General features: G+C 40.4%; 37 protein-coding genes and 2 tRNA genes (2 of these 39 cut by a window edge). 19 read left to right on the plus strand and 20 right to left on the minus strand.

Annotated features, from left to right (window positions below):
• On the minus strand, nt 1-943 hold the 5' portion of the coding sequence (locus tag ACSSVW_RS17565; RefSeq protein WP_036969415.1) for a GGDEF domain-containing protein. The gene continues 128 nt to the left of window position 1, outside the view; the window shows 943 of its 1,071 coding nt (coding positions 1-943); the start codon lies at nt 941-943; its stop codon lies off the left edge, out of view.
• Between the two features lie 138 nt (nt 944-1,081).
• On the opposite strand from ACSSVW_RS17565, the gene ACSSVW_RS17570 reads away from it, so the two are divergent.
• Together ACSSVW_RS17570 and ACSSVW_RS17575 are read left to right on the plus strand one after the other, a co-directional pair.
• On the plus strand, nt 1,082-4,399 hold the full coding sequence (locus tag ACSSVW_RS17570) for a PAS domain S-box protein (protein ID WP_454179832.1): 3,318 nt from the start codon (nt 1,082-1,084) through the stop codon (nt 4,397-4,399).
• 9 nt (nt 4,400-4,408) lie between these two features.
• Nucleotides 4,409-5,398: a response regulator gene (locus ACSSVW_RS17575; protein WP_036969419.1), complete on the plus strand. Its 990-nt coding sequence runs from the start codon at nt 4,409-4,411 to the stop codon at nt 5,396-5,398.
• Nucleotides 5,399-5,420: 22 nt separating this feature from the next.
• Here ACSSVW_RS17575 and ACSSVW_RS17580 read toward each other — a convergent pair whose 3' ends face one another.
• Both ACSSVW_RS17580 and ACSSVW_RS17585 read right to left on the minus strand, forming a co-directional pair.
• Nucleotides 5,421-5,813, minus strand: coding sequence for a VOC family protein (locus ACSSVW_RS17580; protein ID WP_065979366.1), 393 nt, complete (start codon nt 5,811-5,813; stop codon nt 5,421-5,423).
• 2 nt (nt 5,814-5,815) lie between these two features.
• Nucleotides 5,816-6,463, minus strand: a complete 648-nt coding sequence (locus ACSSVW_RS17585; protein WP_036969424.1) for an HD domain-containing protein — start codon at nt 6,461-6,463, stop codon at nt 5,816-5,818.
• A 135-nt stretch (nt 6,464-6,598) separates the two neighbouring features.
• Here ACSSVW_RS17585 and ACSSVW_RS17590 point away from each other — a divergent pair, with 135 nt between their 5' ends.
• A complete protein-coding gene (locus ACSSVW_RS17590) occupies nt 6,599-7,789 on the plus strand; it encodes a class I SAM-dependent methyltransferase (RefSeq protein ID WP_036969427.1) in 1,191 nt (396 codons plus the stop codon).
• Nucleotides 7,790-7,801: 12 nt separating this feature from the next.
• Here the strand turns inward: ACSSVW_RS17590 and ACSSVW_RS17595 are convergent, their stop codons facing one another.
• The 6 genes from ACSSVW_RS17595 to ACSSVW_RS17620 all read right to left on the minus strand — a co-directional run bounded on the left by ACSSVW_RS17595 (nt 7,802) and on the right by ACSSVW_RS17620 (nt 19,368).
• Entirely contained in the window at nt 7,802-8,101 is a 300-nt protein-coding gene (locus ACSSVW_RS17595; protein ID WP_036969429.1) for a PilZ domain-containing protein, read from the minus strand.
• A 9-nt stretch (nt 8,102-8,110) separates the two neighbouring features.
• On the minus strand, nt 8,111-8,518 hold the full coding sequence (locus tag ACSSVW_RS17600; RefSeq protein ID WP_256213682.1) for a response regulator: 408 nt from the start codon (nt 8,516-8,518) through the stop codon (nt 8,111-8,113).
• Nucleotides 8,519-8,601: 83 nt separating this feature from the next.
• Entirely contained in the window at nt 8,602-12,492 is a 3,891-nt protein-coding gene (gene hrpA / locus ACSSVW_RS17605) for an ATP-dependent RNA helicase HrpA (protein ID WP_454179833.1), read from the minus strand.
• Between the two features lie 260 nt (nt 12,493-12,752).
• Complete coding sequence (locus tag ACSSVW_RS17610) at nt 12,753-13,643, minus strand: peptidylprolyl isomerase (RefSeq protein WP_454179835.1); 891 nt, start codon at nt 13,641-13,643, stop codon at nt 12,753-12,755.
• A gap of 296 nt (nt 13,644-13,939) precedes the next feature.
• Nucleotides 13,940-17,641 carry an autotransporter assembly complex protein TamB gene (tamB, locus tag ACSSVW_RS17615; protein WP_454179837.1) on the minus strand — a complete coding sequence of 1,234 codons (3,702 nt, stop codon included), beginning with the start codon at nt 17,639-17,641 and terminating at the stop codon, nt 13,940-13,942.
• Entirely contained in the window at nt 17,641-19,368 is a 1,728-nt protein-coding gene (locus ACSSVW_RS17620; protein ID WP_454179838.1) for an autotransporter assembly complex protein TamA, read from the minus strand. The genes tamB and ACSSVW_RS17620 overlap by 1 nt, the downstream gene beginning before the upstream one ends.
• A gap of 170 nt (nt 19,369-19,538) precedes the next feature.
• Between ACSSVW_RS17620 and ACSSVW_RS17625 the strand changes: the two genes are divergently transcribed.
• Complete coding sequence (locus tag ACSSVW_RS17625; RefSeq protein ID WP_036969441.1) at nt 19,539-19,868, plus strand: ribonuclease E inhibitor RraB; 330 nt, start codon at nt 19,539-19,541, stop codon at nt 19,866-19,868.
• A 36-nt stretch (nt 19,869-19,904) separates the two neighbouring features.
• On the opposite strand, the gene ACSSVW_RS17630 is transcribed toward ACSSVW_RS17625, so the two are convergent.
• The 4 genes from ACSSVW_RS17630 to ACSSVW_RS17645 form a co-directional block, all read right to left on the minus strand.
• Nucleotides 19,905-21,653 carry a DEAD/DEAH box helicase family protein gene (locus tag ACSSVW_RS17630; RefSeq protein WP_454179839.1) on the minus strand — a complete coding sequence of 583 codons (1,749 nt, stop codon included), beginning with the start codon at nt 21,651-21,653 and terminating at the stop codon, nt 19,905-19,907.
• 67 nt (nt 21,654-21,720) lie between these two features.
• Nucleotides 21,721-22,026: an H-NS histone family protein gene (locus tag ACSSVW_RS17635; protein ID WP_036969446.1), complete on the minus strand. Its 306-nt coding sequence runs from the start codon at nt 22,024-22,026 to the stop codon at nt 21,721-21,723.
• A gap of 91 nt (nt 22,027-22,117) precedes the next feature.
• Complete coding sequence (locus ACSSVW_RS17640) at nt 22,118-26,317, minus strand: ATP-binding protein (protein ID WP_454179848.1); 4,200 nt, start codon at nt 26,315-26,317, stop codon at nt 22,118-22,120.
• A 628-nt stretch (nt 26,318-26,945) separates the two neighbouring features.
• Entirely contained in the window at nt 26,946-29,843 is a 2,898-nt protein-coding gene (locus ACSSVW_RS17645) for a TonB-dependent receptor domain-containing protein (RefSeq protein ID WP_074989797.1), read from the minus strand.
• 1,099 nt (nt 29,844-30,942) lie between these two features.
• Between ACSSVW_RS17645 and ACSSVW_RS17650 the strand changes: the two genes are divergently transcribed.
• Nucleotides 30,943-32,856 (plus strand): alpha/beta hydrolase family protein, encoded by a 1,914-nt coding sequence (locus ACSSVW_RS17650; RefSeq protein ID WP_036969452.1) that lies wholly within the window; start codon nt 30,943-30,945, stop codon nt 32,854-32,856.
• 332 nt (nt 32,857-33,188) lie between these two features.
• On the opposite strand, the gene ACSSVW_RS17655 is transcribed toward ACSSVW_RS17650, so the two are convergent.
• The 3 genes from ACSSVW_RS17655 to ACSSVW_RS17665 form a co-directional block, all read right to left on the minus strand.
• Complete coding sequence (locus ACSSVW_RS17655) at nt 33,189-34,106, minus strand: class I SAM-dependent methyltransferase (protein WP_051501799.1); 918 nt, start codon at nt 34,104-34,106, stop codon at nt 33,189-33,191.
• Nucleotides 34,107-34,286: 180 nt separating this feature from the next.
• Complete coding sequence (locus tag ACSSVW_RS17660; protein ID WP_036969455.1) at nt 34,287-36,884, minus strand: TonB-dependent receptor plug domain-containing protein; 2,598 nt, start codon at nt 36,882-36,884, stop codon at nt 34,287-34,289.
• Nucleotides 36,885-37,115: 231 nt separating this feature from the next.
• The gene (locus ACSSVW_RS17665; RefSeq protein ID WP_454179840.1) at nt 37,116-39,464 is read right to left on the minus strand and encodes a DNA polymerase II; all 2,349 of its coding nucleotides are present in this window, start codon (nt 39,462-39,464) and stop codon (nt 37,116-37,118) included.
• A gap of 150 nt (nt 39,465-39,614) precedes the next feature.
• Here ACSSVW_RS17665 and dinG point away from each other — a divergent pair, with 150 nt between their 5' ends.
• The 8 genes from dinG to ACSSVW_RS17705 all read left to right on the plus strand — a co-directional run bounded on the left by dinG (nt 39,615) and on the right by ACSSVW_RS17705 (nt 45,748).
• On the plus strand, nt 39,615-41,690 hold the full coding sequence (gene dinG, locus ACSSVW_RS17670; RefSeq protein WP_074989793.1) for an ATP-dependent DNA helicase DinG: 2,076 nt from the start codon (nt 39,615-39,617) through the stop codon (nt 41,688-41,690).
• Complete coding sequence (locus tag ACSSVW_RS17675; RefSeq protein WP_036969465.1) at nt 41,690-42,466, plus strand: TSUP family transporter; 777 nt, start codon at nt 41,690-41,692, stop codon at nt 42,464-42,466. Before dinG ends, ACSSVW_RS17675 begins: the two co-directional genes overlap by 1 nt.
• A complete protein-coding gene (locus ACSSVW_RS17680; RefSeq protein WP_036969469.1) occupies nt 42,467-43,075 on the plus strand; it encodes a primosomal replication protein in 609 nt (202 codons plus the stop codon).
• Nucleotides 43,072-43,965: a histone deacetylase family protein gene (locus ACSSVW_RS17685; protein WP_454179849.1), complete on the plus strand. Its 894-nt coding sequence runs from the start codon at nt 43,072-43,074 to the stop codon at nt 43,963-43,965. The genes ACSSVW_RS17680 and ACSSVW_RS17685 overlap by 4 nt, the downstream gene beginning before the upstream one ends.
• A gap of 45 nt (nt 43,966-44,010) precedes the next feature.
• Nucleotides 44,011-44,289, plus strand: coding sequence for a late competence development ComFB family protein (locus ACSSVW_RS17690; RefSeq protein WP_065978833.1), 279 nt, complete (start codon nt 44,011-44,013; stop codon nt 44,287-44,289).
• Nucleotides 44,279-44,437: a YbaM family protein gene (locus ACSSVW_RS17695; RefSeq protein ID WP_075594137.1), complete on the plus strand. Its 159-nt coding sequence runs from the start codon at nt 44,279-44,281 to the stop codon at nt 44,435-44,437. Before ACSSVW_RS17690 ends, ACSSVW_RS17695 begins: the two co-directional genes overlap by 11 nt.
• Before the next feature lie 107 nt (nt 44,438-44,544).
• The gene (locus ACSSVW_RS17700) at nt 44,545-45,432 is read left to right on the plus strand and encodes a DMT family transporter (protein WP_182396263.1); all 888 of its coding nucleotides are present in this window, start codon (nt 44,545-44,547) and stop codon (nt 45,430-45,432) included.
• 73 nt (nt 45,433-45,505) lie between these two features.
• Nucleotides 45,506-45,748 carry a hypothetical protein gene (locus ACSSVW_RS17705; protein ID WP_036969480.1) on the plus strand — a complete coding sequence of 81 codons (243 nt, stop codon included), beginning with the start codon at nt 45,506-45,508 and terminating at the stop codon, nt 45,746-45,748.
• 5 nt (nt 45,749-45,753) lie between these two features.
• Here ACSSVW_RS17705 and ACSSVW_RS17710 read toward each other — a convergent pair whose 3' ends face one another.
• From ACSSVW_RS17710 to ACSSVW_RS17725, 4 genes are read right to left on the minus strand one after another with little or no spacing between them, the layout of a single operon-like run.
• Nucleotides 45,754-46,413, minus strand: a complete 660-nt coding sequence (locus tag ACSSVW_RS17710) for a tRNA (adenine(22)-N(1))-methyltransferase (RefSeq protein WP_182396262.1) — start codon at nt 46,411-46,413, stop codon at nt 45,754-45,756.
• Nucleotides 46,413-47,342, minus strand: a complete 930-nt coding sequence (locus tag ACSSVW_RS17715; protein WP_074989788.1) for a class I SAM-dependent methyltransferase — start codon at nt 47,340-47,342, stop codon at nt 46,413-46,415. Before ACSSVW_RS17715 ends, ACSSVW_RS17710 begins: the two co-directional genes overlap by 1 nt.
• Nucleotides 47,343-47,347: 5 nt before the next feature.
• Entirely contained in the window at nt 47,348-49,342 is a 1,995-nt protein-coding gene (uvrB, locus tag ACSSVW_RS17720) for an excinuclease ABC subunit UvrB (protein WP_036969486.1), read from the minus strand.
• On the minus strand, nt 49,339-50,718 hold the full coding sequence (locus ACSSVW_RS17725; RefSeq protein WP_075594142.1) for an MATE family efflux transporter: 1,380 nt from the start codon (nt 50,716-50,718) through the stop codon (nt 49,339-49,341). The genes uvrB and ACSSVW_RS17725 overlap by 4 nt, the downstream gene beginning before the upstream one ends.
• A gap of 1,054 nt (nt 50,719-51,772) precedes the next feature.
• Here ACSSVW_RS17725 and ACSSVW_RS17730 point away from each other — a divergent pair.
• The 6 genes from ACSSVW_RS17730 to rsxC all read left to right on the plus strand — a co-directional run.
• Nucleotides 51,773-51,849: transfer RNA gene (locus tag ACSSVW_RS17730), tRNA-Asn, on the plus strand.
• Between the two features lie 21 nt (nt 51,850-51,870).
• A tRNA-Asn gene (locus ACSSVW_RS17735) sits at nt 51,871-51,947 on the plus strand.
• Nucleotides 51,948-52,131: 184 nt separating this feature from the next.
• On the plus strand, nt 52,132-54,075 hold the full coding sequence (locus ACSSVW_RS17740; RefSeq protein WP_036969491.1) for an EAL domain-containing protein: 1,944 nt from the start codon (nt 52,132-52,134) through the stop codon (nt 54,073-54,075).
• A gap of 169 nt (nt 54,076-54,244) precedes the next feature.
• Nucleotides 54,245-54,826 (plus strand): electron transport complex subunit RsxA, encoded by a 582-nt coding sequence (gene rsxA / locus ACSSVW_RS17745; RefSeq protein ID WP_036969494.1) that lies wholly within the window; start codon nt 54,245-54,247, stop codon nt 54,824-54,826.
• A 1-nt stretch (nt 54,827) separates the two neighbouring features.
• Entirely contained in the window at nt 54,828-55,382 is a 555-nt protein-coding gene (gene rsxB, locus ACSSVW_RS17750; protein ID WP_036969496.1) for an electron transport complex subunit RsxB, read from the plus strand.
• 8 nt (nt 55,383-55,390) lie between these two features.
• Nucleotides 55,391-57,671 carry the 5' portion of an electron transport complex subunit RsxC gene (rsxC, locus tag ACSSVW_RS17755; protein WP_454179841.1) on the plus strand. 233 nt of this gene lie beyond the right edge of the window, so the window shows 2,281 of its 2,514 coding nt (coding positions 1-2,281); its start codon is at nt 55,391-55,393; the stop codon falls past the right edge of the window.

The following is a 57,671-nucleotide window of genomic DNA, read 5'->3' on the forward strand; positions in this document are numbered from 1 at the left end:
ACGCGGGGTATTTTGCTTCAAAAGCAACGATCAGCTTATTACATATCGCAATGGTGTTTTCTACGTCGCAATCTGGCATGATCAGGCAAAATTCATCTCCCCCATAACGACAGGCAATGTCTATTTCTCTTGTATTCTTTTTAAGATATTTCCCGATGAATTTTAATACCTCGTCACCTTTCAAATGCCCTTGTGTGTCATTCACTGATTTAAAGTTGTCTAAATCAAAATATACAATAGTCAAAGGTAGCTTTTGACGGCGCGCTCTTGCTAATTCTCGCTGAAACAACTCTTGCATTTCTCGGCGATTATACAAATTTGTGAGGGGGTCTAGTTTGGCAAGTTTTTCAAGTTCATGTGTACGCTGCGCCACTTTCTCTTCAAGCCCTTTCGCATACACTTCTGTTCTTCGTTTCGCATTTTCTATTTCGCCAACAAGACTCGCAATGTACGTATCAAACACTAATGTTGTATCAAAATAAATAAGCTTATCAATAATGGTTAATGTTTGATTTAGCTCTGCATGGTCTTTTATGGTGTTTCTTAACACATCAAAAATGAGCTCTTTAAGGGTACATACCGCCGATAAATAAAGTTTGGGCTCTACCCCAATTCGCTTATGTACCATGCCAATACGTAGCCGATTATTAACGTAATCATTTTCATAACAGCCACAAAATAAATCTATAATGTATTGTCTTTGTGCATCTCTTAAACGTGTCAGTGTGTCAGCATCTCCAATAAGTAATGAAATTTCATCGACTTCTGTTTGCTTTTTATAGAACTCATCAACCATTTTCTCAATCGCCGACTCGATAAGTGGTTTATAGTTAATGAGTGATGCTAAGCATTGTGAAGAGAGCCCTAATAAATTCATTCTATGCTGAATTTCAACATCATTTATTTGCATTTGCTCGACGAGTGTCTGCTCAGTCCTGCGCATGGGTAGTCTCACACTTAAGTATTTTCTAATTAAATATAGCTAATGAAATAAATCCTACTTAGTCTGCCATATCTTTTTTCTCTAAATCTAGCGCAAATTGTATTAGACTGACATTACTTGCAGTCTGAACGAATTATTATGCTCGCGAAATTTTTTATTACCGATCAAAATCCAAGCTTAATCATAAGTGGGGTGTACAATCCTAGTTTAGTTGTCCTTTCGATTGCTACCGCTATTTTTGCTGCATATTTCTCATTGCATATTATTGATTTAGCCAATAAAACCCGCTTTGAATCATACAGAAAACTAGGCAATGCAACCGGCTCTCTAGTCTTGTCTGGCGGAATTTGGAGTATGCACTTTATTGGTATGCTTGCATTTTCTTTATGCACAACCATTAACTATGATCCTGCTCTGACATTTTTTTCGTTTATTCCTGCTTTTTTAGCCTGCTACACAGGTATGTCACTAATACGCAGTAAAGACATTGCACATATTCCCGCAGGGTTAAAGTTACTCATGAGTTCTGTGTTAGTGGGCGCAGGTATTGGTACCATGCATTACACGGGTATGGCGGCGATGGAAATGAGCCCATTACTTCGTTATGACCCTATGTGGTTTGCTACATCCATTTTTGTTGCCGTGTTTTTATCATTTATTGGGCTGTATACTCGCTTTCATTTGAACGACCACTTTCAAAATTTAACCGCATTACAAAACCGGATTATTTGCGCCATTATTTTAGGTTTTGCTGTCGCCGGTATGCATTACATGGGCATGGCTGCAACGCGATTTGTCGCGACCTCCCCTTTTTTATCCGATAACACAGACAATACCAATCTTGTTTTCATTGCTGCCATGGTGTCATTTGCTACCGTGTTATTAACCGCTGTCGTTGCGATTATCAATGGTATGGTGCGCTATCGTATGCTGCTTGCTGAAAAATCGGCAGAAGAATCACGACTCGATGCCATTTTAAGTACGGCAATCGATGGTATTGTGACAATTAATTGTCGCGGTATTATTTTAAGCTTTAATAAATCTGCAGAAAGTATCTTTGGCTGGAAACAAGAAGAAGTGCTCGGTCAGAACGTGAAAGTGTTGATGGATGACGACATTGCGGCTCAGCACGATGGTTATTTGCTAAACAGTGGCAACCACGCTCTTAAAAAAGTGATTGGCGTTAACCGCGACGTGTGTGCAAAACACAAGGAAGGTCATTTATTCCCTATTCGCTTAGGTCTTGGTGAAGTGAAACAACCCGATGCAGAAACGTTGTTTGTGGGCTTCATAACCGATTTAACCGAACAACGCGCATTACAACGCAGCCTAGAAGAAAAAGAACAGCAATATCGCACGTTAATGAATAACACGCCTGGCGCTGTATTTCGTTGTTTGCTCGATGACCATTGGAGCATGCTGTTCATTAGTCCCAATGTATTTGATCTAACGGGCTATACTGCCGAAGAATTTACGTCAAAAGCCATCAGTTTTGCTGACATTATAAATAAAGAAGACGAAGCGCATATTAATGAGATCATGACAAAAGCAATCTCTGAAAAAAATCAATATGCACTTGAGTATCGCATACGCCATCGCAGCGGTAAGGTCGTTTGGGTATTAGATCAAGGTTCTATTAACAAAACGGATGATTCTGAAGTTCAGTGGATTGATGGTGTATTAGTTGATATTACCGCACGCCATATCTATGAAGAATCATTAAAACACGCAAAACAAGAAGCTGAAGCCGCTGCACAAGCTAAACAGGCATTTATGGCAAATATGAGCCATGAAATTCGCACGCCCATGAATGCAATTATCGGGTTCAGCGATATTTTAATGGACAGCCCACTTAATAAAGAACAACAAAAGCACATCGTTACCGTAAATAATGCAGCACGCTCATTATTGCATCTTCTTAACGATGTTTTAGACTCGGCAAAATTAGAAAAAGGCAAACTCGATATTCATCATGAGCACTTTAACTTACAAGCCCTTCTCGATAACATCGTTTCTACCTTTTGGCTTGAAGCAAAGCGCAAAAACCTGTTATTAGATTTAAAAATTGCTGATGATGTCGCACCAATTTATATCGGTGATGACGCGCGTATTCGTCAAGTACTCAATAACTTAATTGGTAATGCGGTTAAGTTTACAGAATCAGGTTCTGTCACGATTAGTGTAAGTAAGACACAAAACAATCAGCTCTTTTTTGAGGTGCAAGACACTGGGATTGGCATTGCAAAACACCGCTTGAAAGCAATTTTCCAACCTTTTGAACAAGCCGATGGAACGATGACGCGTCGCTTTGGCGGCACAGGCTTAGGCACCACCATAAGCAAGCAATTGGTCGAGCTTATGGGAGGCACAATAAGTGCCGTGAGTAATGAAGGCGAAGGCAGTTGTTTTTTCTTTTCTCTTCCTTTGCAAGAAGGCGACATTAATAAAGTAGATAAACTCAGTAATAACCTACTTACATTACCACCTCTTCGTGTCTTAGTGGTTGATGATATTGAACAAAATGTCGAGCTATTAAACATATTACTCTCACAAGCTGGCCACACAGTGTATAAAGCAAAAAATGGGCTAGAGGCTATTGCTGAATTTAAACAACACAGCTTCGATATCATTTTAATGGATATCCACATGCCTGAATGCGATGGTATAACTGCTTGTAAAAAAATTCGTGAATTAGAGCAGCAACAACAATTAAAGAAAACACCTATCATCGCGTTGACCGCCAGCGTGCTTCAACAAGATAAGCTCACAGCTAAGCAAGCAGGTATGAATGGCTTTGCAAACAAACCCGTCGATATACAACAAGTTAATCATGAGATAGCGAAAGTGCTCGGTTTAGAAATTAAGCACATCACAGCTAAGCCTGATAACAAAGCAAAGCAACATATCAATCATGTTAAAGGTATCCAAATGTGGGGTAGCAAAGAAAAGCTTAATACTGAAATACGCTTATTTCTTGCTAATCATCAGCAGAGTATTCTACGTTTAAAAGAGTCAACACTTAATGCATCTGAACAAACGACACTGTTACACACGCTAAAAGGTGTGGCGGGCAATTTGACACTAACGAAATTACTGTATTTATTGTCGCAGGCCGAAAAAGAACAGGATAAAGAAGACTTTTCTAAATTAATAACTGCGTGCTATCAAGAATGGCAAGCACTGGCTACTTTACTCGATGAGCAAGAGCAGGTTAATACTGATAAAACACCTTCGCAAGCGGTATCGATAAGCGTATTTTTAAATCACATCGAGGCACTACAAAATCAAGCCGAGCATGCTGAAATAGATGATGAACTACTGAGTGATGTTCAAAACAATGCCCCTGTCGAGTATAAAGACGCAGTCGCAGAGATAGTTGGACATTTTGATAACTTTGACTTTGATGCAGCAAGTACTGCATTAGCCAATTTAAAGCACCGCATTGCAGCTGATTAAGGAGCAGTCATGAGTCAAATTACTGATCGAGCAAGAATTCTTGTCGTTGATGATGAGCCCGCAAATCTTAAGGTCATGCGTGAAGTTCTTGCAAATGACTATCGGTTATCATTTGCTAAATCGGGTGATTTAGCTCTGCAGCTCATTGAAAATGAACCTCCAAAACTAATTTTACTGGATGTCATGATGCCAGATATGAATGGCTTCGAGGTATGTAAAATTTTAAAAGCGAACCCTGAAACAGCTCATATTCCCGTGATATTTGTCACGGCACTGTCCCATGAACAAGATGAGTCCGAAGGCTTTTCACTTGGTGCTGTTGATTATATAACCAAACCCATCAGCCCTGCTATTGTGCGAGCCCGAGTGAAAACACATTTATCGCTAGTGCAGGCCGAGCAATTACAATTAGCCCATATTGATTTAATTAATCGCTTAGGCCGAGCGGCAGAATATAAAGACACAGATACAGGTGAGCATATCGCCCGTATGAGTCGCTACAGCAAAGTACTCGCGTTAGCTTATGGTATGACTGAATACCAAGCTGAACAGTTGAAACAAGCCGCCCCTATGCATGATGTTGGCAAAATAGGCATACCAGATTCGGTACTTTTAAAACCCGGCCGTTTAGATGCCAACGAGTTTGAGCATATGAAGCAACATGCTGTCATTGGTGCAAAAATACTCGAAAATTCAAGCTCTCCCCTATTACAGCTCGCTCATAAGCTTGCACTGGAGCATCATGAAAAGTGGGATGGTACGGGTTACCCTCTTGGTTTAAAAGGAGAAGAGATCAGCATTGAAGGTCGTATCGTCAGTATTGCTGATGTATTTGATGCACTCACCTCTGTGCGCCCATACAAAGATGCGTGGCCAGTTGAAAAAGCAGTAGAGCTGCTACAAGCCGAATCAGGCAAACACTTTGATCCCCAACTCGTCGATTTATTCATTGGCCAAATCGACGCAATTATCGAGATTAAAAACACTTACTCTCGCTAGTTTATACCCATTAAAAGGGGCCTTACTCAAGGCCCTTTTTAATTTGCTCATAATCATGAGAGGTAATTTCATGACTGTTGCCAGCACAGTCTTTAAAATACATAGAATAAGTCACGCCATGGTCGGCAATCACCGTTTTTATATTAAATTGAGCTAAATGCTCAAGCCACGCTAAAAATTGCGCTGCGTTTACACTAAAAGCGATCCCTTTACTATTACCGGGCGCTTCAAATAATGCGAGACGGATTGTTTTTGCCTGATCTTCAAGGGTTAATGGACCTTTACCTTCATCCCAAAAAGCAAGCTCAGGAACCACAGAAAAACCCAACACATCACGGTACCATGTCACTGCCCGCGCCAAATCATCAACATTTAAATGGCAGTGATCAACCCCGTTTAATAAAGGTACACCCATGGTTACTCACCAATCTCAGATTTAAGTTGCTCTAGAAAGGCCAACATATACTCTGTTCGTCTTTTTGCTTCATCTTTCGCCGAAGGTGTATTCATACTTTGGGCGATATGTAATAGTTTAATAAAAAAGTGATCAAGCGTGTATTTAGTGTCATCAGGCTCACGATGTAAACAGAATGGATCGTCTTTATGGTAAAGATAACGCCCTATCGAGCCACCCACTTTCATGCAGCGACTTACCCCAATAGCCCCTAATGCATCCATTCGATCAGCGTCTTGGACTATTTGTGCTTCAACACTTTGTACTGCGATGTTAGCGCTAAAACTATGTGCAACAATGGCGTGATGAATTGCGGCAAAGTATTGCTCAGGGTAATTAATGGATGATAAAAAACTCAACGCTTTGTCTGCAGCCATTGTTGACGCTTTCGCTCTATCAGGGTGGTTTTTAGCAACCGCAACGCAATCATGTAACCAGGCTGCGGGTAACACGACTGCCATATTAGCCTCTTCTGCAGTGCACAGCTGTTTTGCAACCCTCACCACTCGCTCAATGTGGCTAATGTCGTGTGCCACATCGGCATGAAGTAAAGATAAAATAAAATCTCGACACTGGGTTTCAAGTTCTGCAAAGTCTATTTTTGACTGCATAAAGCGGCTGTTACCATTAACTGATTGAAATTATGCTTACTTTAACGTGGTTACTGGATTTGTCCAAAACATTCATTGTATGTTTGCCAGTGCTTCATTAAACTATGCCCCCTTTTGTTTGACGCGAGAATCCCTATGTCATCTGCTATTTACCTACAAGCTGGACGAGAAAAATCATTAAAAAGAAAACACCCTTGGGTGTTCTCTAAAGCCATTAAAAAAGTAAAAGGTAAACCAGGACTAGGTGATACGGTTACTATTTATGATAATGACGGTAAGTTTCTCGCCATTGCAGCTTACAGCCCAGAGTCACAAATACGCGCACGTGTATGGAGCTTTGACCAAAACGAAGTGATTGATCAAGCATTCTTCGAAAAGCGTCTTCGCCGTGCGTACGATGCACGCCAGCAAGTGATCAGCGAGGGAGGCTTAACAGGCTTTCGTTTAAGTGCTGCGGAGTCTGATTACTTACCGGGTATCACAATCGACAAGTTTGATAACGTATTAGTATGTCAGTTACTCAGTGCAGGTGCAGAGCGCCACAAGGGCGAAATAGTCGCGGCATTAATGGCTATTTTTCCTGGCTGCGATATCTACGAGCGCTCTGATGTCGACGTGCGAACAAAGGAAGGGTTAGATCCAATCAAAGGTGTTCTGTGGGGTAATGCACCGACAGAGCCCGTATTAATTGAAGAAAACGGCCTAAAGCTAGAAGTCGATATTATAGAAGGTCATAAAACAGGCTTTTATTTAGACCAACGTGATAGTCGTGCGGCTCTAGAACGCTTCTCTAAAGATAAAACAGTGCTTAATTGCTTTAGTTATACTGGCACATTTTCGCTGTATGCATTACGTGGCGGCTGTCAGCATGTAACCAATGTAGATGTATCGCAACCTGCGCTCGATACCGCCAGACGCAATGTGGAGCACAACAACCTAGATTTGAATAAAGTCGACTTTGTTAAGCAAGACGTCTTTAAGTTACTGCGTCAATACCGTGATGAAGGCAAGCTGTTTGATACCATCGTGATGGACCCGCCTAAATTTGCAGACAATAAAGCACAGCTGACCGGCGCATGTCGCGGCTATAAAGATATTAATATGATTGCGATGCAAATACTAAAGCCCGGTGGCACCTTATTAACGTTCTCGTGCTCTGGCTTAATGGAACAAAACTTATTTCAAAAAGTGGTTGCCGATGCAGCGCTTGATGCAGGTAAAGATTTACTAATTATGGAACGATTAAACCAAGCTGCCGACCACCCTATTGCTGGCAGCTACCCCGAAGGTTTTTACCTAAAAGGCCTTATCTGTAAAGTGTACTAAAACAGCTAAAACCTAGTTAAAGTGAACAATTTCAAGTCCTGCACTCAAGGAGCCATCTTGCTCCTTGGTTGCTCTAATAACTTTAACTGTTGCATCAAACGAGGTGATTGCTGTGCTCGTAGAGGCAATCACCACTCGGTAAACACTGCCAATTTCTAATACTTCATCACAACATATTGCTAAGCCTGTTGCACTTAAATCAGTGCATGTAACGACTATTTCGGTGTGACTATTTTCGCCCTCTAAAGGTATTAACTTTGCGGGGGTATGAATTTGCATGCGGCGAAAATCGCGCTTTTCCTCATGAAACATGACGCCTCCTTACACAAGTGCTTTTATTTTTTCTATGAGTGTTTTTACAGAAAATGGTTTTACTACATAGGCGTCACATCCAGCATCAAATCCTGCTTTTTGCTCAAGTTCAGATTCTAAGCCAGATACCATAACAACGGGGATATTTTCTGTTTCCGGGGTGTTTTTTAATAACCGACACGTGTCATAACCATCAAGACCAGGCATACACACATCTAATAAAATGGCATTGGGAGGGTTTGCAATAGCCGATGCCAAACACGATGTTCCTGAATCTGCATAGCTTAACGAAAACTCATTGCTTAAGGTTGCTTTGAGCATTTCGAAGTTAAAATATTCATCGTCAACAACCAAAATTTCTGGTCGTACTCGACGTGAAGTGTCTGCTGGAACTGCAATCGGTTTATCCTTTTCTATGCCCACATAATCTCCTTTTAGCATTTGTGTTACTAATTCAAGCGCAATGAATTCACTGTTTCATTGCGCATACCTTTACTGAATTATAACTCACATTCTTTGATTGCGTTTAAAACACGCTTTGCAGATACAGGATAAGGTGTCCCTAGTGTTTGTGCAAATAAAGAAACACGTAATTCCTGCTGCATCCAAAAAATAGACCTGATTTCATCAGGTACGGGCATTCCTTTGGGGATTTTATTCGCCAGTTTTTGATACTGTTCAGCCACTTTTGCTAGTTCAAGTACACATAAACGATCTCGATTAGGATCAACAGGGAGTTTTTCTAGACGACGTTCAATCGCTTTTAAATAACGAATTAAATCCGCCATTTTTGCCGCGCCGTGCTGACTTACAAACCCTTTAAAAACGAGGCTTTGTAATTGTGATTTAATATCACCATGAGCAGTGATCATGGTTAAATCTACGCGCCCTTTCATACGCTTATTAAGACTGTGAGCAATGCTTAGCACTTGCTCAACTTGCGTTGCTATGTCGACCACCGTATCGCCCAACTCACCACGAATTTGCTCTTTAGCCTGCTCAAATGCTTGCTGAGTACGAATGTTGCCGTACTTTATCAATAAACTATCAACACCTGCAGCAATACAATCATCAATCAAATCATTCACTTTACCAAAGGGGTTAAAATACAACCCAAGCTTAGATTTATTAGGTAAATTTTGCTGCAAATACTTAATCGGTGACGGTACATTTAAAAGCACTAAACGACGTAAGCCCTGTTGGTGCGCCTGCTGTGCTTTTTGTTCGTTATCAAATAACTCAACCGCAGCGGAGTCTTTTTTATCGACTAAAGCTGGAAACGCTTTTATTTCATACTGACCTTGCTTTTTAACATAGGAAGCTGGTAACTCACCAAAGCTCCACTGTGTTAAGTCGGCTTTTTCTATGCCTTTATCAGCCACTTTTGATAAGGTATCGGTGACTTTGCCCTGAAGCTGAGCTTTCAGCTTAGCCAAATTTAGACCTCGAGCAAGTAACTTATCGTGCTCATCGCGAACTTCAAACTGCAAACGCAAATGAGGGGCCAACGTTGAGTAATCCCAAGCGTCTGGCTCAACACGTACCCCTGTCATACGCAGCAAACGAGTGCTTATGGCGTCAATTAAATTGCCTTGCATAGGCTCAATTGCCGCTAATACAGCATCAGCGTAGTTCGGAGCTGGAACAAAATTACGGCGTAGTGTTTTTGGTAATGACTTAATTAATGCGCAAATCAACTCATGCCTAAACGCAGGAATATGCCAATCAAAGCCGGTTTCTTGTACTTGATTAAGTAATGCAACCGGAATTTGAACCGCAACACCATCAACAGCTTGCCCTGGATCAAAATGGTACGTCAGCGGCAAGAGTAAGTTTTCTTGTTGCCATGTATCTGGGTAATCAAATTCGGTGACATGATCAGCACCATGCTGCATTAACGCTTCACGTGACATGTGCAAAAAGCGTTTATCTTTTTGTTTTTGTTGCTTCCACCAGGCGTTAAATGCCGCACGATTGTTGATATCAGCAGGAATTTTTTTGTCGTAAAACTCATACAGTGTTTGCTCATCCACTAAGATATCGCGACGACGAGACTTATTCTCAAGCACTTGAATATCATCAATAAGCTCTTGGTTATACTGTAAAAAGCCTTCATTCTGACCAAGCTCTTGTTCTACCAAAGCGCCACGAATAAACAACTCTCGGCTCACTTTAGGATCAATTTTACTGTATACACAACGACGCTTATTAACAATAAGCAGGCCGTATAAAGTTTGCTGCTCGAAGGCGATAACAGCACCCGGTTTTTTCTCCCAATGAGGCTCGCTGTAGCTGCGCTTCACTAAATGTTGAGCAAAACCTTCAACCCATTTAAGGTCGATACGGGCATTTATACGAGCGTAGAGTTTACTTGTCTCCACCAGCTCCGCAGCCATAATCCACTTAGGGCTCTTTTTAAATAATCCTGAGCCCGGAAAAATATGGAACTGACTATTACGTGCGCCTTTGTAAATTTGTTTTTCGTCTTTAAAACCAATGTGGCTCAACATACCGCTTAAGAGTGACTGATGAATTCGGTCGCTGTCGGCTACGTTAGTTGTTGCTTTCATGCCCATTTCATTACACACAGTCGACAGTTGATAAACGATATCTTGCCATTCTCGAATACGCATATAAGCTAAAAAGTCTTTTTGACACAGCTTTCTAAACTGACTATTGCTTAACTCACTTTGTTGCTCTTCAAGATAATTCCACAGATTTAAAAATGCGATAAAGTCTGAATCTGGATCATCAAATCGGCCATGTTTTTCATCAGCTGCCCCCCGCTTTTCTTGGGGTCGCTCACGGGGGTCTTGAATCGAAAGCGCAGCAACTATAATAATGACTTCACGCAATGCCCCAAGGCTGTCTGCGGTTAGCACCATTTTGGCTAAACGCGGGTCGACGGGTAAACGACTTAAGCTACGTCCTGATTTAGTCAGCTCAGTTTGCTTATGGCGCTTAGCAGGTTTAACCGCCTCAAGCTCTTCGAGTAACGTTAAACCATCATTGATGTTACGACTGTCTGGCGCTTGTACAAACGGAAATTGTTGCATATCGCCCAGCCCAAGGCCTAGCATCTGCAAAATAACCGACGCTAAGTTAGTACGTAGAATTTCAGGGTCAGTAAATTCTGGACGCGAATTAAAATCATCTTCGCTGTATAAACGAATACAAATACCCGCTTCGATACGACCACAACGGCCTTTACGCTGATTGGCACTGGCTTGTGAAATTGGCTCTATTGGTAAGCGTTGTACTTTTGTACGGTAGCTGTAACGGCTAATTCGCGCGGTGCCTGGGTCAATAACATACCGAATGCCGGGCACGGTTAACGAGGTTTCTGCCACATTTGTGGCTAAAATGATGTGCCGACGTGAATGCGGTGCAAAAATACGATTTTGCTCGGCATTCGATAAACGCGAATAGAGTGGCAGGATATCTGCACCTTTTAAGTTGCGTTTAGAAAGCGCATCGGCAGTGTCGCGTATTTCACGCTCACCATTCATAAAGATAAGAATGTCACCAGGTCCTTCGTCACATAGCTCGTCAACGGCATCAAAAATACCTTGCAGTTGGTCACCATCGGCTTCCATCTCTTCTTTATTAATCTCTGTAGTTGGGCGATAACGTACTTCTACAGGGAAAGTGCGTCCTGACACTTCAATAATCGGGGCGTCATCAAAATGCTGAGAAAATCGCTCTGGATCGATGGTTGCTGAGGTAATAATGACTTTTAGATCGGGGCGTTTTGGCAATAAATTCTTTAAATAGCCCAAAATAAAATCGATATTTAGGCTACGCTCATGGGCTTCATCGATAATAATCGTATCATATTGATTTAAAAAGCGGTCTTGCTGAATTTCAGCCAGCAAAATACCATCGGTCATCAATTTTATATAACTATTATCTGAGACCTGATCACTAAAACGAATTTTAAAACCGACTTGCTGACCAAGCTCACATTGCATCTCTTCAGCAATACGGTTAGCAACGCTGCGAGCTGCCAAACGCCTTGGTTGAGTATGCCCTATGTAGCCCTCTACCCCACGACCAAGCTCTAAGCACATTTTTGGAATTTGTGTTGTTTTACCCGAGCCAGTTTCACCTGCAATGATCACCACTTGGTTGTTGGCAATCGCCTGCTTAATATCCTCTTTTTTTTGGCTAACAGGAAGTTGCTCTGGATAGGTTACTGTTGGTAATGCCGCTATACGTTGAACACGCAATTGCTGTGAGCGAGCAATATCATCCGCGATTTTTTGCGCTATGTTCGCTTGCTTTGTTTCATCGTTTATTTTTTTGATGCCATGCAGGCGTTTTTTGAGGATGAATTGATCTTTGCGTAAGCATGTTTTTAATTCGCCGAACAGCGGACCTAGGTTAACCACCCGATACCCTTATAGTTATTTGCCAATAGGGCAACCATTGTATCAAATAATCTATTGGGTGGTCATGGCTTATTTATGCCAATTCGCTCAATTAAATGAACAGTTTTGAGGCAATCAAACCGAGTTGATAACAAGGCAAAAATGTCGTTATTGGGGTGTTCTCGGCATTTGCTCCTGCATTGCTCTACCTCCTGCATCCATGCAGCCGTAAATCCGACACTTTTAACACAGATAGCGACAGGTTTAATCCCTCAAAATGATTAAGTATTACTGCGACTTGGCATTATTCGCTCGGTTGGAATAGGCATGGCACATACGTCGATGTAATGTGGGCTTTCAACGAACCAATCTTCTACTCGATTTTTGCGCGCATCGATTAACTGTTTAAAAGCTGTTGAATCTGTTTTCATTACTTTAAACTGGCTTGTATCAGTGTCTGTAATATCAGCCAGAACTTGCATATCTGTAATAGGATTAAATACCGCACCTTCAATGGGCTTTCGCATTAATTGATTAAAGTGCTCCATCCCCTCTAATACACGCCCAAACACTGTAATATTTCGGTCTAGGTAGCGCTGTGCATTACCTATAGTGACATAAAATTCTGTGCCACCACTGTTAATATCGTTATCACGAGCCATTGCAAAGATGCCGGGGCAATGCACTTGCCATGTTTGTGTTTGACTTTCATTTTGCGCAACCGCGAACCCATTTAGAAAGCCCGTTTTTACTGCGTAACCATCTGGGCCTTTTAATTCAGTGATCGCCAGTGGTGTATCCGTTTTTAAGTAAAATTCAGCAGGCAGCGCTTTTTTCGCCTTTTTAACCGACTTTGTTTCATTCGCGTCACCACCTTGCGCGACAAAACCTTCAACAAAGCGATAAACACTCAGCCCTTGATAAAAACCTTCTTGGGCGAGTAGTCGCATATTTTTGGCGTGCAAAGGCGCCAAGCCATCATTGAGCTCAATATACGCGGCACCCGTCGGGAGAGTAAGTTTAAGAACGTTGTTTGGTTGCACAATGCGCCATTGAGACTCATCTGCGGTTTCAATAATTTCAGCTGCTGAGCGTTTTTCAACGTTATCAGCAGCGTGAATAGGCCCTGTTAAAAGTGCAGCAACGCATACCGTTAATAGACTAAATTTCATTATTATTATCTTTTAAGTAATTGACAATTCAGCCTATTAACTTCTTAACAATTAAGCAAGTAAAAATACCCCAACGCACTGTGATACGATTCGCTTAATTAAGTGCTCTATGTTGAGGCAATATAACCTCGTTAATAACAATACAAAAATGTCGTTATTGAGGTGTTCACTGCAATTGCTCCTGCATTGCTCTACCTCCTGCATCCATGCAGTCGTAAATCAGACATTTTTAACACAGGCAGCGACAGGTTTAGTCCCTCAACATGATTAAGTCTTATTGCGGATTGGTATGGTTATTAATCCCAATCAAACTTATACAGAATATCAACAGTGCGATTAAGACCGCTGATTACTTCAATATACAGTTGTGACAAGAGTTGATAGCGCACTGCCACCTCACTCAATGAATCAAAAATCCCCACGCTGTATTTCACTTGAATACCGGGCGTAACATAGCCTGATATTTCAACTTTAGTATCATCGCCACTGCCTGTAGAACTCAAGCTCACATCCGATAAACCAAAGCTTTCGCCAATTTTAGATACCACACCTTCACTGCGGTTAACACCTTGCGCTAGTAATAGTTGCGTCAACATTGCATCGGTTGAGCTGTCCCCTTCGTCAAGTGGCTGACCATTCAATAAGTAAGCCAATGCTTGTGCTTGATCCATTGCCGGCTCTGAGAACACTTTTAACGATGGCTGTTCCACATTCCCGGTTAAAGTAATACCCGCAACCACACCATTTGCGGTGTTATCAGGGTTGCGAATAGCTTTAATATTTAAATACGGTTTATCTATAGAGCCACTAAAGCCGACTTGACCTGTCCTTATTTGTAAATCTTGGCCAAAAGCGCGGTAGGTTCCTTCAACAAGGTTTAATTCTCCGGTGGCAATCATCGGTGTCGTTTGGTCCATGTTGATATTAATATCCCCTTCGACTTTTGACTGTAATCCAAATGAATCAATACGCACGTCTCTTTCAACCAGTACCTTTAAGTTGATAGCGTAATCGAAAGGAGCTTTTTCAGCTTGTTGTTGTTCAATATCCACAATGACTTCATCATCACTGACTTGCACAGCTCCCTCGGGTAGCTCTTCAATGGCAATCCGCCCCCACGGAACAACAACCTGCCCTTCAAGGTTAAAGGCATTATTTTTTAATGACATAGTGAGCTCAGGCGACACTTTAAAGGTGACATCTTGTTGCGCACGTACAAAGAACTCATTGCCTTGCAATTGTAAATTTACATCGGGTAAATCTGCATGCCAATCAACACCCCCAGATAACTTTAGCGCTCCCCCTTCACTGTCTTTTAGCTCACCAGTCACTGTCGCACTTTGGTTATTAAAAGCGATATTCACCTGTGAGTTTTGCAATGAAACAGGAAGCGTTGCTCCTTCTAAGTTGATGCTGTCAACATTAAGCTCGCCATTAATGAGTGGCTCTTTTAATGAACCAGCCAAGGCCAGCTGACCCTTAATATCACCATTTAGCTGCTCTAACGTGCCAATAAAAGGCTGTATATTCGTGAGTAGAATTTTTTCAATAACCAGATCACCCGAGAGTAATTGCTGGTTTTGAATATCCTCTACATTAATTTGTGAGGTTACTTTTCCAAGTACTGATGAGTCGAGTGTCGCTTCAAGCTTCGCCGTTTCTGCATCACTTATCGCAGACAGGCTGAAGACCTCAATCGGTAGCTTATAAACTGTCGCACCATCGATTAGTGATGCAGCTAGTTCTTGCGTATTAATGTTAGCTCGCAGGGTTTTTAGCTCTGCGTTATGCCAGTTGGCAACAAACTCACCTTGCGCTAAGCCGGTTAAATCGAGATTATCAGGTAAGAAATGTTTAAACTCTGGTATCGATAACGCCCCAAGTTGCGCATTAAGTTGACCCAATTGCTTTGTTTGCTGCAAGGTGTTTACACACAACTGAGACTTTTCACTTTGCCAACAGTGTGCCGAGACATTAAAGTCTTGCGTCTGCGTATTTACACTGACATTAATGGCTTTATCTGTTCCAAAACGAACTTTATTATCGGTAACAAGTATTTGACTTAACGCCCCTTGCCACGTGTTCTTTGTGAACTTTCCATCTAAATCAAACGACACTTTACCTTGATCAGCATCCAGTAAAAATACGACATGGTGATCCGTTTTGTCACCTGAGGCATTAAGTTCAATCTGATTAATTTTGTGCTCAGCAAAACTAGCTGAATCCAAAATAAGCGATATCTCTGTTTGCCAGTCCGCAGCATAATCAAACTGCCCGTTTAACGCTAAACCCTCAACTTGGATATCCTGATAACTTAAAGTATTGAGGAGCAAGTTCACATTGGCTGTCGGTTCAAGGCGTGCTCCGCGCAATTTAAGGTCTGCACTTCCTTTCCCCTGCAAAGGAAGCACACTTTGTTCACTTGCATCAAGGCGGATTTTACCGTCAACAAGCCATGTATCATCGACTTGACCCGATAGTGTAATTTCGTTATTTCCACTTTTAAGCTCAAGCTTATCAAAACTCGCGTGAAGGCTGCTGTCGAGTTTAAAGTCAGAGGCGACGTTCACAGGGATATCATTTACTGTGCCATCAATCACTGTGTTTGCTAAGATTAGCTGCCAATCCTCGTCTTTTAGAGTGAAGGAGCCATTAAACTTGCCAGATAAATTACTGCTTACGGCATCCGTTAAGTACTGAGCTTTTAAATCGCTTAACGTGCCTGAAAACTGACTTGTCACGCCCTCAGACCAATCTGCTGATGCGTTAACCGTAGCTTGGCTGTCGTTAGCACTGAGCTTTAGTTGATCAATTTTGACTCGTGTAAGGCCTCCATTTGCCTGCATTTCAGTTAACATCGCAGGGTATGCACCTAGCCGACTTGTTAAATTCACATTAATGGCGTAATCATCCGCATCGCCTTGCATACTGATAGCAAGGTCAGATAAACGTAATTGCGCAGCTTCTGTGTCTAACAGCCACGTATCAATGCCACCTTTTAGGCTAAACGGGTAATTCGTTTGTTGTAGATTGACTTGACCACTCAGTGTAGCTGGGTATTGACCCTGCGTAGTGAGGTTTAAGTTTAAATCCCCTAAACGCCCATTTAAGCCAAGAGTTGCTTGGTGCTGAGAATTAACCACAGACAACGAGGCATCAACTTTATTATCACCCCTTAAAAGCGCATGAAACTGGGTATTCAACTGCCAGTCAATGTAACGTGCAGCCAATTTCTCGACGCTGATTTCACTCTCTTTCGCTATCGCTTCAAGTTCAATGTTGTTAATAACGTGCGCACTTTCAGCTGCAAAAGGAGTTATTGCAACTTTATCGACCTTAAATGCGTGCAATTGCACATTAATTGGTAAGGTAAAATCAAGTGATGGTAGAGCTGGCAGCTCATTCAGCGGCGCACTTTTTGGGGCTTCTTTTACTTCATGCAATGCAACTGCAATATCGACGATAGTAAATGCGTGTACGTTGATATCAGATTGTGATGCATAGGCTGTCAGGTTTAATTTGCTCACCGTCACATCAGCACTTGCATGCTCCAAGGTAAAACGATTAACAGCAATGCGTTTAACCGTGACATTTATCGGTAACGTTATTTGCTCAGCCGTCGTGGGCTCACCGTCAGTCATTTCTGTATCGGTTGGTTGTGGGTTTTCTGCCAAAGAGGGGGGTGTATCAAGTTTTAAATCTATTGTTTGCGCACTTAAGTTGTCTACACAAACACCATCACACCCCCACCAGTACAAATCAATTTTTAGTTGTTTTGCTGAAAACTTAAGTCCTTGTTTATCGTACGAGATATCGAATGCATCATTGTACAAAAAACGCCCACTCGGTAAATTTATCTTCAAGCCATCTACTAATTTATTAGCTGAATATGCAATAAAGTGATTTCCTGGCGCGGTGAATAATAAACAAAAAAGTATGACGCCTACGCTGACTAGTATGGCTGATAAAATCGTCGTCGTTTTTTTAAACTTGTTCATTAAATTTCAGGCCCTATGGTAATACTTAAACGGGTACTTTTACTCTCTTTTGTCAGCCCCCATGCATGATCAATGCGAACGGGTCCAACGGGCGTTAAGTAACGAAAACCAAAACCAGCACCTACTTCAACACGATCAGTAAAATCATTAGTCGCTGTACCACTGTCTACAAAGACGGCAGCTCGCCAATGTTCTGCAAATTGATAGTTATACTCAACAGTTCCAGTGGCTAGGTATTTCCCCCCAATAAGGCGACCTTTTTCATCTTCAGGAGAAATTGATTGATATGCAAAACCACGGACACTTTGGTCCCCCCCCGCATAGAAACGCAGTGAAAAAGGCACATTGTCAATATCATCCACTAACATGGCCCCCAAATTAGCACGTAAAAATATCATGTGACGATCAGCAACGGTTGTAAGCCAAGCGTTCTGCAATTGAAGTCGCAAAATATTTGTCGTTGAAAACATGTCTTTTAAACCAAATTCGGCAGATATAAGCCATTGATAACCCTCGTAAGGTGTTGTGCCACCTTCGGTGTCTTTTTTCGCGTAACTAATGCCTGGCATCAGCATTTTAGAGCTTTGCTCTTCATCGCCAATTTGGTAGGTTTCTCTATCGCGTCTTAAAAAGGCAGTACGCACCCACTCATCATCAGTTAACCACTGGCGCTGAAGTTGGGCTGTTAAAATTTTACTGTATACATCATTCGTCAGCTTATCTTCGAGCTTATAACCGACTGAAAAACGCCATAAATCATCATTTGGATCATTTACCGGCACAGTATAACCTAACGATATGTCTTGTTGCTTTTCAGAGACATTCAGGTTGCTTTCGAGATAGTGTCCGTCTTGTGTAATCCACGGTTTAGACCATTTAAAACGCACTTTTGGGCCTAGGTCGGTACTAAATCCTCCCCCCACTTCGTAACTATTTGCAGGCTTGTGCAAAACATCAACATTCACTGGCACCTTGCCATCTTTTCGATTTGCTATGTCGGCATAGACTCGTACACTCGTAAAATAAGGGGTACTCGAGAGCGCTAGATTGTAGTCGGATACTTCTGTTGATTTGTAAGGTTGACCTGCCTTAAATTCAGCTAAAGATCGAATGTATTTTTCAGCTGGCGTTTGATTACCTATCGTTATTTCACCAAATTGATAACGAGGACCGGTATCAACATTGAAGGTAATTTTCGCACTGTTTTTCTTAAGAGATACAGCCAAGGTATGTGCATGCCATTTAGCATCAAAATACCCCAGCTCTAAAAGTTGACTTTCAATACGCTTCCTTGCCGCTTCATATTTAGCGTGATTTAAAAAATCACCCGGTTTTAAACTAATACTATCTACAGCAACCATAAACTCAGGATCCGCTTTACCGGCCCCGCTAATGGTAATATCGACGTCGGATATACGTGTCACTGGCCCACGCTCTATATCAACGATGATCAACTGCTCGGCGTTATCAAATTTTATTTTAACGACAGGCTTATAATACCCCAGTGCTTTTAAGCTCGCTTTTACTTGGCTTTTAGCATGACGCTGCAAGGCTTTAGACGTTTTTTCATCTACTAACGGTTTAATGTAAAGCGCGACGTTTTTTTCTAGGTCGCCATTGACCCCTTGAATTTTATAATCTTTGATGATCGTTTCAGCACTAAATGCATTATTACTCAGTGAAAAAAATAAAATTAAAAAGACAAAAAAGAAATGCCGAATGTACAAAAAATATCCTTACTTTTTTGAAAGTGTCATAAATCAGATAAATACAAAATGATACTAGCACAGTGAAATAGCCACTGACATAATTGAAGTGTTAAAATTAGTGCGCGTTAACCAATTATTTTCGCTACAATAGCTAACAATTCCTAGATTTATAATGAATGAGCGATTAAATGCATTTCCCTGACGACGAAAATGGTCAATTATTAGCAGAAATTGCAGCGGCTGGTGTTGATTTAACCAGCATGCAAGTAATAGATTTCTATATTCTTTTTGAACAAAAACCTGAAGCAGAAAAGTTCGCAACGGCAATTGCAAGTGATGAACTAGCTCCTGCAACAGAGTTAGTAAAGTGTCCCGACACCGGGGTGTGGGAAGTCGTTACACGTGTTGAAATGGTCCCTGACCACACGCTATTAAGCCAAACTGAACAATACCTCGAGAGCATCGCAAATAGCCACAACGGCTATGGTGATGGTTGGGGTTTAATGGCTGACGAATAAACACGCGACATAACGCCTGCATATGGCAGGCGTTGATTACTTTAATTGATTGGCTTTTCTATAATTACCCTGATAATCAAATAATTTCTGGGCAACTTTCCAACCATACTTTTTGTTCTTTCGGGCAATAACAAAATCTGGCGCGACCAATACATGTTGTTGTTCAATAACCTGTTCTGCTGTTTTCCAGGTAATCGGGGCACTATTCCCTTGAGCTCGCCGACCAAATTGCTTGTTAAAGATAAAACGGCCTGTGTCGTTGCTAAGATTAAAAACTTCGTCGCAACTGGCACCATCCTCATCAAAATAGCTAATTTTCAACAGCTCATTTGCGATAAGTTGTGCCGATAAACCACTACAGCGAAGCACCAACGCATCTTTTAAATTAAGGGCTTCACGCAACTTATCATCGGGGTCTGTCATCATGGCTGAGCAAGCTTGGCATTGCCTCGCTGCTATATCATTTTGCTCACCACACTGCTCACATTCTTTAAACCTAAAACGGTAGTCGCACTGTATTTGCGTGCCATCATCATCGTCTAGAAGACCTTGGCAGCGACGTCCAAAGTGCTCAATGACATTGCCTGCGGCATCTGTTTTTCCCCAAAAAATATTCGCAAAGCCACAACCAGGACACAGTACTTGCACAGGTTCGTTGTCACTTTGGGCTTTTTTACTGCCCACCTCTGGGTAAAATAAGTCAAAGCCATTGCCTGCGTAATCAATCACTAAACACTCTTTTTTCCCCTCACTTAATCTAAGCCCCCTGCCAACAATTTGCTGATATAAACTGACTGACTCGGTTGGACGCAAAATGGCAATAAAATCGACATGCGGCGCATCAAATCCGGTGGTGAGTACAGACACATTGACCAAAAATTTCAACTTTTTCGCTTTAAATTGATTGATGATAGTGTCGCGCTCGTTGTTATCTGTATCACCAGTAATTAATGCGGTATTGTCAGTTGGCAAGTAGCCGACGATTTCTTTGGCATGCATGACTGTTGCCGCAAAAATCATGACGCCGTGCCGATGCTCACTGTAGTCAATAACCTGCTCAATAATCGCCTTCGTTGCGCGGGTATTATCTTTGAGGAGCGCATTCATATTTTCAGCACTATAGCGTCCAAATGAATCGCTGGGTAAAGATGAAAAATCATAATGGCTTATGGCTGCGTCTACTTCATGAGGCGGCGTTAAATAGCCATGTTTAATCATGTAACGAAGCGGTAACTCAAAAATACACTTTTTAAAGGGTGCGTCTTTATCTCCCCTTACAAAGCCATGATAATGATGATGATAAACCCACCCCATTCCCATACGAAAAGGAGTCGCGGTTAACCCCAATACTTTTAGCCGGGGGTTCTGTTTCTTAAGGCTGGATATCACTTGACCATACTGACTTTGATCATCCCCACTGACGCGATGACACTCATCAATAATGAGCAATGAATACGTATCACTAAGTTGCGCCGTATTGCGCGCTAGTGACTGCACACTTGCAAACGTAACCTGTTCTTTAAGCGATTTTTGTTTAAGCCCTGCAGAGAAGATACTCGCTTCAAAACCAAAGCTGATGTACTTTTGCGCGTTTTGCTCTACGAGCTCTTTAACATGTGCTAATACTAAAATTTTCTGTTTAGCAATACGTGCTAATTCAGCAATCACTAAACTTTTGCCCGCGCCTGTTGGTAATACAATCAGTGCAGCCTCGTCCGATTGCTTAAAGTGGCTAACCGTTCGCTGTACGGCCTCTTGCTGATAAGGTCTAAGTACGTATTTCATTATTTTGTGCTGTAATAAAGACAAAAAAGGGAAGCATGTGCTTCCCTAAAAGTTCATATGGGTGAAATTAAGCGAGGTGCTTAGTTAAGTCAACACCTTGAAATGCTTTAGGGCGTTTACCACGGCCTGTCCATTCAATAATTTCACCATTGTATTCGATGCGGTATTTAGGTTTTACTTTCGTACGCTTATCTGTGCCTACTACATCTTGTAAATCTTCTAATGTAAGTCCTTTTTCTTTTAGCAGATCGAGTACTTCTTTTTTAGCTTCTTGCTGTTGAGTATATTTCTCGATAGCTGAATCAATTAACTGTTTTGCTTTTTCAAGTTCAGTTAAAGACGCAGATTTGACAAAAGATCGGATTTCTTTCATTTAAAGCTCTCTTAATTATAAAAGTTAAAGATACATATCAATACACAGCTTAGTATATGGTGAAAAAATAAAATAATCTAATTTAAGTTTATTATAACCATAACTTTATTTTTTCGATCACGTCGCTTAACTCAACAATTAATTCCCTGACTATTAATGTCTCTTTTTCTTGATTAAAGCGATTTTCAGTACTCACTATAAGTTTTGATAATGGCGGGTATTGCAACATCACAATAGCCCCCTTAAGCTTATGAATAGCAGGGGGAATTTTTTCTATATCTTGGTTATCCACATGTGCAGTTAGCGTGTTTAGATCTTGTTTCAAGCTCGTAATAAACACCTCTGCTAGTGTTTTAGCGTCATTTTCATTACCAAAAACATTTAACCAATGTTGTTTATCTTTTATACCTTGCAGGTTCGATACTGGCGCCTCATCTTGTACCTGTATTTCATCTTTATTTACCTCAATAAACTCGGCTAAACGATTATATAACTCGTTAAGTTTATATGGCTTAAATAACACACTGTTCATGCCTGCATCTAACGCTTTATTTAGGCACTCTTGTGAATCGTCAGCAGTAAAACCAATGATCGGTAAATACTTAAACTTTTCTTTATCGCGTAACTGCTTAGCTAATTTAAAGCCATCTAAATGAGGCATATGACAGTCAGTTAGTAATACATCAAAATTATCATTTTCTAGGGCTTTTAATGCGGCTAAACCGTCTTCAACCATCACGGCTTTTATGCCTAATTTTTGACACTGTTTTTCTAAAAGAAGCTGATTAGTTTTATTATCTTCTGCAATTAGAATCTGCCCATGCAATGCAGTTGTGAGGCTATGTGTTAATACGTCAACACCACAATGAACATTGTTAACCAGCTCTCTGAGTAAATCGGGATAAAGAGGATCAACAAGTAAAATATGGCAACTACATTTTGCGGGAGTTTGAGTATCATTAGCGCTGGCCACGATGATGTATTTATTCTCAATATTACAAATATTCTTTTGCCAATTTTTACCCCATCGCTCAATGGCATACTTTTCATCAATAATCATATTATCAACTTGCTGAAATACGTTAGCATCTAAAGGATGACTGAGCTGATTATGTTTAACTCCCATGCTTGCTAAATTATTCAGTAATAAATGATTCTGAGTACACACAGACCAATAAACAGAACTCGCTGCTAAATCAGGTTTAGCGACTTTAGTCAAAGGAACAGAAATAAATACATTCGTACCTTTTCCAAATGTACTGGAAATATTAATTTCACCTTTCATCGCTTCTATTAATTGCTTAGCAAGTGTTAAACCGAGCCCTGTGCCGCCATAACGTCGCTCTGTCGAGTTATCAGCTTGCTCAAAGGGTGTAAAAGTATGCGCAAGTTGCTGGGCAGTCATTCCTGCGCCGGTGTCGGATATCTCAATCTTCAAGGTCTGTTTTTCAAATAAAACGTCGCAGCTAATCGCGCCTTTCTCAGTAAACTTAACGGCATTATTTAAAATATTAGACAAAACTTGCAGTAAATGACTTACATCTATACGCGCTTGAGTAAAAGCAGCTGTTCGCCACGTTAAACGGAATTCGAGACCTTTTTGTTTTGCTAAATATTCATGCGCCCTTAAAACACGGCACAAGTGGGACTCGAGATCTACATCTTGGCAGTCGATTTCAATTTTACCTGAGCTTGTATTTGCAAAATATAAAATGTCATCAACCAAGTTACGTAATTTCGAAATTGCACTGTCAATATGTTCTACGAGGTAGAACTGCTCTTCATCTAAATAAGAAGCCCGCAGTAGTTCAATAAAACCATTAATGCCAGATATGGGGGTTCTTAACTCGTGACTCATGGTCGCGATGAATCGGCTTTTAGCTAAATCGGCCTGATGAGCCAGTTGATTTGCTTTACTTAAATCTGCTTGCTGACGCTTGAGTAAACTAATATCAAGCAATATACCATTCCAGCGAACGCCTTGAAGTTGATCATCAGAATTTTTTTCGCCTGTCGCAATGTAACGACACCATATTTTCTGCCCTAAGTTATTAACCCTAAACTCAATATCAATCATTGAGTTACGCTTTGCCGCTCGCTTAAAACTCTTCGCAATTTTTACTCTGTCTTCATCAACAATAAGCGGTGAAATACACCCAGTCATACCGCGTTGGTTAATGGTTCGAGATGTAATCCCTAAAAGGCTTTGCGCTCCTTTACTTATGTAAGTATAAAACCCCTCACCATTGTCATAGTATTCATATTGAAATACCCCGCCGGGTATCGTATCCGTGATCGTCTTTAATAATTTTTGAACAGATTCATTTTCTCGCTGCAGATTATTATGCTCTGTGACATCAGTTATCACAGTCATGATCCCTGCGATATGGCCGTCAATCCCCAAAAAAGGCTTCTTTGTATAAAGCAACTCGAGTGGTTTACCCAGACGATTGGTGAAGCGAATATGTTGATTAATTATTTTACCCGAAGTAAGGCTTTGCTTATTTTGATCTACTAATTCTTTAACGACTGCAAGATCACTGCGCAAAAATTGCTGCTCGTCATCCCAAAGATGCGCGAAATTATCTTTATACGCTTTATTCCACATGATGCGCTTTTGGTCTTGATCCTGAATAACAACCATCGTGGGTAAATCATCAATTAACTTTTGCGTAAAATTAAGCTTACTCAGTGCAGCCTGTTCTGATTGCTTACGACTCGCTATTTCCCGATTTATATTGAGACGCCGATTGATAAAGTAAGTCAGTGATAAAACAACTAAAATCAACACCAAAATTGCAGTGATATTGACCGTTTTTTTATCATAACCACGCTCTATATTAAAAATACCATGACGATTTACAACATGGCTAAAATCATTACTAGTTAAGGTTTTAAATAAACTGTCTAGCAACGTTGTTAATTCAGAAAAGTGCCTATTAATTAAAAAATAAATTGGCTGTGTATATCGATATTTAGGGTTGATATAAAACTCACCAATATAAAACTGGTTTAGCTGATACGCTGCAATGCTCTGCGGTAGCATAGCCGCATCAACAGCATCATTTCTTAGTGCATAGAAAAGCGTTTGAATTGAGTCAAATGACACGGTTTCGATAGGCTCGCTACCAACTAATTTTTCTTTAGGATCTGCAAACGCCTCAATATAACCAATACGGCGAATTTTACTCGCACGCTTAGAAACCAATACCATTTCGAAGCTATAATGTGAGGGTAACGCAATTAATATTCCTTCATCTATTTTGTCAGGTGTCATCGATGGAATGATATCGATTTTATTTGCAAGAAATAGCTTTTCTAACTCTTTACTATTTGCAGCGGGTATATATTTAAACTGTATGCCACTTCTCTGTGAAAGCAATGCAAGAGTATCATTTAAATACCCAGTAGCTTCGCCTGTTTTACTGGTTGAATTAACGGGGTATAAACCATCAATAAACGAGAATGTGAGTAAATAGTTAGTACTCTGCTGTGCATCAATACGGTTAAAATCACGCTTGAATTTACTGTATGCCTTTGCAGCGATGTATTCTTCACTGGCAGAACTTTCCCACAGCTGTTTAGTCGCAGGTGAAATAGAGGCGAGTACCGAGTTAACTTGATTTCGTAATGCGGTTTCCTCTTTATTAAACATGACGTGAAGGGTTTCACTCTCGAGCCAAATAGGACTAACAACCTTTAAGTTATTTTTAGAGTGATTTTTTAATTGGTGAGACAACACTGAATAGTCCCCCAAAAACCCGTCAAACGTACCATCAGCAACCTTGTCTATCGCATCTTCAGGTTGAATAAATCGGTTTATGAATAAAGCACCATTTTCGGCTAAATACTCACAGTGTGAGCTCCCCGTTATACATACCCAACGCAGACTCGCTAAATTCTTTAATGCATCATTAGCAATAGACTGGTTTGCAACAATACCCCGTGGGGCTTCCATAAATGCGGAAGAGAATAAAAAATGCTTTTTACGTTGCTGGGTTTTATTAAGACCCACAGTAAAATTAATGTCGCCCGCCTGAAGCGCATCTAACAGTAAATCGAGACTGTCGTATACATGATACTCTAAATCAGCATCTGCTAATCGCGCAATCTCATTACTGTAACCAACGATGACCCCCGAAAACTGGCCATTTTCATCACGTGTATGATAAGGAAAGAAGTTATAATTAACGATACCTGCTTTGAGCTGCTTTGCATATGCACAACTTGAAAGGAAAGCAAATGTTAACGCAATGAAAAATAAGAATAGCTTATTCAGAATGATGCCAATAAGAAGGTTAAAATTTGTTACATTTTAGCAGTGTAAATTAAATACAACAATTCAGAAATCCCCACTGCTTAGATTTCTTTACGGCAAAGACTATTTAAAAGCCCTAACAACAACTTTACGTGTATCACTTAAGCTAACTCGTTTTAACGTGTGAACAACACCACTCTAATTCACCTTAGTTCAAATACAGTTTACAAGGTGATAAAAAATCATGGTTTATGCCATACATAAGCAAGCTGTAAACAGCAAAAATACTTCACCTAAATGACGATGGATATTTGACTACCCAAATTTATACCATTCCGCTTAATTAAGTGGTCTATTTTGAGGCAATAAAACCGCGTTGATAACAAGGCAAAAATTTAGTTATTTAGTTGTTCTCGGCAATTGCTCCTGCATTGCTCTACCTCCTGCATCCATGCAGTCGTAAATCAGACATTTTTAACGCAGGTAGCGACTGGTTTGATCACTCAAAATGATTAAGTATTTTTGCGGATTGGTATTAATATTAAGAATATTCTTGTACGAAGGAAAGGCTATTGGAGCGTAATGATGAATGATACACCATAAAGAACAGGAACGTTCTTTATGGTGTATTTTATTGATAATACAGACTAATTATACTGTATTAAAATTTATAAGATGCTTGAAGGTAACCAAATCGACCGATATTGTCATAGATGGCTGAGCCTGCACCTGTACCCGTTGTGCTTCCTGGTAACCTACGGTTAAATAAGTTGTCAACACCCAGTTTAAGGCCAACGCCATTTTCAAAGTTATATGCGAATGAAGCATCAGTTATAAAGTATGAGCCATAACGCATTTCACTTGATGGATTTGGGTTAGTATCTAACGACGTGTGATCATATAGTTCAACACCATCTATAAAGCGTGTGCTAAAACCAACTTTATAGTTATTGTAAGTATAATCAACGGTTAGATTACCTTGCCATGTCTCTTCACCTAAAACACCTTCATAATCAGTGTAGTTTTCTGGCTCTGCTGAGAATGGATAATCTTTTGCTTCAATTAGGTATGTACCAATGAAGCTAGTATTGAATCGACCACCTAGTGCGTCAAAGTCATATGCAAACTCAAAGTCAACACCAGAATTTAAACTACGAGCAATGTTAAGCGCAAACCCTTTTAGTAGGGTAATTTCGCTCGTTTCAGGATCGCGAGTAATTAAATTACAGAATTGATTATCAACACCTGTAGGCGAATCAACACAACGGTCAATAATAGTTTGGAAACCGATACCACTAATTGTATCGTCAATGTCAATTTCCCAGTAATCCGCAGTTACGCTGAAGCCTTCTAACCAACTTGGTTGATAAACGATACCAGCCGTAATTGATTTTGATTCTTCAGGTTGCAAATCAGGATTACCACCGACTAAAGTTTCAAGAGTTGCGCTATCGTAGTTAGAATCGAAGTCTGCTGGAACACCTAATGCAGCACAGTTTGCAGCACGTATTGCTCTGCCCTCAGCGCTTAACTGATCCAACTCAGAAACCTTACAACTATCATCTACATTAGTAAATGACTGGCTCTGACCAGAGAATAGCTCGTCAATGTTTGGTGCTCTCATTGCTTCTGAAACAGTGAAACGTGCTCTCAACTCTGGGTTAATGGTCCAATCTAAACCTAACTTCCAGCTTGTTGCATCACCAATTGTAGAATAATCCGCATAACGAACAGCCGTGTCTAAAACGAGTGAATCGATTAAAAAGACTTCTTCTAGTAATGGAATCGATAATTCAAAGAATGCTTCAGATACATCATATCCACCATCGGTTTCACCTAGGGCATTAAAGAAAGTAGCCCCGGTTTTAGCAAATGGGTCTTCAATAGTGACGCTTGATTCGTCTCTATATTCGATACCACCGGCGAAACCAACCATACCCGCAGGTAATTCAAAAAGTGCAGAATTAGAGAATGTCGCATTAAACACAGTTTGCTCAATCTCTGAAGTTCCCACAGACGTCGTAGTTACATAGTCAATCGCTTGCTGACTAATAGCACCATCGCCCATAATATTAGCAGCTACACAGCCATCAGCACGGGCTTCTTCACTACGACAAACAATATTTCCTGCGTCATCAAAAACCGCATCTATTGCATTGGCATAATTAGCCATGATGACGTTTGCACCATTAATACGTTCTATCTCTGACTTACCATGTACCAAAGATATATCCATGCTCCAGTCTTCAGTCAAGTTACCTTTGAACCCTGCTACGAATCGTGTTGTCTCACGCGTATTTTCTTCTAAGCGGCGACCGATATCATTGTACATTTTATTGACACCAATGATCGATAGACCTTCTTGATCCATTAGGGCTGCTGTATCTTCAGATAAGAAAGCATTATCACGCTTTATTAAGTTTGCACCACTGAAGAAGCGGAAGAAAGGCTGACCAATATTTTCCCCTTCGGTTTTAGAGTACTTTGCTTGGAAATATGCATTCAAGTCATCTGTAACATCATAATTAACTTTGAAATTTAAGTTAATGCGGTCAAACTTTGGCTGAATTTCCGAATATTGGCGTAAATTAATATAATCACAATCTGGGCCACCACAATATGAGCCGTCCTCAAAACTGCCTGTATTTACAGGTCCTAACGTGCTGTCTGGGTTAAATCGACCCATAATCGCACCAGTGTTAGGGTTCCAAACTGTACCCGCGTTAGAGATTAAATAATAGCCCGCATTTGGTACTACTATTTTGTCTGGAAAATCTTCACTGTCTAGCATATCTTCAGGTCTTTCCATACCTGTCACGACTTCATATGGCATCGAAGCATAAGATGTCGAAGTCCACGGGTTATCTAATGCATTTAGAGAATCCTGTGAATTGTATTCGAAAGAGATAGCCGCATTACCGCGCCCTTCTGAAAAATCTTGACCGTATGAAAAAGTAAACTTCTCATTTTCATAATTATTGTTATCCGCAAACCCTTTCGTTGCAGATACATTAAGGCCTGTTATTTCTTCTTTTAAAATGAAGTTAACAACCCCCGTTACAGCATCAGCACCATATACAGCTGACGCACCACCGGTGATAATCTCAACTCGTTCAATCCACGCACTAGGAATAGTATTTGTATCTACAGAAGATGTACCTGGGGCACTAGAAACGTGACGTTTTCCATCTACAAGTACTAACGTACGCTCACTACCCATACCACGTAAATCAAGTAAGCTTACACCGGCTGTACCAATAAATCGGCCTGAGTTAGCCAGTGAATACGTCGTTGCCAGTGCAGGTAGCTTGTTTAAAACCTCACCGATATTCATTGCACCAGTGCTTACTAAATCTTCACCTGTAATTACAGTAACTGGTGATGGAGAGATAGCCCCTTCACGAAAAATGCGCGAACCTGTAACCTCAATACGCTCAACTTTTTCTACGCCTTCATCATTTTCATCTGCCGCAATAGAGCTTGCAGAGAATAGTGAAGTTGACGCTGCACTGAAAGCAAGTGCTAAGCGAACGGCCTTCGAAACCTGATTATTTAACATTGTATTCTCCCTGGTCATATCCATATTATGACTTATTAATTTTTATTTAACCCCGCCATAGGCACTAATACCTTAATGCGGTGATTAAATACTAATATCCTAGATAACTTCTGGTCAACATGTTTTTAACTTGCGCTTTTTAAAATAAAATCAATATAAATACAAACGCAACAAAAAATAAAAAATTTAAAACAAACCAAACAATGTAAAAACAAAATTGCAACAATATATTAATAATGCATATTTAAAAAAAACATTAAAACCCCACTATTTTAAAGGGGGACAGTCTAAAAACGCGGGAAAGAAGAGAGCATCAACCTTAAAACACATAAATCCAAAAAACAGAACAATGAACAACCACTAAGCTCATCACCTATAACGTCCTCATAAGTCAAAAAGGTTATAAGCACTGATGATTTGCTAATATAAAATACTAAAGACACAACTTTTCATAAATAAAAGTAGCTTTGATAGCCTTCGGCATAATTACCACCCGATAGACGGATCAGCTATGTACATTTACATGTCAAACTCACCATTCAATCATAAGCACTTGATTTTAATGTATTTTTAGTTTTAATGGCCAGAAAGCTAAATTTGAGACGCAGGAAAGATTTTAAATGTTCGAGATTAATGGCATATCAGTGTCAAAATATGCAGCTGCTATGCGAAATGAAATGGACTGCTACTTCATAACTGAAGCACTACCCTATTCTTAATTCAATATTGTTGAATGACAAAAGATCTAATATAAAAAGTAAAGAAGTGACATTTCTAAAAAACACCATTACAAATATAAAGTTTATTTTCATTCACGTAAAAATTAATAGTACAAAATATTAAATATAATCTTCCAAAACTTATTATAAAAACCCCTCATAAAAACACAAAAATTTAACAAACGTAAAAACAAGCATTAGAAATAAATAAAGACATGAAACCATTGCATTTAAAGCCAATACCAAAGAGCTAGAACAATTACTTCAACCTACACTCAATTACATATGATAAAACGATGTTACAACAATGTATTTACAACACTTTCAACTCTGATATTCTTAATACCTACAATTAAAAAACCAAAAACAATTGGATTGATATGAGATATATAAAAAGTTTAGGCCTCTTACTTTTACTATTTAGCCAAATGACTTTTGCTAAAAACACCCTTGAAGACTTCTTTAACAGCAAAGATTATCAACAAGTAAAAATCTCGCCTAATGGAAAATACTTTTCGATTACATTTCAAGATGAGACACAAGTTAAGCTTGTGATTCTCGATAGAAAGACAAAAAAAGTGCTATCCAGTTATGGATTTGGTGAATATCAAAAAATAGCTAACGTCATCTGGGTAAATGATGAACGCTTCATCATGTCAGTCAAAAAAACCGTTGGTTATTTAGATACTAAAGGTGGTTCACCTTACTTCATAGCTTCAAACTTTGACGGCTCTAACCGACGGGAATTGTTAGCGTCACAAACATCGTTTTACAACATTTTAAGTATTTTACCTGACGACAAAGAAAACATATTAGTTACAAAACAACATTATGCTGATGATTTTGCAGTAAAAGTTCATAAGGTAAATGTTTATAATGGTCGTTCTAGTTATCAAGCAGATCAACCTAAAGAAGATGTCTTTGGCATGGTTGCAGATGTGTCAGGCCAACCAAGAATTGCTTTTAGTTATGTTGAAAAAGAAGAGCATGAAATGGGGAAAGGTGAACTCAACATGTTCTATAAAAAGACACCTAATTCAGACTGGGAGACATTTAACCTAGGAATCTTAAATTATAATCCTGGTGATAACCTTTCAATTATTGGCATGAACAAGTCAGGAAATTTAGCGTACTTTACTAATGACTCTACCACTAAGAACATAGCCGTATTTTCTTTTAATTTGGAAACAAATGAACTTAAGAAACTGATAGAAGACGCAGATGTTGATATTTCAACACCTATATATGGCTTTTCAGGTGAGGTTGTGGGTGTTACGTATGATCCCAATTATCCTGCATATCATTATTTCTCGGATGCAGGGGATAACGATGTTTTAAAAAGGCTAAGTGACTCATTCCACGCATATAGGCTAAGATTTACAAGTCATGCCAAAGAACAAAAGCTTTCTGTCTTTGAAGTTTCATCAGATAAATCACCCACAGAATTTTACCTTTACGACATTACCTCGAAGAAAGCGAGTTTTGTCGCTTCGATGAACGAGAAAATAAACAAAAAGGAACTAGCAACTGTAGAGCCATTCAAAATATCAGCACGAGATGGTGTCGTATTACACGGTTATATAACGATACCAAATAATAAAAAAGAACCTTACTCTGCAGTAGTAATGCTCCATGGAGGACCTCATGGTGTCAGAGATTTCTGGGGGTTTAATGCTGAAGCTCAGTATCTCGCAAGTATTGGATATGCAGTGTTGCAAGTAAACTTCAGAGGCTCTGGTGGCTATGGTAGCTCATTTTTAAAGAGTGGTTACAAAAATTGGGGTACAAAAATGCAAGATGATGTAACTGATGCCACCCACTGGGCTATAAAGCAAAAAATTATCGATAAAAATAATATCTGTATATATGGTGGGAGTTATGGTGGTTACGCAGCACTAATGGGCGCAGTAAGAGAGCCTGACTTGTACAAATGTGCTATTGGATATGTAGGCGTATACTCTATCCCTGAAATGTTTTCCAGTGGAGATATCCCAACGAGAGATTCTGGGGTGAAATTTTTAAATACTGTGCATGGTATGGACGTAGAAGATCAGAAATCTCGTTCTCCTGCATATAATGTTGATAAAATTAAGGCTAAACTTTTTATAGCTCATGGCTCGGATGATATTAGGGTTCCTATGGAGCAATATGAAGCGCTAACTTCAGCCCTTGATAGAATTAATTACCCTTATGAATCAATGGTAAGAAATGAGGGGCATGGTTATCATAAGCCTAAAAATCGCACTGATTTTTACAATGCTATGACAAAGTTTTTAGATGAAAATCTTAAATAGAGTTTAAAGAACCAGAAATAAAATTAGCAAAATTTTAAGCCGTTAGTTAAATAACCTCTAACGGCTTAATGTTAAACAGAGTGTATATAATTAAGTTTATTAACCTAGTTGTGATACGCTTTGAGAAAATAAAAAAGTTCACTGCTCTTATGAATAGCGTGTATTAATTAATCTGAGCAGCTTATATTTACTAGGAAGTTTTTATAATGTTCATGCTTTTTTGTAACGCTAACTTAAATTTAAAGTCCTTTTATTAGTGATAAATACACAGAAACACAATAGAAATATTCAGCGGGAGATTCGTTTTAACGAAACAAGGGGCCCTTGCCTCTTTACTCGATAACAACGGTCCATGCAAAGTGTTCTTCATCAACTGACATTGGGTTAATACTTTTAATCTTTAATTCTAGACTCGCTTCATCGAATGCGCTGCGAATAGAGTTTTCAGTCATTGACACACGTGTTTGCTCTTCAAGCCGTTTAATTTGAAATTCAACATTAGTCTGTAATTTATCAATTGCAGTATGCGACTCTGAATTAATGTTTTGCATTATTTTTGCAACATTACTTACAACATCTTGAAACCACTGTAATGAATTATTGTCCAGTGAAAACTCATTTAGTGATTTAATGAGTTGTTTATTTTTGTTAGTAAACTCAAGCTGCTGATTTGTAAGCTTGAGATCAACCAATGTTTTTAGTTTTTCAAACAGTTCCAACTCAACCAAAGATTTAAACACTGACAGTCCTGCTGCCGAATTTAGTGCAATTTGTGATGATGCACTGTGCATCATAAACACCGCTTGGCCACCTGGTTTTAAAACCCGGGTCACTTCTTTGAGGGATGATTCCCACGACGAATATTCGAAGCCAAATTGACTAACTAACAGATCAAAACAATCATCTTCATAAGGCAACTGTTCAAGGTTAGTCGCAAATGAAAAATTTATATCTTTAATAATTTTTTCTAATTTCACATCATTTGACTTTATCGAACTTACGTCTATGTCAGCCGCATCACAAGCATAAATATCAACCAACTTATTCTGTGAATTTGCCGCAGCTTTTAGCCAAATAGCAAGTGCCCCCTTACCGGTTGCTAAATCAAGTACCTTTAGATTTTCACTGCTTATTTCACTAAGAGTTTTCTGCCAAAAATGCAGTATTTCTTTAGGGTAACCAAACTCATTTTTAAGTTCTGCAAAACTTGAAAAACCATCTGTTGAATTCCAATATTGTTCCCAATGCATAATAAAGTCCGAATTTGATACGCACACACTCCAGCTCATATTATAAAGAATCAAAAAACTAGATTCTATAATTAAAGTCTCTACTGTGTATTCGTATTAATAAAGAGGGGCGAAAGAGGTTATAAAATAAAAGAGCGACATATAATAATGTCGCTCTTTTCTAGTTAAACTTAAACAATATTAGAATGATTGTTTAAAGTTGAAGTACATGATACGACCGAAACCTGAGTATAGGTTGAAGTTGTAGTCACGACCATCATAAGCAAATAGAGGTGGCTCTTTACCAAATGCATTTTGAGCACCGAAGCTGATCTTAGAGTTCCAAGGCGTGTTATACGCTACTTGAAGGTCATGAGTTACCCACGTAGGAATATGACCAATACACTTACCATCTGCATCGATGTCTTCACATTGGCTATCAATAAGGTTTAAGTTCCAAGTTACATCAAAATCAGCAACTGAATAAACATTTGATAATGTTAGACGTTGTTGTGGTACACCTGGGTCTTTAACGAAGTTACGACCACCGTCCGTGCTGTAATCAAGGATGTGAGAGATGTTTAAGTTAGTTGTTAAACGACCTGCATCACCGAAATCAAAGCTTGAACGTGCTTTAAAGTCTAAACCAGAAGTTTCAAGTGTACCATCGTTACCGAAACCACGAACTACATTAGTAATACCGCCATTTGGTGCACGAGTTACTGTAAATGCTGGCGGAAGTGAGTCACCACGTAATGTTGCATCAATAATGTATTGAGAACCAAACGCACGGATACGGTTAGTAATCTCGATATCATAGTAGTCTAGCTCAAAATCGATGTTATCAGTCGCTTGATATACGATACCTAATGACATTTGCTCTGATTGCTCAGATTGTAGATCAGGGTTAGAGATAACAGTTGCATTAATTTGTGATGAACAACCAGCTGCCTCACCGATTGCCGCACATGTTAAATCATCGCTTACTGAGTCAGCAGACTCTGCTGGCTGTTGTGTAAGGTCTGGTAATGACGGTGCACGGAAACCTTTACCCCAAGAAGCACGAAGTACTAACGCATCAATTGGGTTATAACGAGCAGATACTTTTGGTGAGAAATCTGAACCATAGTCAGAATAATCATCGTAACGACCAGCGAAGTTTAGTTCAAATTGCTCAGTTACTGGTACTAGCGCTTCGAAGAATAGACCTCGAACAGAACGTGAACCACCTGCAGAGCTACCTGATGAACCACCTACTTGACCCGCTTCAGAAAGTGAATCGTAGTTATCAGCATAATCTTCTGTACGGTATTCAAAACCTACGAAACCTTGGATAGCACCAGCATCAGTTTCCATGATGTCAAATGCCGCATTCGCAAAGACTTCTTCTTGGTTAAATTTACCAGTACGAGACGTCGTTACAGTCATCGCGTTACGTACTTCTGCTGAAGCACCAAACGGGTCGTTTAACATGTAAGTACCGTCATTGATATACTGACGAGCGATACTACGAAGAATGTAACCACTACCTACGTTGTGGCTTTCGTTGATTGTTTTACGTGCGCCAGCTTCAACTGAAACACTACCAATCATACCATTAGTACCGAATGTGATATCTTTCAACTCTGTAGAAAGGTTGTTATCACGATTACCTAGAGCAGCAAAACGGTGCCAAAAATCGAGTGGCTGTTGCTCAAGCTCTAACGAAGGATCGTAAATAGGGCTATCAGGGTTAGTTGGGTTATTTGGGCTATCCGCATCAATTTGGTCTGGGCCATATGCAGTCTCATCTAGACCTGGTGCGTAACGACCAAATGACTTAGTTTGTGCGATATTGATGTTAGAGAAAATGCTCCAGTCATCATTGATGTCAAAACGTGCTTTTACGAAAGCTGAACGGTTTTTAATTGACGCTTCATCAGCAGATACAGCTGCGAAGTTAAAACCACAACGCGCACCAATTCGGTAGAAGTTTTCGTTACCAACACCTTCACAAGTAGCTTCTGGCGAGAAGAAATCAAAGTTACTTGCACCTGGGATGTAATTACCCTCATCATCTTGTGCCATTGTTGTGAAGTTGTTTGAGTACACTGAACCACCTGGCGAATACCAAGGGAAGTCACGAGCGTAAACAATATCACGACCATTCCATGAAGCACCTGCAAGTACTGATGCATTATCAGAAGAAGCACCGAAAACTACAGAACCATTTTCACGATCGCCACCTTCATGCTCAATACGACCAGAACCTAATGTAACTTCTGCGCCGTTGTAATCTTTACGAGTGATTACGTTGATTACACCACCAATTGCATCTGAACCGTACAATGCTGATGCACCATCTGAAAGAATTTCAACACGCTCAACAGCTGCCATTGGGATGAAGTTTAAATCTTGGCTAGAACCAGTAAGTGTTGACTTAGGTAAACGACGACCGTCAACTAGAACTAATGTACGGTCAGAACCTAGACCACGTAAACTTACAGTAGTAGCACCTTGCGCAGAGCTACCAGACTGTGGACGAAACGAACCCAGACTGTTGAAAGTTGTGTTACGAAGTAGATCAGCAACTGAAGATTCACCACTAAGCTCAATTGCTTCACGGTCAATTACTGTGATTGGTAAATCAGTAGCCATATCAACACGCTTAATGCGTGAACCAGTTACTTCAATTCGCTCAACCTTTTCAGCACTTTCTTCATCTTCTGCTGCCATAGTGCTAACAGAAAAAGAAGCAGCTGAAGCTGCACCAAAAGCGATCGCTAAGCGAACAGCTTTTGAAACTTTATTATTTAACATTTGATTCTCCCTGGACCACTATACTGTGGCTATATTTTGCATAAGCTTGTTTATTATTTGTTATCGGACATGCGTCGCGACCAACAAATAATAAACAAATTAAACAAAATATCCAGAGTTTTGTTTATAAAAAATTAATAAATTGATACAAAAATTAATTAAACGCTCAAAAAAAGCACTATTTTAACATTAATAAAGCTGTGAAATTTACAACACTTGGGCAAAAAACAATCAGAACAGCTGAATTTGACTAGAATATAGCCCCTTTGAATTAGTCCCTGAAACCTCAATAATCATGTTAACCAGTGGCAACAGCTGTTTATTAACATAAACACCATAATCGAAATTGTGATTTCCGGTATAATACTCAGCGCCTTTCAGCGTATATACGTATTCAATTACTTGACCTCGTTGTATTTGAGCATTGGGGTTATGTGCTAAATATTGCTTCGCAGCTTTGACATGAGGAGGGATATTTTTTTGATAGTCTGTTAGGTGTTGACCTAGACGTTTTCGATAAACCAGTAGCGAGTCATACTCGCCTGCGTAAAGCTTTTCCACATAGTTATCAAATAGCTGCCTGATCAGCTCTTGGTTGTATTGTTCGCTAAATAAAATTTCAAAGAGTGCGACCTGAAACCTCTGAGCAAGCTCTGTCCAATCACTTCGCACTGTTTCCATTCCTTTAAACACAAGTGCTGTTTTGCCATGTTTTGCTACTCTACCTACATAGCGTTTCTTTGAACCGGTGGTTTTGCCCCTAATTGTCGGCATAAAAAATGGGCTGTAGTGAGTTTCAAACTCAATTTCTAAGAAATTTTCTAATTTGTATGTTTCCTGTAATACACTTTCCCAGCGTTTGTTTATATTTCTTGCCAGCTTTGTACCAATTACGTTACAGCTCTGAGAATTTAATTCATCATCAAGTTTCACAAACGTGGAGTCAGTATCACCATAAATTACCTTATACCCCCACTCTTCTAGCCACTTTTTAGTAGTTTGCATAATTTCATGACCACGTAATGTAATTGAACTTGAAAGACGAGGATCGTAAAACCGACAGCCTTTCGAGCCTAAAACGCCATATAAACTATTCATGATGATCTTTATAGCCTGAGAAAGCATTGGCTGTTCATTGTCTTTAGCAAGTTGCCTCGTTGCGGCAAGTTCACGAATAAGCTCAGGTAGGTGGTGCTCTGTTCTTGAGAAAAGGGCTTGATTAAAACCTTCAATTGCGTGATTAGGGTGTTTTAGCCCCTCCACCATACCAAGTGGATCTATACAAAAAGTGCGCATTATTGATGGATATAAGCTTTTGTAATCAAGTACTAATATATTTTTATATAAACCAGGCTCCGAGGACATGACATAACCACCTGGACTATCAAAGCTAAGACCATGATCGCCTGAGTTTGGAGCTACATAACCACTGCGATGCAATAAAGGAAGATAAAGGTTAGTAAAGGCCGCAACGGATCCACCCATTCTTTCAAGCTCTAAGCCGGTTAGTTGACTTCGAACAACGGCAAAATCGAGTAACTTAAGCTTTTCGAAAATGCGTTGTACTAAAATACAGTCTTGGCGGTTATAGCAAGCAAGTGCGAGCTTATCTTCATTAAATTGGCGAACGATTTCTGCTAAGCGGTTATCTGAAGAAATTAGTTTTTCTTCACCTAACTCAATACTCGCCACATTCGCGAGGCTAAAGCTATCGTAGTGATATGTCGCATTTTTAAGTGTATCAATACCATCAATAACAACCCTGCCTGGGATCGTTAAACGTGTAAAATTACCAGTTCTGAGGGTCATTTTTTCATTGTTACGACCCAAAGGCAGCCCTACACCTAATGCTTCAGAACGAGCATGAAGTACTGTAAAATCAAACTCAATAACGTTCCAGCCAATAATAACGTCAGGGTCAATGACTTGCACACACTCACAGAGCTTATACAATAAGTCGATTTCATCCTCACACCATATAACATTGAAGTTAAGATCAGCGGTGTCCTCAGCTTTACCGATCATAAGAACAGCATCTATGCTCTTCCCGACTAGTCCTACTGAAAACAGCACCCCTTCTCCATCACATTCGATATCTAACGATACAGTCGTGAAAGTGGGTGTGAACTCGGTATTTTGTTTAAACTGAACGTCTGCTAATACGGGGTAAGGCTGACCTTTAATTAACCGCCCTTTGGCCCACACCGAACCTTTGATAAAACGCTCCATTAAAAACCGGTCAACCGGTCTAATATCGTCTTCGTAAACTTTGATGAAATGGGCTTTTAGCTGTTTTGCAGCGCGGTAATAATGCTTAAGTGAAGAAAAATAGCACGACACAACAGCCTGCTGCTGGAAGCTTTTTAATTGCACTGGCTTAAATTCACATGCCACATTGTGCTGTGCCAAGATTCGAGTTGCCGCAGCAACATCTTTTTCATTAATGAAAAAGAGCACTTTTTGCGGTGGGCTAATCAGCTTGACAGGTCCTTGCTCAGACAAAATCCACACCACAATGGATACGCCATGCGTACTATCAAAGCATTGTGTTGAAAGAATAAAGCCAGAAGTTAATTGCATCTATATGACCCTTTAAACCCAAATATGAAAATGCGAAATGCATAAAACAAATGCTAATCAACAAATTTACTAACAAGTCGCTTGTAGTTACTCAGTTAACTCTCTAAAATTAATTACTGTAATTATATACATACTTTAGGTTATCTGGGCATGCTTTCTGACTCATTAAAAAAAACTATTCGGCAAATTCATAAGCATGTAGCTGATAATCTCACTGATTACCGCCCACGAAGTAGTCAAAACTACTTAGTTGCTGAAATAGCCAAAACACTGGCGGGTGAATACCATAAAAGCCAACGTATCTGTGTTATAGAAGCCGGCACAGGCACGGGTAAATCGTTAGCGTATTGTTTAGGTGCGCTGCCACTCGCTATGGCAAAAAAGAAAAAGCTGGTTATTTCAACGGCGACCGTTGCCCTGCAAGAGCAGCTAATTAATAAAGAGCTGCCTTTTTTCAAAGAGCATTCAGGCCTCGATATCAAGTTTGATCTTGTTAAAGGTCGACAACGATATATTTGTGCACAAAAGCTCAGCAACGCGGTCAATGGCGATAGCCAAACCCAAATGGAGTTCATGCCCACACTTTCTTCTCCATTAAGTGATATGGAAACAAAGTGTTTAAAACAGCTGTACGATGCGTATTCAAAAAAACAATGGCAAGGCGATCGCGATAGCTGGGCCGACACAATTCCCGATAAAGTATGGGGCCTTATTGCTTGCGATAAGCACTCATGCCAACGACAAATGCGTGCTCATCAATTATGTCCATTTCATATGGCGCGCCAGCGGTTAATGCAGATGGATGTGCTTGTTATCAACCACTCATTATTGCTTGCCGATCTTGATTTAGGCGGCGGAAAAATACTGCCTGAACCCGATAACACCATTTATGTTATTGATGAGGCGCATCACTTAGCCCATATCACTCGCGACTTTTCATCTGCCGCAGCGACCATCAAAGGCACGATAGAGTGGCTTGATAAACTGGTAAAATTTGCAGGCAAAATGGCCAACGTTTTGGTAGGCCAAAAGGCCATTGGGCAAAATTTTAAACTGAGCGACAGTATTAATGATGCGGCTAAAAACTTAAAAGTGGTGCGCGACATACTCGACAATGCCAACTTTAATTACAACAGTGATGATACCTATCGCTTTGAGCACGGTGAAATCCCAGCCTCGTTACATGCCAAAGCAAAAGACATTAGCGACGCAACGCTTGATGCTCTGCGTGCCTTGAATAAAATGCATGACACGCTCGTACAAGATGTGAGTGATGGCGATATAAAACCCTATGTTGCCGACCCTATTTTAGGGGAAAGTGGTCACTACATAAATCGTTTGGAATTATTAAATAAATTATGGTTTAGTTATGCCACAAAGGGTGAAGGTATTCCCCATGCACGCTGGATTAAACGTTTAGAATATAAAAATCATCATGATCATTTACTCAGTGATTGCCCAATTGAAGTCGGTTATTACTTAAAAGATAAACTTTGGAATCAATGCGCGGGAGCCGTACTTTGCTCTGCAACTTTAACCGCACTAGGGTCATTTGACCACTTTGCTTACGAGTGTGGCCTTGCCAAAGAAGAGGGTGTTAAATATATCAAAGTGCCGTCACCTTTTGATTACCCCAAACAAGCTATATTACATATTCCGAACACACTTATAGAACCGACAGACAAAGCATTTAGTGATCATTTAGCCGAAAAGTTACCTAGTTACCTTGATGATAAAAAAGCAAATTTAGTGCTTTTTGCCTCATATTGGCAAATGGACCATGTGGTCAAAGCACTTAGAACAAAAGGGATAGATGTCTTAGTTCAAGGTGAAATGTCGCGCGAGGCTTTACTCAAAAAACACAAAGCTAATGTCGATTTAGGGAGGGCAAGTTATTTATTTGGTACACAAAGCTTATCAGAAGGGCTCGATTTACCGGGTAAATACCTAGAAAACCTCGTCATTACTAAAATTCCTTTTGCGGTGCCAACTTCACCGATAGAAGAAGCACAGGCCGAGTTTGTGCAAAGTAAAGGGGGCAATCCATTTTTATCAATCACAGTTCCTGATGCAGCAAAGAAATTAGTTCAAAGCTGTGGTAGACTGCTTCGCAAAGAAAACGATCAAGGTCGCATTACCATTCTTGATCGCCGTTTAGTGACCAAGCGATATGGCAAAGCCATGCTCGATACCTTGCCACCTTTTAAAAGACAAATTGATTATTAATGTTTGAACTAGCTTTAGAACCAACCACATGGGCATTACTTTGCGCTGTCGCGCTGGCCGCTGGATTTATTGATGCCATTGCTGGCGGTGGAGGTATGCTTACCGTCCCCGCATTACTGACAGCCGGACTTCCTCCCCATCTTACGCTTGGCACCAATAAATTGGCAGCCAGTTTTGGCTCATTAACAGCCAGTGTCACCTACTTTCGTAAGAAGTTATTTAGCCCTCGTTTTTGGGCTGCATCCATAATAGCAACAGCAATAGGGGCATTAATTGGTACGTTGGTTGTTGATTATTTAAGTATCGATTTTTTAAATAAATTGCTCCCTGTGGTAATCATTTTGGTTGCCTGTTACAGCTTATTTGGCAGCCTAAGCACAACAGAGCATAATGAATTACCAACACTTGATACTAAAACAAAGATTAAACAATGGTTACAAGGTTTAGGACTTGGCTTTTTTGATGGTCTTGCAGGCCCCGGTACCGGCACGTTTTGGACGGCTTCAAATAGTCTATTATATAAAATGAGCTTATTGCTTAACTGCGGCCTTGCTCGGTCAATGAACTTTGTCTCAAACTTTATTTCATTGATTACCTTTGTCGCATTAGGCCACGTTAATTTTTTATTAGGCATCACAATGGGCTTATTTTTAATGCTAGGCGCATGGCTAGGTGCGCATTCTGCGATTAAATTTGGTGGTAAAATGATACGCCCTGTCTTTAATACCGTGGTCATTATTTTGGCATTAAAGCTAATTTATGAGGCTTACTTATAAATGCATTCCCCTGCTTTTGATAAACTATGTGAACAAATTGCTCGGCTGAAACATCAAGCCACACAATTCGATCAGAGCAATTTATTTGCTAAAAACCGCTACATGCAAGCGCAACCAAGTTTATTTGATAGAGGGGTGTTTACAACAAAAAGTATGAAGCTTGCTGACTACGTGAGTGAAATTGAAGACGAGTTAAAAAGTTTACCCCCGGCAGAGCATCGCCACGCGTATCAATATGCCTTAGAGCGGATAACTCAGCAGGTACAAGCCGTCTTCAATGTAATAAAGTCGACTCCTGTTTGGGCAAAAGAAAATAAATACAGTTTTAAGCCTAAAACCAAACCTCAGGTATACAAACAAGCCGTACAAAAAATGATGCAATCGTCGCATGAACTGTATGACGAACTGAAACAGAACCATGAGTTTGAACGTCGTTTAGTACTGATGATCGAAGAAAGAAAACTCAAACTAGACGCAGCCAGCGCAGCAAAAGCAGCAGAAATAAATCAAGAGATACTAGCATTGCATGCACGCTTAGGAAGGTGTCGTAAAGCAATTTCTGCCACCGAAGACAAAATTCAACAGGTCGAAAAACAGCAGCTTAGATAATGTTTTACTATCATCCCAGTTATTCTGCGCTTAATTTACCCGCACGGCATCGCTTCCCTATTCAGAAGTACAGCTTACTAAAACAAAAATTAAGTACCTTTATAAACGACGATAAGTTTATTACACCTAATAAAGCCACAACAGCACAATTAGCGTTGTGTCACGACCCGGCTTACATTAATGCATTTTTAAATGGGACACTTGAGGAAAAAGCCATTAAGAAAATGGGCTTTCCTTGGTCAAACGAGTTAGTTGAACGCACCTTACTTTCTGTCGGTGCAAGTATAAATGGCGCTGAATTCGCATTGCAGCACGGTGCCGCTTTTAATCTAGGCGGCGGTTATCATCACGCCTTTAGTGATCACGGAAGTGGTTTTTGTATTTTTAACGATTTAGCGATTGCTGCAAACCACTTAATAAACGCAGGGCTGGCTGAGACTGTTCTGATTTTCGATTGTGATGTACACCAAGGAGATGGCACCGCAGAAATTGTAAGCCATCACGAACAAGTGATTAGCTGCTCAATTCATTGTGAGCAAAATTTTCCGCGCATCAAGCAACACTCACACTACGACTTCGCACTTGAGCATGGCACCACTGACCAACACTACCTTGAAACAGTAAAACAAGCATTCCAACTAACCGTTCGACTTCATCAACCCGATATCATTTTATATAACGCCGGCGCAGATATCGCTAGCGACGATGAGTTAGGGCATTTTTTTGTTAGCCTTGATGGGGTATACCAACGTGATCACTTCATATTAAGCCAAGCAAAAGCGCAGCAAATTCCTATTTTTTCGGCTTTGGGTGGGGGCTATCAACGAAATATAAATCGCTTAGTTAATGTTCATTCTCAGCTTTTTAGAGCTGCTGTCGATTTATTTTAAAGCTTGGTATACACTGAAATGACTATCACTTTGGATTCAAACTGTATGAAATTGCATGATGATATTCATAACTATTATGAAAAACTGGTTGTCGAAGATATAGCGCAACGAGAGTTAGATTCCGTATACAATGACGATGTGATGGCCGATTTATGCTGCACAGTACTCAACCAGCTTCCTGCTCGTTACATTCGCTACGATGTCGATATGGAGTTTTATTTACCGCACAGTGAGCGAATGCTAATGGAACAACAAGTACAAACAGCTATCGATGTTGCAATCAGCCAGGTTGCAAAGAAAAAGGAATTACAGAATGGGCAATGAATTAGAAGCCGCTCCTAATTATATTAAAGTGGCTGTCGACCTTATTATGCTCTTAGAACAAAACGAAGTCCCTGCAGAGGATGTGCTCGCAGCATTAGAAATAGTCAAATCAGATTACGAAAAAAAACGTGTAAAACCTGCTGAATAGAGGCCTTCTATTCAGTGCTTACTCTACACTTACAAGCCCGAATAAGGCGAGTTTATTAGTCAGTATCTGGTATGCTCGTGCTTTATTATTTTGAATGATTCATCATTATGCCAATACACAGCTTACTGCGCTTATTTTTCCTTGCCGCTATTTGGGGCGCATCATTCTTGTTTATGCGTATGGCGGCCTCAAGTTTAGGGCCTGCCGTTTTAATTGAACTACGCGTAGGCTTTGCCGCCTTAACACTCTGTGTCTTTGCCGTGTATTTTAATAAAAAGCTTGCTTTTCTTACCTACAAAAAGCACTTTTTTATTATTGGTGCACTCAATTCTGCGATTCCATTTTTATTATTTGCGTTTGCCGCACAAACTATTAATGCCTCGACATTAGCGATTTTAAATTCAACAACCCCCATTTGGGGAGCCATTGTTGGCATAATTTGGAGTAAATCGACACCGAGTAAAAGTATGATACTGGGACTCTTAGTCGGTCTCATTGGGGTTGCTATCCTAGTTGGACAAAACAGCCTAACTATCAATACCGCCACAGTAACAGCAATTATTGCATCCCTGTGTGCCTCACTTAGTTATGCTATTGCCTCGCATTACACCAAACACGCCCCCAAACTGTCAGCTTTCGATAATGCGCATGGCAGTATGTGGGCCGCAAGTATGCTCGTATTACCATTGATTTTTGTGATGCCAATAAGAGAAATGCCAAGTCAAACCGTAATGGCGGGTGTTATTGCTCTGGGTATTGTGTGTACTGCAGTGGCGTATATTCTCTTTTTTCGTCTAATTGACGAGATTGGTCCAACCTCTGCGCTCACCGTTACCTTCTTAATTCCTTTGTTTGGCATTATATGGGGCAACCTGATACTCGACGAAGAAATAGGGCCAAATACGTTACTTGGCGCTCTGTGTGTTATTGCTGGCACCATGCTTGTGACTGGGTTTATTCGTATAAAATCGCTTTTTAAACGACATACCTTGTAACAGAATCCCCTTTGCTTTTTAAAATCCAGTCTATACTCTATTGGATAAAGATACTGATAAAAGGAGAATTATGATGTCAGGCACTACGATGGTGGTATTAATTGTACTGATCTCGGTTGGTTCAGGCGTTATCTTCGATATGTATAAAAAACATTTAGAATTTAAATCGCGCACCCTAAAAGACAATAAAGAAGCGAATGAACAAGTTGCAGCGGTTACCGCTGAGCTTCTTGAGTTAAAACAACGCGTACAGACCCTCGAAGCCATAGTCACAGACTCAAGTTACAGCGTAAAACAAGAGATTAACAAGCTTTAAAACAATTAGGTTCGCATTAAGCGAGTATACTCATTAAGCACTTGCTGATAATAATCAGCATCTTGGTTTAGCATGCGTTGGTAATGTGCACATAGTTGCCCTAAGTAAGCTTGGTGCTCCTTATTCGTTAATTGCCACATCCCCTGTCCTACTCGCGTTATTGGCGTTTTAGCCGATGCGCTCACGAACATTAACTCATAAAAGCGTCTATTTTCAGAAATAAGGTGCTCGGCGACTAAACCAAAATCTAATGACTGTAGGTGGCTGCGTACTTTATAGCTATGGTGCACAGGACAAACTATAAAATCGATGTGAGCAAGATGATTGTGAGCCTGAATCTGCGAAATAAACTGACACATTAAATCTCCCCCAACTCCTGCAATAATCACGAGATGACGTTTTTGGGGTGTTAAAGAAATAGTGGCCACATCTTGGCAATGTACCTGCCAATGTCCGCGTTGTTCTTCAGTTGAAAAACGCGCCAATGTCTGTTGGAGTGACTGCATCAACTCAGGCACGATATCTACAAAGTGGATTTGATCGGCTCTATTATCTTTGAGTAACTGCATGCCTAAAAAGCCATGATCGCAGCAGCAGTCCCAAATCTCATCATACTCATTTGGGACCATTTGCGCGATCGCTGATAAACGCTTACTTAACGCCATTACTGTGTGGTTTTATAAACAAGCGCTTTTAAGCTTCTATCGCTGTCTACTTCAATAAAACCAGCGGTAGGCGCTAAACGTTCAACGAATGTAATTGCACCTTCTGTGTGCTCTGCAATCAGTGCTTTAAATGCTTGTTCAGACATTTCAGGGCTATTGGCACACAACAATAAAAGGGTGTTTTCGTTGAGCAGCTCAGGCAAACGGCGCAATATTTTTTGATAATCTTTCGTCAAAATAAAGCTGCCTTTTTGAAAGCTGGGCGGATCGACAATAATCAACTCATAAGGTGCTGACTTTTTAAGCTTACCAAATGATTTTAAAATATCATGAGGCAAGTAACTAACACCCCGTGTAAACCCATTAAGTTGGTGATTTTGTTTACCTGTTCTGAGCACGCCTTTATTCATATCCATATTAATGACTTGCTCAGCTCCCCCTTGCATTGCCGCAACGGAGAATCCGCAAGTATATGAAAATAAATTCAGTACTTTAGCCCCCTGACTATGAGCCTGCACAAACTCACGGCCACGACGCATATCAGGAAAAATACCGGTATTTTGCCTGCTCAATAAATCGACTCTAAATTTTATGTCATTTTCTTGAACAACATGCTCGTCAGGAAGTTCGCCGTGTACCACGCTATTAATCGTATTTATACCGCTACGCTGTTGATACACCAACGCAGTAATTAATTCTGGGGCATTATTTTGCGCCCATTGCCAAAGTACTTCAGTGAGTTGACCTAGTTGATCGTCAGGGATGCTCTCATACGATACTAAAAATAATGCCGGAGGGTAAAAATCAACATTAATATGGCTTAATTCAGCCACACTGTGGCCGCGGCCATGAAAAATACGGCAAAGTTCGTTAGCCGAAAGTGGCGCATCTGCTAACGCAGTTAAAATGGCTGAAAAATCGTTTGTCATAGTACTTAATTTATTAGCTGTTGTTGTAATTCATGTATTTCGTCACGCACTGAGGCTGCTTTCTCAAACTCCAGATCACTTGCGTACGCGTGCATTTTAGTCTCCAGTGCTTTAATTTGACTGGCAATCTCTTTAGCGCTTAACACTTTTTTAGATTCTTTACGGACCAATCGAAGGTTATCTTTAGGGCCAGCCTCTTCACCAACATCCATAATATCCGTGATACTTTTCACTAACGCTTGCGGTACAATTCCATGTTCTGCGTTATGAGCTTGCTGTTTTTCACGACGACGATCAGTTTCATCAATAGCCTGACGCATTGAATTCGTTATACGATCACCGTACAGAATCGCTTTACCATTTAAATGACGAGCAGCACGCCCTATTGTTTGTAATAAAGAACGCGTCGAACGTAAAAAGCCTTCTTTATCAGCATCGAGTATCGCTACGAGTGAAACCTCTGGCATATCAAGGCCTTCTCGTAATAAGTTAATACCCACTAACACATCGAAAACACCAGCGCGCAAATCACGAATAATCTCAACTCGCTCAACAGTATCGATGTCAGAATGCAAATAACGAACTTTTACATCATGATCATTTAAGTAATCCGTTAAGTCTTCTGCCATACGTTTTGTTAAGGTCGTCACTAAGACACGCTCATTTACCTCAACTCGTTTGTAAATCTCAGACAATAAGTCATCAACCTGAGTACCCACAGGGCGCACTTCAATTTCAGGGTCTACTAAGCCTGTAGGACGAATAACTTGTTCAGCCACTTCACCTGCTGAGCGCGTTAGCTCAAATTCGCCTGGCGTTGCCGATACATAAATCGTTTGCGGTGCAATTGCTTCGAACTCTTCAAATCGAAGTGGCCGATTATCCAATGCCGAAGGAAGACGAAATCCATATTCAACTAAGTTCTCTTTTCGACTACGGTCACCTTTGTACATTGCACCAATTTGCGATACGGTCACATGCGACTCATCGATGATCATCAAGGCATCATCAGGTAAATAGTCAAGCAATGTAGGCGGCGGATCGCCCGGAGTACGCCCTGATAAATAACGGCTGTAGTTCTCAATACCAGAGCAATAACCAAGCTCGGTCATCATTTCTATATCGTATTGTGTTCGCTGTGCAATACGTTGCTCTTCGACAAGTTTATTTGCGCTAAGCAACTGGGCTCTGCGATCTTTTAACTCAACCTTAATATTTTCAATCGCATCAAGAATTTTCTCACGGGGTGTCACATAGTGTGTTTTTGGGTAAATAGTCGCGCGCACAATGTGCTTTTCAACAGCCCCTGTTAATGGATCAAAGATACTTAAACGCTCAATTTCATCATCAAACATTTCCACACGCACCGCGTATGTATCTGACTCAGCAGGGAAAATATCAACCACTTCACCGCGCACACGGTACGTACCACGACTAAATTCAATGTCATTACGCGTATATTGCAACTCGGCTAAGCGACGAAGCATATCACGCTGGTCGACTGTTTCGCCTACTTTAAGTAACAACATCATCTTCATGTATGAGTCAGGATCGCCCAAACCGTAAATAGCCGAAACAGATGCAACAATAATTGTGTCACGGCGTTCAAGTAACGCTTTGGTTGCACTTAAGCGCATTTGCTCAATATGCTCGTTAATAGAGGCATCTTTTTCTATAAATGTGTCACTGGCAACAACATACGCTTCAGGCTGATAGTAATCATAATATGACACGAAATATTCAACCGCATTATGAGGGAAAAACTCTTTCATCTCTCCATATAACTGCGCTGCAAGCGTCTTATTATGCGCCATGATAATCGTTGGCCGATTTAGATCATGGATTATATTTGCCATGGTAAAGGTTTTACCCGTCCCTGTAGCACCTAATAATGTTTGATGAGCAAGCCCTGCTTCAAGGCCCTCAGATAATTGAGCAATGGCCGTGGGTTGGTCACCACTTGGTTTAAATTTTGAAACCAGTTGAAAATGATCACTCATAAATGACACTCCTTCATCGCCGTTGTGCTTAATGCATTTACTTCTTTTATAAACCACTTATAAGCCACAAAAGCCGTAAACAAATTACCCACAGCTGCGCCTATAAACAAGCCTGTTAACCCTGCAATTTCACTCCCGACATAAGCAATTGGCACATAAAAGACAAATAAACGAATGATACTTAAAATCAGCGCATTCATTGGCTTATGTAGAGCATTAAATGAAGAGTTAGAGAGAATTATCACGCCTTGCAAACCGTAACTTAATGGCAAGATATAAATGAAAAGTTTAATGACATCAATAACCGCCTGCTCTTTACCAAAGACATGCGCAATAAAACTAGAGGTCAAAAGCAACAGTAAATAAATGCCGAATTGCCAAATCATCACAAACTTCAACGTAGTAATATACGCTTCTTTTACACGGCCTAACTTTCCGGCTCCGAAGTTTTGACTAACAAACGGTGGCAATGTCATCGACAATGCTAAAACCACTAAACTGGCTATTGACTCAATTCGGCTACCCACACCAAATGCAGCGACGGCTTCAGGGCCATGCTTAGCCACTAACGCCGTCATCACAGCCATTGCAATGGGTGTCAACATGTTCGCCCCTGCTGCAGGTAAACCTATTTTTAAAATTTTTCTTATTGCTCCAATAATCGTTTGTTGGCCAGCGTACAAGCTCAACAAACCATTTTTAATTGCCAGTATATAAAGAATAATCACCACCGCGAAAGACCATGCAATTACACTGGCAATGGCAGCGCCTTGAATACCCAATGCCGGTATTGGGCCCAAACCAAAAATTAAAATCGGATCTAACACGGCATTAATGAGACCCGCTCCCCCCATTACTAAACTCGGCGTTTTTGTATCGCCACTTGCGCGCAAAACAGAATTACCAACCATCGGGGTAATCAAAAATACACTGCCTAAAAACCACACACTCATATAGTCGTGTATTAGCGGAAGTACTTGCTGCCCAGCTCCCAACAATTCAAAAATAGGGGTAATAAATACATACCCAACAACAGACAAGCAAAACACCAAAACCACAGAAATGAGTAAAGCAATACTGGCATCAAACCGAGCTTCATCTAATTTGTCACTCCCTAATGCTTTCGCAATTACCGCTGAAGTGCCAATACCGAGGCCAATGGCAAGACTAATAACCGTAAAGGTTACAGGAAAAGTAAAGCTCACTGCTGCTAGGGGTTCGGTACCAAGTAGACTAATAAAGAAAGTATCAACTAGGTTAAACATCATTAAGGTGATCATCCCGAAGATCATAGGGATAGTCATTTTTTTCAACGTTGGCAGGATTGGAGAGTTTAAAAGATCAGGTTTAGATTTGCTCTGCGACGTCACGGTCATGGGAATACTTTGCCTCTTTTACTGAGCTGATAAGTTTAAAGCATCCTCGCCTTGCAAGCCACGGTTAATTTTAAACAAAGAAAACTGTCACTTTTGAGGCTTTAACATAAAAACAACCACGAACATCGTTAAAAAACAAAATAAGAACATCATTAATAGCATTGTTACAATAAAATGGCAGTGACCGCTGCTTTTTTACACAACAAACTGTGTCATTTTATCGTCACGAATAACATTACTTATCAATTCAGCGTCGCTTCAGATACAAAACTTAACTGATTGATTTTAAATAAGTAAAAAAAATATGATTAAATGCTTGAAATTGCTGCAGCGCCCTAAAATTCTAGCGCCATAGCTGTTCTTAAAGTTTAATAAACAGAGTTATCCACAGAAACCGTGGATAACTCTCTGAAAGCCGCAATTATAAAGGCTTTTGAGCTCAGTATTTATCGCAACCTATGAAAATCAAGCAAGTGTCTTGTTTTAACCCTTTTGTTAGATTCTTTTAAAGAATGCCTAATTATTGTTCACACTCACCCTGCAAATAAATATGACAATTCAAAATAAAGTGGCTAAAAAACAGCCTAACACACTGATAAAAAACACTTAAACCACTCTCTTATCTGTCTTTGCATTCACAATTCAGGATCAATTAATGCCGTATTTAACGTTTTTTCTCAACCGACAGACCGATTTGAGACCTCTAAAATGGAAGAATTTAATGCGCAAATAAAAATGATTAGATTAAATTTTTATAGCGAGAATAAAATCTGAGATAAATGACAATTTCCTCTCTTATAAGCCAAAATTCTATACAACGAATACTTTTGACTAATTTATAATATTGCTCGTGGTCAAAAAGCATGCAAAAAATCACATGATCCAACATGAAATTTTACTTTAACCGCGAAAACATCTGTGTTTTTCAGCTACATTTTGTTCAGATCGAACATAAAAACATCGAATACACTTCTTTTTTGAATTTATGAAGTTTTTATGTTGACACTTTGCAATGCTGTCATTAATATTTCGCCCCGTTGAAAGGCATGACGCTTCCCCCTTAGCTCAGTTGGTTAGAGCGACGGACTGTTAATCCGCAGGTCCCCCGTTCGAGTCGGGGAGGGGGAGCCAAGTTTTTCGACCATAAACGTTTCCCCCTTAGCTCAGTTGGTTAGAGCGACGGACTGTTAATCCGCAGGTCCCCCGTTCGAGTCGGGGAGGGGGAGCCAACTTCCAGAATATATTAGACTTTTATCATCTTTCACATTCTGCGAATCTATTAGACTTTCTGCCTTATATATTCTAATCTATCCTGAGTTATTTCTTTTTTGCTATTTAAATAGAATTCACTGTACTTAAAGCAATCAATCAGGGAATTGATTCTTCCTTTCAGGCTTTTATAAGATAAAAAACATGGCAGGCTTTAAAAAACTAATATTTGTTCAACTTATTTCTTGGCTACTATTTGCATTGCTCGGTGGGTATTTTATAGCACTGGGGTTTGACAACGCAGTTAGCGATGCTCAGAAAAAAGCGCAATTCGTAGTGAATACTTACATAAATAGTTTAACGATGGACGAGCTTGCGCCTGAAAAAATACAAAAAGCGCTTGCCGACGGCACTACTTTCTCTAAATTTATAATACGAGATCAAGCAGGTAACCTCGTTACCATGGTTGAATCGCCACAGCCCCTGCCCCTCTTTGCAGATATTGTAAATACGAGCTTTAATTCGATTCGCCCACAATTTGCTGTTAACCAAGCTTCTGACATAAAAGTTGAATTCACAATCAACGCAAACAATCTGGCAAACCTGCTACAACAGTCCATGTTTATTGTCATTTTAGTCTCAGGCTTAATTGCTTTGTTGCCTATTATATATATGCAAAGCATGTTCAGACGCTTAAACCGAAAAGTGAGCACCACCATTGCAGATATCATCGATATCTATATCAATCAAAATCAGGTTAATGGCGATCTTGAACAAGCAATGGACACAACACGCTTGAAAAAGCTTAGTAAAGATTTAATACCTACTTTCAATCGTCTTTCGCACTTTTTACAAACCAAGCATGATGATATTGAAAACAATGCAATGAGCATTAAGCAAGAAGCGTATAAAGATGTCATTACAAATCTTGGTAATCGTAATATGTTCGTCGAATACTACGAGAAAAACATCGAAAATGCCGATAAAAGCACCTTTGGCTCTTTAGCTATGGTGCGTTGTAGTGAGCTACAAGCAATAAACCAAACTCGCGGTTATCAAAAAGGCGATGAATACGTAAAAGGTGTTGCCGATATTATTAAACATATCAGTGGTACTTACACCAATAGCCAAGTATTTCGGGTAAACAGTTCAGACTTTGCTGTTATTTTACCTAATACTCCCCTAAAAGAAGCTGAACGATTCGGTGATAACTTACAATCGCGTTTTACGCAGTATCAGCAGAACCAAGAATTAAGTTCAGTAGCAAATACAGGCATAGTTGGGTACGAAAAAGGCAAACCTTTAGGCGAACTACTGTCGATTGTTGATAACGCTATGAGCATGGCACAATCTAAGCAAGCAAATGCATGGCATGTTCAACGCGAAACAGATTTAGTAAACAATGTGAGTGCTGGCTTTGGTAATCAAAACTGGCGCAAAGTGATAAACGAAGTGATCGAGTCAAAGCGTGTTCACTTAGTTATGCAAAATATCATGCCAATTGGTAAAAGCATCAAAGCCTATGCCGAAATTCAAGTGCGCTTTAAAACAGCCGAAAATCAAATGCTTCCTACGGCGTCTTTTTTAGCGATGGCCGAAAAACTCGGTATGGCAATGGAAATTGATCGATTAATAATCGACACCACCCTTGAAAAAGTGAAGACACGCAACTTCTCACAAAAGTTTTTTGGTATAAATGTCACAGCATCCAGTGCGCATAATGATCAGTTTCTTATTTGGTTAGAACGCCGTTTGTTAAAAGATAACAATATTGCCACTAAATTAATTTTTGAAGTCAGCGAATTTGGTCTTCAGCAAAATATAAAAGCAAGTAAGCGTTTTATTGATATGGTTCATCGTGTCGGTGCGCGTGTGACTGTTGAACGCTTTGGTGTAGGCTTAACTTCATTTAAATTCTTCAGAGACTTGAAGCCTGACTTTATTAAAATGGATGCAAGCTATACCCGCGGCCTTGAAGATGATAAAAACAATCAATATTTTATGCGCTTGATGGTAGATCTTGCTCACCGGATTGGGGTTAATGTTTTTGCCGAAGGTGTAGAGAGCCAGGAAGAGAAACACATTATCGAAACCCTTTGCTTAGATGGCGTGCAGGGTTATTACATAGAAAAACCAAAAGACATCTAAGATCTACGCCAATAAGACCTAATAAACCGACTGTTTATCAGGTCTTTAACGTAACTTTAACACTTCAAATACAAACAGCTTTGTTAATTTAAGCTAATCGCCTCGCATGTGTTGTGTCAGCCTCCAGAAAAAAGGATAATGACGTTGTTTTTATTCTCGTGAGGCACGCATGACAGAGTATGTCTTGTTACTGATTGGTACCGTACTAGTCAACAACTTCGTTTTAGTTCAGTTTTTAGGTTTATGCCCGTTTATGGGTGTATCAGGTAAACTCGACACTGCTATTGGTATGTCTTTAGCGACAACCTTTGTGCTAACACTCGCCTCTGTTACCAGCTATCTGGTGAATCACTATATTTTGATTCCACTCGATATCGCATTTTTACGCACCATGAGCTTTATTTTGGTGATTGCTGTCGTTGTGCAATTTACTGAGATGGTTGTTAGAAAAACCAGTCCAACTTTGTATCGTTTGCTCGGTATATTCTTGCCCCTGATCACAACAAACTGTGCAGTGTTAGGTGTTGCCCTTCTTAATATCAAAGAAGACCATTCATTCTTACAATCAGCCGTGTATGGTTTTGGCGCAGCAGTTGGTTTTTCAATGGTGTTAATTCTTTTTGCCGCATTACGCGAACGTTTAGCTGTTGCAGACGTTCCTTCACCATTTAAAGGTGCATCGATTGCGATGATCACCGCAGGTCTGATGTCGATGGCCTTTATGGGTTTTACAGGATTAGTGAAGTTTTAATATGACCTTGTTTTATGCCTTAATTGCGCTAGGTTCATTAGCGCTAATATTTGGTTTGATTTTAGGATTTGCTGCCGTACGTTTTCGGGTAGAAAGCAACCCTATCGTTGATCAAATTGACACCATATTGCCACAAACTCAATGTGGACAATGTGGCTACCCTGGTTGTCGCCCTTACGCAGAGGCGATAGCGAATGGTGACGAAATAAATAAATGCCCGCCGGGCGGCGAAGCCACGGTAAAAAAACTGGCAGATTTAATGGGGGTTGAAGCAAAACCTCTTGCTGGCGGCGAACAAGCAGAGCCAGTAAAAACCGTTGCATACATTCGAGAAGACGAATGTATTGGCTGTACTAAATGTATCCAAGCCTGCCCTGTTGATGCCATTGTTGGTGCGACCCGTCAAATGCATACCGTACTCATTGACGAATGCACTGGCTGTGATTTATGTGTTGAACCTTGCCCAGTTGACTGTATTGATATGCTGCCTGTAAAAGAAACCAAACAAACTTGGAAATGGCAATTAAATGCAATCCCTGTGACTCAGGTAGATTAGGAGCGCAGATGGAAACGTTAATAGAACAAATCAAACAAGGTAAAGTCTGGCCATTCGCTGGGGGGATTCATCCACCTGGACAAAAGCAACAATCAACATCACGTGCAATTGAGCGACTAGAGCTGCCAGATAAATTAGTTGTGTCACTAAAACAACATATTGGTGCCAACGGCAAATTAATCGTAGTAAAAGGCCAATCAGTTCTTAAAGGTCAAGCGTTAACAAAACCTAGCGGTAACTGGTCAGTACCTGTACATGCGCCTACTTCTGGTGTGATCACTGATATCTGCCCGATGCCATCTGCGCATCCATCAGCGTTGCCTGAGCTCAGCGTCATTATTGAACCAGATGGCAAAGATACATGGTGTGAACTAAACCCTGTTGATGACCCTAAAGCACTCTCACATGATGAGCTAGTCGATATTATTCATCAATCAGGTATTGCAGGGATGGGGGGAGCTGGTTTTCCCACTTACGTAAAAGCAGATACGCGAAAAAGCATTGAATTTTTAATTGTAAATGCCGTTGAGTGTGAGCCATACATCACTGCAGACGACATGTTAATGCGTGAACATGCACACGGAATTATCGCCGGTATTGAGTTAATGCAGCACTTGCTCAACCCAACACTGACAATCATAGGTATTGAAGATAATAAGCCAGAAGCTATTGCAGCAATGCAACAAGCAGCAAAACATAATGAATCTATCATTGTTCAAACTGTCCCTACTGTTTATCCTTCTGGCGGTGAAAAACAATTGATAAAATTGCTTACAGGCAAAGAAGTACCTAGCGGCAATATTCCTGCTGACATTGGTATGTTAGTGCACAATGTAGGCACCCTGTTTGCAATTAACCAAGCGGTTTATGAAGGCAAGCCATTAATTGAACGCGTGGTCACAGTGACTGGCAATACAATCCATAAACAAGGAAATGTATGGGCGTTACTTGGCACTGAAATAAAACACTTACTAGATTGCCAAGGCTTTTCACCGGTGCCACAACAACGAGTTGTCATGGGCGGCCCTATGATGGGCTTTACCTTACCAACGGTAAGAATCGGCATTGTAAAAACCACAAACTGTATTTTAGCCCCTGATCATCAAGAGCTGGCTGAACCAGGAGACGAAAAAGCCTGTATTCGTTGTAGTGCCTGTGCTGATGCCTGCCCTGCTTCGCTATTACCCCAACAGCTGCAGTGGTTTGCTAAGTCAAAAGAATACGACAAGTTAAATGAGCATAACCTATTCGATTGCATCGAATGTGGAGCCTGCGCCTATGTCTGCCCGAGTGAAATTCCACTTGTGCAATACTACCGAGTTGCTAAAGCCGAAATCAAAGAGCAACAAGCAGAACAAATAAAAGCTGAGCGCGCCAGAGAGCGCTTTGAAGCACGCAAAGAGCGTTTAGAGCGCGAGCAAGAAGAGCGACAAAACCGTCATAAACGCAAGCCCGCGACGAAGTCGAGCGATGAAAAACAAAAAGTGGCCGATGCCCTCGCCCGTGTTAAACCAAAATCTGACGATAAAGACAGTAAATCAGCTGTTGCAGCCGCAATTGCTCGTGCCAAAGCGAAAAAACAAGGTGCAGAACTGGAACCAGATAATTCTGAAGTAGCTAAAGAACGTGCTGCACGTAAAGAGCAAGCGCGTAAGTACAAAGAGCAAAAAGCGCTAGAGCAAAGTGAAGAAACCGTCGATAAAGACGATAAGAAGTCAGCTGTTGCAGCGGCTATTGCCCGTGCTAAAGCGAAAAAAGCAGCACAAGCCACAGAAGCTGATAACGCAACCAATGCTGAGCCTGTAGCCGTTGACGATAAAAAAGCGGCCGTAGCGGCGGCGATTGCCCGTGCTAAAGCGAAAAAAGCAGCGCAAGCCACTGAAGCTGATAACGCAACCGATGCAGAGCCTGCAGCCGTTGACGATAAAAAAGCGGCCGTAGCGGCGGCGATTGCCCGTGCTAAAGCGAAAAAAGCAGCGCAAGCCACTGAAGCTGAGAACGCAACCGATGCAGAGTCTGCAGCCGTTGACGATAAAAAAGCGGCTGTTGCAGCGGCGATTGCCCGTGCTAAAGCAAAAAAAGCGGCACAAGCCACTGAAGCTGATAACGCAACCGATGCAGAGCCTGCAGCCGTTGATGATAAAAAAGCGGCCGTAGCAGCGGCAGTTGCCCGTGCAAAAGCGAAAAAAGCAGCGCAAGCCACTGAAGCTGAGAACGCAACCGATGCAGAGCCTGCAGCCGTTGACGATAAAAAAGCGGCCGTAGCAGCGGCAGTTGCCCGTGCAAAAG

This window comes from Pseudoalteromonas sp. MBR-15 (assembly GCF_053628915.1).

Bases quoted from the DNA above. Each gene is read 5' to 3' on its own strand.
- ACSSVW_RS17570 (WP_454179832.1), top strand. From the start codon at position 1,082: ATGCTCGCGAAATTTTTTATTACCGATCAAAATCCAAGCTTAATCATA.
- ACSSVW_RS17575 (WP_036969419.1), top strand. From the start codon at position 4,409: ATGAGTCAAATTACTGATCGAGCAAGAATTCTTGTCGTTGATGATGAG.
- ACSSVW_RS17580 (WP_065979366.1), bottom strand. From the start codon at position 5,813: ATGGGTGTACCTTTATTAAACGGGGTTGATCACTGCCATTTAAATGTT.
- ACSSVW_RS17585 (WP_036969424.1), bottom strand. From the start codon at position 6,463: ATGCAGTCAAAAATAGACTTTGCAGAACTTGAAACCCAGTGTCGAGAT.
- ACSSVW_RS17590 (WP_036969427.1), top strand. From the start codon at position 6,599: ATGTCATCTGCTATTTACCTACAAGCTGGACGAGAAAAATCATTAAAA.
- ACSSVW_RS17595 (WP_036969429.1), bottom strand. From the start codon at position 8,101: ATGTTTCATGAGGAAAAGCGCGATTTTCGCCGCATGCAAATTCATACC.
- ACSSVW_RS17610 (WP_454179835.1), bottom strand. From the start codon at position 13,643: ATGAAATTTAGTCTATTAACGGTATGCGTTGCTGCACTTTTAACAGGG.
- tamB (WP_454179837.1), bottom strand. From the start codon at position 17,641: ATGAACAAGTTTAAAAAAACGACGACGATTTTATCAGCCATACTAGTC.
- ACSSVW_RS17625 (WP_036969441.1), top strand. From the start codon at position 19,539: ATGCATTTCCCTGACGACGAAAATGGTCAATTATTAGCAGAAATTGCA.
- ACSSVW_RS17630 (WP_454179839.1), bottom strand. From the start codon at position 21,653: ATGAAATACGTACTTAGACCTTATCAGCAAGAGGCCGTACAGCGAACG.
- ACSSVW_RS17635 (WP_036969446.1), bottom strand. From the start codon at position 22,026: ATGAAAGAAATCCGATCTTTTGTCAAATCTGCGTCTTTAACTGAACTT.
- ACSSVW_RS17645 (WP_074989797.1), bottom strand. From the start codon at position 29,843: ATGTTAAATAATCAGGTTTCGAAGGCCGTTCGCTTAGCACTTGCTTTC.
- ACSSVW_RS17650 (WP_036969452.1), top strand. From the start codon at position 30,943: ATGAGATATATAAAAAGTTTAGGCCTCTTACTTTTACTATTTAGCCAA.
- ACSSVW_RS17655 (WP_051501799.1), bottom strand. From the start codon at position 34,106: ATGCATTGGGAACAATATTGGAATTCAACAGATGGTTTTTCAAGTTTT.
- ACSSVW_RS17660 (WP_036969455.1), bottom strand. From the start codon at position 36,884: ATGTTAAATAATAAAGTTTCAAAAGCTGTTCGCTTAGCGATCGCTTTT.
- ACSSVW_RS17665 (WP_454179840.1), bottom strand. From the start codon at position 39,464: ATGCAATTAACTTCTGGCTTTATTCTTTCAACACAATGCTTTGATAGT.
- dinG (WP_074989793.1), top strand. From the start codon at position 39,615: ATGCTTTCTGACTCATTAAAAAAAACTATTCGGCAAATTCATAAGCAT.
- ACSSVW_RS17675 (WP_036969465.1), top strand. From the start codon at position 41,690: ATGTTTGAACTAGCTTTAGAACCAACCACATGGGCATTACTTTGCGCT.
- ACSSVW_RS17680 (WP_036969469.1), top strand. From the start codon at position 42,467: ATGCATTCCCCTGCTTTTGATAAACTATGTGAACAAATTGCTCGGCTG.
- ACSSVW_RS17690 (WP_065978833.1), top strand. From the start codon at position 44,011: ATGAAATTGCATGATGATATTCATAACTATTATGAAAAACTGGTTGTC.
- ACSSVW_RS17695 (WP_075594137.1), top strand. From the start codon at position 44,279: ATGGGCAATGAATTAGAAGCCGCTCCTAATTATATTAAAGTGGCTGTC.
- ACSSVW_RS17700 (WP_182396263.1), top strand. From the start codon at position 44,545: ATGCCAATACACAGCTTACTGCGCTTATTTTTCCTTGCCGCTATTTGG.
- ACSSVW_RS17705 (WP_036969480.1), top strand. From the start codon at position 45,506: ATGTCAGGCACTACGATGGTGGTATTAATTGTACTGATCTCGGTTGGT.
- ACSSVW_RS17710 (WP_182396262.1), bottom strand. From the start codon at position 46,413: ATGGCGTTAAGTAAGCGTTTATCAGCGATCGCGCAAATGGTCCCAAAT.
- ACSSVW_RS17715 (WP_074989788.1), bottom strand. From the start codon at position 47,342: ATGACAAACGATTTTTCAGCCATTTTAACTGCGTTAGCAGATGCGCCA.
- uvrB (WP_036969486.1), bottom strand. From the start codon at position 49,342: ATGAGTGATCATTTTCAACTGGTTTCAAAATTTAAACCAAGTGGTGAC.
- ACSSVW_RS17725 (WP_075594142.1), bottom strand. From the start codon at position 50,718: ATGACCGTGACGTCGCAGAGCAAATCTAAACCTGATCTTTTAAACTCT.
- ACSSVW_RS17740 (WP_036969491.1), top strand. From the start codon at position 52,132: ATGGCAGGCTTTAAAAAACTAATATTTGTTCAACTTATTTCTTGGCTA.
- rsxA (WP_036969494.1), top strand. From the start codon at position 54,245: ATGACAGAGTATGTCTTGTTACTGATTGGTACCGTACTAGTCAACAAC.
- rsxB (WP_036969496.1), top strand. From the start codon at position 54,828: ATGACCTTGTTTTATGCCTTAATTGCGCTAGGTTCATTAGCGCTAATA.